The 41314-nt window shown below is 35.6% G+C and carries 41 protein-coding genes, 2 pseudogenes and 1 riboswitch; of the genes and pseudogenes, 24 read left to right on the forward strand and 19 right to left on the reverse strand.

Annotated features, from left to right (window positions below):
- The 13 genes and pseudogenes from Q8S25_RS10565 to Q8S25_RS10625 all read left to right on the forward strand — a co-directional run.
- Positions 1-1198: TolC family protein (locus tag Q8S25_RS10565; protein WP_305537516.1), on the forward strand; the 1198-nt coding region annotated here is incomplete at its 5' end.
- Positions 1173-2477, forward strand: coding sequence for an efflux RND transporter periplasmic adaptor subunit (locus Q8S25_RS10570; protein WP_305537518.1), 1305 nt, complete (start codon positions 1173-1175; stop codon positions 2475-2477). The genes Q8S25_RS10565 and Q8S25_RS10570, both read left to right, overlap by 26 nt.
- 1 nt (position 2478) lies before the next feature.
- A pseudogene (locus tag Q8S25_RS10575) lies at positions 2479-3656 on the forward strand (efflux RND transporter periplasmic adaptor subunit).
- 164 nt (positions 3657-3820) lie between these two features.
- A complete protein-coding gene (locus Q8S25_RS10580; protein ID WP_305537520.1) occupies positions 3821-4012 on the forward strand; it encodes a hypothetical protein in 192 nt (63 codons plus the stop codon).
- Positions 4013-4052: 40 nt separating this feature from the next.
- Positions 4053-4949: a hypothetical protein gene (locus Q8S25_RS10585; protein ID WP_305537522.1), complete on the forward strand. Its 897-nt coding sequence runs from the start codon at positions 4053-4055 to the stop codon at positions 4947-4949.
- Between the two features lie 386 nt (positions 4950-5335).
- The gene (locus tag Q8S25_RS10590; RefSeq protein WP_305537524.1) at positions 5336-7216 is read left to right on the forward strand and encodes an AAA family ATPase; all 1881 of its coding nucleotides are present in this window, start codon (positions 5336-5338) and stop codon (positions 7214-7216) included.
- 7 nt (positions 7217-7223) lie between these two features.
- On the forward strand, positions 7224-9065 hold the full coding sequence (locus Q8S25_RS10595; RefSeq protein ID WP_305537526.1) for a phosphotransferase family protein: 1842 nt from the start codon (positions 7224-7226) through the stop codon (positions 9063-9065).
- Positions 9066-9119: 54 nt separating this feature from the next.
- Positions 9120-10295 (forward strand): retron St85 family effector protein, encoded by a 1176-nt coding sequence (locus tag Q8S25_RS10600; RefSeq protein WP_305537528.1) that lies wholly within the window; start codon positions 9120-9122, stop codon positions 10293-10295.
- A gap of 161 nt (positions 10296-10456) precedes the next feature.
- Positions 10457-11413, forward strand: a complete 957-nt coding sequence (locus tag Q8S25_RS10605; RefSeq protein WP_305537530.1) for a retron St85 family RNA-directed DNA polymerase — start codon at positions 10457-10459, stop codon at positions 11411-11413.
- A gap of 600 nt (positions 11414-12013) precedes the next feature.
- The gene (locus tag Q8S25_RS10610; RefSeq protein WP_305537532.1) at positions 12014-13990 is read left to right on the forward strand and encodes a DUF2075 domain-containing protein; all 1977 of its coding nucleotides are present in this window, start codon (positions 12014-12016) and stop codon (positions 13988-13990) included.
- A gap of 117 nt (positions 13991-14107) precedes the next feature.
- Positions 14108-14500: a DUF559 domain-containing protein gene (locus Q8S25_RS10615; protein ID WP_305537534.1), complete on the forward strand. Its 393-nt coding sequence runs from the start codon at positions 14108-14110 to the stop codon at positions 14498-14500.
- Positions 14501-14533: 33 nt separating this feature from the next.
- On the forward strand, positions 14534-14791 hold the full coding sequence (locus tag Q8S25_RS10620; RefSeq protein ID WP_305537536.1) for a hypothetical protein: 258 nt from the start codon (positions 14534-14536) through the stop codon (positions 14789-14791).
- An 83-nt stretch (positions 14792-14874) separates the two neighbouring features.
- A complete protein-coding gene (locus tag Q8S25_RS10625; RefSeq protein WP_305537538.1) occupies positions 14875-15078 on the forward strand; it encodes a hypothetical protein in 204 nt (67 codons plus the stop codon).
- Positions 15079-15100: 22 nt separating this feature from the next.
- On the opposite strand, the gene Q8S25_RS10630 is transcribed toward Q8S25_RS10625, so the two are convergent.
- The 7 genes from Q8S25_RS10630 to Q8S25_RS10660 all read right to left on the reverse strand — a co-directional run bounded on the left by Q8S25_RS10630 (position 15101) and on the right by Q8S25_RS10660 (position 18552).
- Positions 15101-15562 carry a DUF3368 domain-containing protein gene (locus Q8S25_RS10630; RefSeq protein ID WP_305537540.1) on the reverse strand — a complete coding sequence of 154 codons (462 nt, stop codon included), beginning with the start codon at positions 15560-15562 and terminating at the stop codon, positions 15101-15103.
- The gene (locus Q8S25_RS10635) at positions 15540-15776 is read right to left on the reverse strand and encodes a UPF0175 family protein (protein WP_305537542.1); all 237 of its coding nucleotides are present in this window, start codon (positions 15774-15776) and stop codon (positions 15540-15542) included. Before Q8S25_RS10635 ends, Q8S25_RS10630 begins: the two co-directional genes overlap by 23 nt.
- A gap of 255 nt (positions 15777-16031) precedes the next feature.
- The gene (locus Q8S25_RS10640) at positions 16032-16169 is read right to left on the reverse strand and encodes a hypothetical protein (RefSeq protein WP_305537544.1); all 138 of its coding nucleotides are present in this window, start codon (positions 16167-16169) and stop codon (positions 16032-16034) included.
- 47 nt (positions 16170-16216) lie between these two features.
- A riboswitch (SAM-I-IV-variant riboswitch) is annotated at positions 16217-16314 on the reverse strand.
- Positions 16315-16383: 69 nt separating this feature from the next.
- Positions 16384-17070, reverse strand: a complete 687-nt coding sequence (locus Q8S25_RS10645) for a nucleotidyl transferase AbiEii/AbiGii toxin family protein (RefSeq protein WP_305537546.1) — start codon at positions 17068-17070, stop codon at positions 16384-16386.
- Positions 17054-17581: a hypothetical protein gene (locus Q8S25_RS10650; RefSeq protein WP_305537548.1), complete on the reverse strand. Its 528-nt coding sequence runs from the start codon at positions 17579-17581 to the stop codon at positions 17054-17056. Before Q8S25_RS10650 ends, Q8S25_RS10645 begins: the two co-directional genes overlap by 17 nt.
- A 169-nt stretch (positions 17582-17750) precedes the next feature.
- Positions 17751-17990, reverse strand: coding sequence for a DUF433 domain-containing protein (locus Q8S25_RS10655; RefSeq protein WP_305537550.1), 240 nt, complete (start codon positions 17988-17990; stop codon positions 17751-17753).
- 118 nt (positions 17991-18108) lie between these two features.
- Positions 18109-18552 (reverse strand): HAD domain-containing protein, encoded by a 444-nt coding sequence (locus tag Q8S25_RS10660; RefSeq protein WP_305537552.1) that lies wholly within the window; start codon positions 18550-18552, stop codon positions 18109-18111.
- A gap of 62 nt (positions 18553-18614) precedes the next feature.
- Between Q8S25_RS10660 and Q8S25_RS10665 the strand changes: the two genes are divergently transcribed.
- From Q8S25_RS10665 to Q8S25_RS10690, 6 genes are all read left to right on the forward strand, one after another.
- Complete coding sequence (locus Q8S25_RS10665; RefSeq protein ID WP_305537554.1) at positions 18615-18779, forward strand: hypothetical protein; 165 nt, start codon at positions 18615-18617, stop codon at positions 18777-18779.
- Between the two features lie 43 nt (positions 18780-18822).
- A complete protein-coding gene (locus tag Q8S25_RS10670) occupies positions 18823-20859 on the forward strand; it encodes a PAS domain S-box protein (protein ID WP_305537556.1) in 2037 nt (678 codons plus the stop codon).
- Positions 20860-20970: 111 nt separating this feature from the next.
- Complete coding sequence (locus tag Q8S25_RS10675) at positions 20971-21324, forward strand: hypothetical protein (RefSeq protein ID WP_305537558.1); 354 nt, start codon at positions 20971-20973, stop codon at positions 21322-21324.
- 42 nt (positions 21325-21366) lie between these two features.
- A complete protein-coding gene (locus Q8S25_RS10680; RefSeq protein WP_305537560.1) occupies positions 21367-22323 on the forward strand; it encodes a Fic family protein in 957 nt (318 codons plus the stop codon).
- Positions 22324-22367: 44 nt separating this feature from the next.
- Complete coding sequence (locus Q8S25_RS10685) at positions 22368-22679, forward strand: Na/Pi symporter (protein WP_305537596.1); 312 nt, start codon at positions 22368-22370, stop codon at positions 22677-22679.
- 113 nt (positions 22680-22792) lie between these two features.
- Positions 22793-23701 (forward strand): HAEPLYID family protein, encoded by a 909-nt coding sequence (locus tag Q8S25_RS10690; RefSeq protein ID WP_305537562.1) that lies wholly within the window; start codon positions 22793-22795, stop codon positions 23699-23701.
- A gap of 8 nt (positions 23702-23709) precedes the next feature.
- Here the strand turns inward: Q8S25_RS10690 and Q8S25_RS10695 are convergent, their stop codons facing one another.
- Genes Q8S25_RS10695 through Q8S25_RS10715 form a run of 5 tightly spaced genes read right to left on the reverse strand, consistent with a single transcriptional unit; the run spans position 23710 to position 28339 of the window.
- Positions 23710-24522, reverse strand: coding sequence for a DUF547 domain-containing protein (locus Q8S25_RS10695; RefSeq protein WP_305537564.1), 813 nt, complete (start codon positions 24520-24522; stop codon positions 23710-23712).
- 22 nt (positions 24523-24544) lie between these two features.
- A complete protein-coding gene (locus Q8S25_RS10700; RefSeq protein WP_305537566.1) occupies positions 24545-25684 on the reverse strand; it encodes an NAD(P)/FAD-dependent oxidoreductase in 1140 nt (379 codons plus the stop codon).
- A complete protein-coding gene (locus Q8S25_RS10705) occupies positions 25674-26396 on the reverse strand; it encodes a methyltransferase domain-containing protein (protein WP_305537568.1) in 723 nt (240 codons plus the stop codon). The genes Q8S25_RS10700 and Q8S25_RS10705 overlap by 11 nt, the downstream gene beginning before the upstream one ends.
- Positions 26389-27483 carry a type III polyketide synthase gene (locus Q8S25_RS10710; protein WP_305537570.1) on the reverse strand — a complete coding sequence of 365 codons (1095 nt, stop codon included), beginning with the start codon at positions 27481-27483 and terminating at the stop codon, positions 26389-26391. The genes Q8S25_RS10705 and Q8S25_RS10710 overlap by 8 nt, the downstream gene beginning before the upstream one ends.
- Complete coding sequence (locus Q8S25_RS10715) at positions 27476-28339, reverse strand: UbiA family prenyltransferase (RefSeq protein WP_305537572.1); 864 nt, start codon at positions 28337-28339, stop codon at positions 27476-27478. Before Q8S25_RS10715 ends, Q8S25_RS10710 begins: the two co-directional genes overlap by 8 nt.
- 69 nt (positions 28340-28408) lie before the next feature.
- Between Q8S25_RS10715 and Q8S25_RS10720 the strand changes: the two genes are divergently transcribed.
- Both Q8S25_RS10720 and Q8S25_RS10725 read left to right on the forward strand, forming a co-directional pair.
- Complete coding sequence (locus Q8S25_RS10720) at positions 28409-28951, forward strand: YceI family protein (RefSeq protein ID WP_305537574.1); 543 nt, start codon at positions 28409-28411, stop codon at positions 28949-28951.
- Between the two features lie 18 nt (positions 28952-28969).
- Positions 28970-29647, forward strand: a complete 678-nt coding sequence (locus tag Q8S25_RS10725) for a hypothetical protein (protein ID WP_305537576.1) — start codon at positions 28970-28972, stop codon at positions 29645-29647.
- 257 nt (positions 29648-29904) lie between these two features.
- On the opposite strand, the gene Q8S25_RS10730 is transcribed toward Q8S25_RS10725, so the two are convergent.
- On the reverse strand, positions 29905-31473 hold the full coding sequence (locus tag Q8S25_RS10730) for a hypothetical protein (RefSeq protein WP_305537578.1): 1569 nt from the start codon (positions 31471-31473) through the stop codon (positions 29905-29907).
- Positions 31474-31608: 135 nt separating this feature from the next.
- Here Q8S25_RS10730 and Q8S25_RS10735 point away from each other — a divergent pair, with 135 nt between their 5' ends.
- Positions 31609-32100 (forward strand): nuclear transport factor 2 family protein, encoded by a 492-nt coding sequence (locus Q8S25_RS10735; RefSeq protein ID WP_305537580.1) that lies wholly within the window; start codon positions 31609-31611, stop codon positions 32098-32100.
- Here Q8S25_RS10735 and Q8S25_RS10740 read toward each other — a convergent pair.
- The 3 genes from Q8S25_RS10740 to katG all read right to left on the reverse strand — a co-directional run bounded on the left by Q8S25_RS10740 (position 32097) and on the right by katG (position 35673).
- Positions 32097-32723 carry a peptidylprolyl isomerase gene (locus tag Q8S25_RS10740; protein ID WP_305537582.1) on the reverse strand — a complete coding sequence of 209 codons (627 nt, stop codon included), beginning with the start codon at positions 32721-32723 and terminating at the stop codon, positions 32097-32099. The two genes, Q8S25_RS10735 and Q8S25_RS10740, sit on opposite strands and share 4 nt — an antisense overlap.
- 20 nt (positions 32724-32743) lie before the next feature.
- Positions 32744-33358 (reverse strand): PAS domain-containing protein, encoded by a 615-nt coding sequence (locus Q8S25_RS10745; RefSeq protein WP_305537584.1) that lies wholly within the window; start codon positions 33356-33358, stop codon positions 32744-32746.
- 92 nt (positions 33359-33450) lie between these two features.
- Positions 33451-35673, reverse strand: coding sequence for a catalase/peroxidase HPI (gene katG / locus Q8S25_RS10750; protein WP_305537586.1), 2223 nt, complete (start codon positions 35671-35673; stop codon positions 33451-33453).
- Between the two features lie 97 nt (positions 35674-35770).
- Between katG and Q8S25_RS10755 the strand changes: the two genes are divergently transcribed.
- On the forward strand, positions 35771-37003 hold the full coding sequence (locus Q8S25_RS10755; RefSeq protein ID WP_305537588.1) for an alkaline phosphatase family protein: 1233 nt from the start codon (positions 35771-35773) through the stop codon (positions 37001-37003).
- On the opposite strand, the gene Q8S25_RS10760 is transcribed toward Q8S25_RS10755, so the two are convergent.
- Complete coding sequence (locus Q8S25_RS10760; protein WP_305537590.1) at positions 37004-37783, reverse strand: hypothetical protein; 780 nt, start codon at positions 37781-37783, stop codon at positions 37004-37006. It abuts the gene before it with no gap.
- A gap of 33 nt (positions 37784-37816) precedes the next feature.
- Positions 37817-38356, reverse strand: coding sequence for a histidine phosphatase family protein (locus Q8S25_RS10765; RefSeq protein ID WP_305537592.1), 540 nt, complete (start codon positions 38354-38356; stop codon positions 37817-37819).
- A gap of 130 nt (positions 38357-38486) precedes the next feature.
- Here Q8S25_RS10765 and glmS point away from each other — a divergent pair, with 130 nt between their 5' ends.
- A complete protein-coding gene (glmS, locus tag Q8S25_RS10770; protein WP_305537594.1) occupies positions 38487-40325 on the forward strand; it encodes a glutamine--fructose-6-phosphate transaminase (isomerizing) in 1839 nt (612 codons plus the stop codon).
- Positions 40326-40433: 108 nt separating this feature from the next.
- Here the strand turns inward: glmS and Q8S25_RS10775 are convergent.
- Positions 40434-41314 (reverse strand): annotated as a pseudogene (locus Q8S25_RS10775) (hypothetical protein); the annotation flags it as partial.

Here is a 41314-nt window from a genome sequence, read left to right on the forward strand (position 1 = left end):
GGCACAGGATACATCTTACATATCACTGGAAAAATTGTTGCAGCAGGTGGAAACTAATTACCCGTCCATTATTCAGTACCAATACAGCATACAGTCTATTCAGGCAAAAGCAGACGGTGCAAAAGCATGGATGCCGCCCACATTTTCAACAGGCATTATGAGTTTTCCTTACAACTTTTCCATGCTCAAAGAAAAGAACAATCCAATGAACCAAGCTGGTATCGTTTTTTCTCTTGAACAAATGATACCCAACATAAGCAAGTTGAACGCAAAGAAAAGTTACATAAGTTCCCTTGCTGAAATTGAAAAATCAAAGAGCGAATGGACAAAAAACGAACTTAGGCGCGAAGCGAAAATCCTGTATTACAACCGCTATGTAACCGAGAAAAAACAAATCATTCTGAATGAAAGCGAAGAAATACTCCAATTGCTCATCACAACAGCCGAAGCCAAATTCAGCAGCAACCAGTCGCAACTGCAAACGATATACAAAGCAAAAGCCCGCTTAGCCGAATTAAAAAATATGCTGGTAATGCTTAATAGTGTGATTGCAGAAAGCAATATCGGATTAAACATTCTCATGGTGCGCGATGTAAACACGCCTTTTGAAATTGACACGCTCATTCAACCCCGAAATTATTCAGTTGAAACTTCCGATACAGCCAACATCACCAACCGAAGCGACATTACCGCACTCACCAAATACATTCAATCCATGAAGTTGGAGCAAAAAGTAATGAAAATTGGTGTGCGTCCTGATTTTGGTATTCGTGCTGATCACGCACAAATGCTCGGTATGCCAAGCCAATGGTCTATTATGGGCATGATGACACTTCCCATAGTGCCTTGGGCTTCAAAAATGTATCGTTCCGAAACAAAATCCATCGGCTTTCAAATTCAATCAATGGAACAGGAAAAGCAAACCATGCAACTGATGGCAACAAGAATGTCAGCCGAAAAACTCACCATGATCAATTACGAAAATGCCCAATATCAGAGTTACACAAAAAACATTATTCCCGCTTATGAAAATAACCTGCAAGCCAATTTACTTGCCTTCAAGCAAAACACAGGCGATTTTTTTGTGCTGTTGGATGCGTGGGAAATGTTGTTGATGAAAAAATTGGAAGCGTATGACAAGTTGTTTAACATCTTAAAATTAGAAGCAGAATATGAATACGAGATGGAAATTAAATAATCAGATAAGCATCATCCTCTTTTTGCTTTTGGTGTCGGTGTTTTCATCGTGCAAAAACGAACACAACGAACAAGGGCATGAAAATCATGTTCAGGACGAAGGCGATTACATCTGCCCCATGCGTTGCGAAGGCGAAAAAACCTATCCGCAACCCGGCAACTGTCCGGTTTGCAAAATGAAATTGCAGTTGGTGGAACAAGAATTGGTGCAAACGGTTTCACCCAACAAACAGGTTTTATCGCGTCAGGCAACCGTTAAACTGCAAACTGCCAACGAAGCGCAATCCATAAAGACGCAGGGCTTCATTGATTATGACCGCAATCGAAATCAAAATGTATCAGCACGTTTTGGCGGAAGAATTGAAAAACTATTCGTGAAATACAATTTGCAGTTCGTGAATAAAGGTGATAAAATATTGGAACTCTACAGCCCCGAACTAAACACCATTCAGGAGCAACATTTATTTCTGCTGAAAACTGAAACCGGAAAACACCTTATTGAACAATCACGCGAAAAACTAAAACTGCTGGGCATTACCGAACAACAAATTTCAGCTTTGGAAAACAAAGGCACATTCACACAAAACATTGCTGTTTACAGCCCCGCAAGCGGCTACATTCTTTTTAATTCCGATGAGCAAACCAATACAGGTTCACAAGCCACGCAGCAAACATCCATGAGCAGCATGAGCATGAACGCAAATACTTCCGATGCTAAAACATCGGGTTCAGCAGGTGTGCAAATTCGTGAAGGCATGTATGTAAACAAAGGCGAAACGCTATTCAGCGTAAACGATTTACAAACCGTTTGGGCAATCATTTCCGTGCCCTCTCAATATCATTCATCCGTTCAGCCAAACAAACAAATCAATATCGTTTCAGAATTATTTCCCGCTCAAATTCTCACAGGAAAAATTTTACTGACGGAAAAAACTTTTGAGGAAAAACAACAACGCTTCGTCAGGGTAAGAGTTGAATTGCCCAACCCGAAAGCTGTATTGAAACTCAACTCACTCGTTACGGCTGAGTTTCCGCTTGAAACGAAAACGGGTTTTCAAATTCCCTCATCGGCAGTTTACCGCACAGGCATGAACGCTTTTGTTTGGGTAAAAACAGGAACAACTAAAAACGGAACAGGAATTTTTGAGTTGCGGAAAGTTGTCACAGGCGCAGTAAATAACGGAACAACAACCATAGTAAGCGGTTTTGCACCCGATGAAGAAATTGCTTTACACGCTGGGGCATTAACCGACAGCGAAACATTTTTAAACGGAAACTGACATGAAGCAAAAAATAATTTTTCTTTCAATCACTATTCTTTTTGCATTGGCAGGTTGCAAGAGCAAAAATGAAAATCACGCAGGGCATGATAGCGGAACATACTATACCTGCCCCATGCACCCAACCGTAAAAAGCAACAGCCCCGGTTCTTGTCCTGTATGCAATATGTCTTTAATCAAAGTCGAAAAACAAAACAACGAACATGCACAACAAGCGGGCAATTTCATCACCATTGAAAAAAAACAGCAACAATTAGCTGGAATTAAAACCGACACCGTAAAATTTCAAAACATATTTTCTTCTTCAACCATTTTGGGAACAGTTGCCATTGATGAAGAACAGGTAACAACTATCAGCAGCCGCGTGAAAGGAAGAATAGACAAACTCTACATCAAAACATCAGGCGAATACATCCGAAAAGGAAATCCCGTTTACGCCATTTACAGCGAACAACTTTTTGCTGATGAAAAAGAATTTCTTGCCCTGTCGGAAAAGAGAACGAACAACACCACTGAAAATAAATTGTTAGACGATATGCTCTCTGCGTCCAAAAATAAATTGCTGAATTAGGAAAAAATAAATCCGCTTCGCCTCAAATAATCTTTTATGCACAGACAGAGGGTTATGTTACCGAAGTGCTTGTAAAAGAAGGAGAATATGTTGAAGTCGGAACATCTATGGTTAAACTTACCACTTTAAATCAGGTTTGGATTGATGCTCAGGTTTACTCCAATGAAATTGAAAAAATTAGCGGCAGCAATTCCTTTCAGGTTTTTTCCGAAACCTATCCCGATGAAATTTACACAGGTCGCCTTGTGTTCAGCAATCCAAGCGTGGAAAATGGTCGCAAAGTGCAACTGTTGCGCCTTAAAGTTGACAACTCCAAAAACAAACTCATTCCGGGTATGATGGTATATGTAAGTCCCAAACAAAATTCAAAACCCGTTTTAGCCGTTCCAAAATCTGCTGTTCTGTTAGAGAAAATGAAAACCGTTTGGGTATTGGCACATAACAACACCTTCGAGCAACGCATGGTTGAAACAGGCGCAGAAAATAAATTCTGGATTGAGATTACATCAGGTTTAAAACTGGGTGATATAGTTGTAACCGAAGGTGCTTATTTAATCAGCAGTGAGTTTATTTTAAAAAGCGGAGCGGGACAAAGACATGACCATTAATCAACGCACAGGTGTAAGCACATTTGCAAGCCGCACAAGCCCAAGCACAGTCCAAAGCTTGCAAAAGAGCTTACACCTCACCGACCCAAAGGAAGAATTTCAAAAATTTTATCCAACGCTCATTAAAAAAATTAAAACACACAAGCCGACACACGGACAAAAACATGACAAAGAAACTTAACGCAGACAATGGTTTACAAAGACGGTGGACAAGAACACCAGCTGCCAACAGCGTGTTTATGCAATTGGGGGTGAAGTGGTTAAATCAACTTTCTATCTCGCATCAGCATTTGTGGTATATTGACAGTGAATCGCTCCGAAATCCCCAACTGCATAAACACGCAAAACGATGGTAGCAATACTTCAAGACACTTCACTAAATAAAAAATTGACCATATGGCATTATCATTCAAAAAACAATTTTCAATTAAAGACCCTAATGTAGAATTTGTGGATATTCCCGTTGACAGCAAAGATTTAGAAGCATTTATATGCCCTTTTTTAATTGAGAGTAATAAGACAGACAAGGTAGTTTCAAAAGTAAGCAAGCGATTAAGAAACTTTCTTACTGAATTAAATACTACATATATAAAGCCAAATGATTTTAAAAATGGTATCCCATTTATTGACCATTTGCACGAACCTAACGAATACCATTTAGGTTACTCTGACAGTAACAAGGGCAAAGCAGTTTCAAACTCTAAAGCACAACAAATATTTCAATTTTTACGGAACAATAAGTTTGCAAGACAAGGGGTTTCAATTACTAATGAAGCTCACAATGTTTTACTTCTTGTTGACGGAATTGGACAAGATATTATGTCTGACATTATTGCTAATGTATGCAGAGACATTTTTGCCGACTTTACAGTAACAATTTGTAATAAATATTCGGTAAAATCTATAAACACAGAAATTGAATATTATAATGACACGACAAAAAAATGGCAAAGAAAAAAAATAGATTTACCCGTTTACACGAAGCATATAATATTAATACCACACAAACTTGTATCAGGGGGAAGGGCATATTCAAACCTTTATAATTGGTACGTATCAAGTAACTATATTTCTAAAGAAATATTAAATCAAAAGAAACCACCAAAAGGGACGGTTTCTCAAATGAAAGACGGAACTAGAAAAGCAATTATTAAAGAAATTTATAAGCAGTATCGCAAACCCAAAAAGGACCTAATTGACTTTGTATTAAAGTACCCAAATTCATTAGACGAGTTTATTGCTTATGCAAAAACACATTATCCTGAACTAAAAATAGACCACTTAAAAAAATAGTACTGCTACCAACAAAAGTATTTGCAAAAGCAGGGCTGGACATTGTAACATCAGCTATGTACAAGCATCAGCTGCGGTTCGGGCTCGACTTTCAATGTTCAGCTTTAGTTCTTAACTTAAAAAACATATTTTCAAATGGGCTTTTGTACCGGGCTGGACAATCAATGAATTCCCTTCCTTCGCAAATACTCGAACGTTACCTGCAAGCCTATCAGCGGCAGTACTCAAATTGAACAGACAGTAAAGAAGCTAAACTGATTTTGCATATCCTGCATGTTTTGGAAAATATGTTCTAAATTGAAATTTCCACACGAAGTAAGTCGAACGGGGGTCTATGGACACGAAAAGCAAATAATAGTATAATTTAGGTAATTAAATAAAATTGGATGAAAAGATTAAAGTCAATTGAAGTAAAAAAATCACCTTTTTTTGAAGACATAAAGATAGATTTCTCTGAAAAACTGAATTGTATAATGGGTGGCCGTGGTACAGGAAAGTCAACGCTACTCTATTTAATTAAATCGGCGATATTTAAAGATGCGGAAGAAGAAAGAAATGTTTACAATATTCTAAAAACGAATCTTGGGACAGGTGAAATAACATTGGAACTAGAAGCAAGTGATGGTGCTTTTTATCGTGTAACGAAAACCTTTAATGACGAGCCTCAACCATATAAATATCCAAATTCAGAGTACTTTCCTATTGATAAAATTTTTGAAGATATCGAGTGCGATTTTTATGAAACTGGGAAAATTGAAGAAATAGGAAGGTCGGCAAAAGACAGATTGCAACTACTTGATAAGAAAGTAAAATCAGACTTAAAGGAATTTGAATTAGCTATCAGGCAATTGCAAATAGACCTGGATGCAAACGCTCAAGATATAAAAATATATAATCTACGAGTACAGCGAATTGAAGAATCCTTAAATCAATATACTGGTATCGAGGAAGAGTTTGAAGCGCAAAGAAATCATCAACCTGCAGGATTGAAAGAAGAAGAAAAAAAGGAGTTTGAGGTTGCTGATATAAAAGAAAAATACAGGAAAAGTGAGAAAAGGGCCGTAGGCAAATTAATCGATGGGTTTAGTGAACTAAGAAATGAATTTGAGCAAAAAAAACAAGAATTAAATGAGCTATTAATTAGAAGTCAAATAGACAAGGAGAGTTTCATTAATAAAGAAATTATGGACGGGGTACTATCGCATACAGAAGCAGCGATAAAGTCTATGCAAGAAAATATTACTAGTATCGCCAAATCTATAGGTGATGTATTAACCCAATTAGACAGTTCCTCAGGAAAACTAACTGAAGCACATGAGCTACAGCAAGCTGAATTTGTAAAAGTTAAGCAGAAATTTGAAGAGCACAGGGAGTATATTAATAAGTACCATTTGCTTTCGAAAAGACTCAATGAAAAGGAAACACTAAAAAAAGACAAACAAGAATTAGGAGACAAAAGAAGCAAACTCAAATTAACAAGGACTATCCTTGTTAAAAAACTTAATGACTTAAAACAAGCAATATTTAAGATTCGACTTAACGCAATAACTGAGTTAAATAAGGCATTTGAAGGAGCAATAATTATAAATCTTACTTTTTCAGGTATAACTGCTCCCTTTGAAGACAAATTGAGAGAAGCGTTGAAAGGGTCAGGTCTAAGATATAACGAGTTAATCCCGCGTATTGTTGAAACGTTTTCAAGTGATGAATTTGCTTCCGTAATTCACATCAAGGACATTGAAAAATTAAGAACTATTACAGGTATTGATATTGCAAGAGCAGAAAGCCTAATTAATGCTTTACATGAAACAGAAGCTATCTATGAAATTGAAAGAATGTATCTTGATGATTTACCTGAATTTAAACTTAGAATTAACGAAGGTGGTGTGATAGAGGAAAATTATCGTCGCTCTGAAGAGTTATCTATGGGTCAAAGATGTACAACTGTACTTCCAATCATTTTCGCAGTTTCAGAAAATCCGCTGATTATAGACCAGCCAGAAGATAATTTAGACAACAAGTACATAAGTGGTAAAATACATGAAATCATACGGAAACAAAAAGAAGAGAGACAGCTAATACTTATCACTCATAATCCGAATATCCCAGTTCTTTCGGAATCAGAGTACAATGTTTTTCTAAAATTTGACAGAAAATCTAGTATTGATGCAGTAGGTACAGTCAATGAAGTAAAAAATAAAATAATAGAATTGCTTGAAGGTGGAGAATCTGCCTTCATCAGAAGAAAAGACACCTATGGATACTAGTACCAGTATGAATCAAGAAGAACAGAAAATATTACTGAATAAACTAGAGGATGAAAAGCAATTAGCTTTTAAGGATTCGCCTCCTGATGCCCCAATGTTGACATCGATTGTTAGCCAATTGATGTCTATAGACAACAAATACAAAACTTACTTCAAAGCTTTTGCGACTCAGTTAAGGCAGGATTTATTTGTAAACAGTATTTCAATTAAGGGCTTACAATTGGAGCCATTTAATGAAGTCACACTCCCTACGGCGGAAAATCATGAAGCGGAAGAATCAAGAATAACAGAAGTTCAAATTGAATTTACAGAGCTATTTAAGAAATTAACCGAGAACAGACCAGACCACTTTGAGATTTTAAAAGGATACTTTATTATTAAACTAGAAAACAATCCTTTAGAATCGTATAAATTAATGGTTCTTTTTGATTCAACCTTTTTTATACAGCCTATTAGAAAAAAAATAACTGCCATTATTCCAGAAGCCATTTTTAAGAAAATAGAAGACTTTGAAAAAGAAGTTGAAACGGGGTTTAATCAAGAAGGCAATCTTTTATGCCTTATACTGCTGCATCCAAGAACAAACGATGGTGAATCGATAGATAAGTTAAAAAACACATTGTCTACCATCATAGACTCGTATAAATATTTTGAAAGCTTCTCTTTAAAAAATCAGAATAATCATGTAGGTAATTATTATGAAAGCTCAATTAGCAAAGAGGACTTTTTTGAAGAAATTAGCTACATAAATGGAACATTATTGTCTAATGGAGGTATCAACAACGAAGAAGAAAAAATAATTAAGAAATTATGTAGCAGTTTTCGAACCCCTTTGTTAATTTATAGAACTCTGAGTGGAGGAAATAGTGGCTCAAAAGTCATAGAAGTGAGACCTAAAAAGGAACTCGGCCCTGAACATGAAAAGAGGTACATTATAAAATACAGCACAAAAACTGCAGAACGAAAAATCTACAAAGAATTTGAATATTTTGGAAAATATATTGAAGGGTACAAAAGCTTTAATGAATATGAATGTAAATACGACAAAACTCTTATTTATGAGGGTTTGAGATATAGTTATGCAATTTCTGACACAGAAGCTAACTCATATTCCTACAATCAGATTTTAGAAAAAAAGGAAAACGAATTTCATCCGGATAAACTTGAAATCATTGATGAATTGTTCTCAATTCAATTATTTCAAACTTGGCGTGACTCATTCGATAAAATTGAATCCAGTTGTAAAATACTTTATGAACCATACATTGACACCCAAAAAATAATTGAGCAAATTGCTAGGATTCTAAATAAAACAGAAGAACAACTAAAGTCAGATGAATTAGTAAATAACTTCTATAAAATTTGGGAAAAGCAATTTCAATTTCAACAAAAAATCTGTCATGGAGATTTACATACCGAAAATTTCTTTAAAGATAAAAACGGAATATATTTAATTGACTTTGGATATACTGGAATACGACATGCTCTCATTGACCACACATCGTTAGAGTGTTCTATCAAGTTCAAGCATTGCCCATTTTATTTGGAAATAAAAGAATTGCAAGACATTGAAAGCGAGTTATTACTGGATAGTTCTTTTCAATTATCGACTAGATTTTCAAAAACATCAAGGCCAGATTTACTAGAATATTTAGAAATAGTAAAAAGGATACGTAAGAATTCTATCACTTTATTTTCCGACAGTAATTCAACGACCGAATATTTATTGTCATTATTTATAATGACATTTCGTCAAATAAGATATAAAGACATGAATCAGCTTTATGCTTATCATTCCGCTTTAATTTTAAGTAGACGTCTAATTCAGTTGTTAAACCTTGACAGCTAACAAATAAAAATGAAGAAGGCCAGCAGGTAACATTGGTATTACCAATAGTGGGGCTTGACATTAGAGAAATCAGCAGCGGTAATTTTGCTGTACTGTGTTTCGGGGCTTGACCTGCAAAGCCCAGCTTTAGTTCTTAATATTAAATTTTATCAGGACGGGTCAGTTCGCTATTCATCTTTTGTCCGGGGCTGGACATTTGCTAATCAGCTATATTTCTTATCTTCAAATTCAACATCAATTGGGCTTGACGTACCGGGCAGGATCAGCTACAAATACCCGCACCTGCTTCAATGCCCCTTCGTTGGCTGCAATTTGACAAACATGCATCAAATAACAAGTAAAATAACAAAGAGTGATAGTGTATTATTAGCCAATAAGATTAGGGAGGACTTTTATAAACCAAGGAGTACTTATAAAACCTCTATTTTCTTATGTGGCGCTGCAATTACTGACACCTCAAAGATTAGATACAAATTGAAAGAGGCTCTTAGCGACTGGTGGAATTCTTATCAGTACGATTTAGTCTTCCCAGAGGACATTTTCGACGAGTTATTATATAGCAGGCAGGGAAAAGATTTACTTTCACTAGAAAACTTATTAGCTGAAAGTATTGACACGATTGTAATTATTCCTGAAAGTCCAGGCTCATTTGCAGAATTGGGAGCATTTGCTAACGATGAACAGTTAAGAAAGAAGATAGTTTGTGTCCTAGATAAGAAGTACAGAAAGGATAAAAGTTTTATAAATCAGGGTCCAATTAAACTTGTTAAGAAAGCAAACAAACATGGTGTTGTCTATATAGACCCTAAAAATTTGGGTAAGAACATTAAACACGTTCACACGGCGATAAAAGAAATTAAAAAATCTTCAACACCAAAAGTGCCATCTAAAAAAATTAATTTACTTCAGCTAGACAATTTTCTGCTTCCGTTAATATATTTAGTAGAACCTATTTCTAATGAGACAATAGTAAATTGTCTTCAAGCTGTAACAGAAGATGAAATAAACTCAACGCAGATTGCAATGACAGCATTAAACATTCTAACGAAAAGGAAGTTTATAGAAATTACGCCTAGAGGATATATTCTTACCACCCTTGGAAAAGAAAGCTATTGGAATTTAAAACGCATCAGCAGTAGAATAAAAATACAAGATGAAATTGTCGCTTTAGATAACTTGAGATTAGAAATTTTAAATTTACAACTCAGAAAGAAAAAATTAAAAATATAAGGGCAAGCTCTTTTTAGACACTTCGGTGAGGGGATGTTGTTCCAACGTCCGAGTTTAAAAACTAGTATCATAATCGCAAATTTTTAATATAAAATCCAGTTGGTTTTATATTAAAACTTCACTCAAAAGTTTTGTAGTAAAAAGAGCTTCCCTTTTTTCTTATGTCAAAGACTAACACAATAAGCCTTCGTTTCTTTGGTTTGCCAATCATTCAAGACTTGGAGGATTTTTCCAATCTAACTCATGTGTCAAAATACACATTGTTTCAGCTATCAAAGCATTCTGAGAAATACTATAGAGTATATAAAATTCCCAAGAAGTCTGGGAAATTGAGAACAATCTCTCAGCCTTCAAAAAAACTTAAAGGTTTACAGAGTTGGATATTGCACAATATACTTTACAGACTAAATGTATCACCTTCATGTAAGGGATTTGCTACAGGTACTTCGACTAAAGATAATGTTGAGCCACACAAATATTCGAACGTTGTTTTAGCGATGGACATCAAAGATTTTTTTCCATCAATTGAAAGGAGAAGGGTGTATAATGTGTTTAAATCAGTTGGCTATAATTCTTTAATTTCTACGATTCTTACAAACCTCTGTACATTTAATGAAGCTCTTCCGCAAGGAAGTCCATGTTCGCCGAGATTGGCAAATTTGGTAACGTGGAGATTAGACAACAGAATTCAGCATTTTGTTGGAAAAAAGGGAATTACATACACTCGATATGCCGATGACTTAACCTTCTCTGGCCTCAACCCTATTAAGATTATAAAAATTATCTCAACTATTGACAAAATAATTGTTGATGAAGGTTTTAAAATCAATAAATCTAAGACAAGAATTGCTGGTGCATCAAGACAAAAAAAAATAACAGGGTTGGTGCTTTCAGATGAAGGCTTTGGAATCGGTAATACAAAAGCAAAAGAATTACGATCAAAAATATTTCATTTGACAAAACCTGCCGAACAAAAAAACTTCAAACTACTTAATGAGGTTATTGGCTGGCTAAATTATTTAAACAGTGTAGACATAAAGCGGTTATCGCAATTGAAAATTTATATAGAGAAATTAAAGAAAAAATATTCGGCAACCTTGATAGCCCAATTAAAATGAACTGCAGCAAACATTGGCATTACCTATAGTGGGGCTTGACATTGGAGCAATTAGCAGCGGTAATTCTGTAGTACTGCAGTTAGCGACTCGACGAATAAAGCCCAGCTTCAGTTCTTAATGTTTAACTTTATCAAAAAGCCAGGCAGCAGTACCGGACGGGCAAATATAAAATTCCTCACCATCGGCAATAACTGCCCTTTAAAACTGATGAAATAAATGTATTTAACCTGCTCAATTCGCAATGATAAATCAGCCATGTATGTAAGTCAAGAACTACTTTAATTATAATTAGAAATATAAATAGATAAATTCCGATGAAAACAAACTTTAATATTAATGAGAAATACAAAGCTTCAATCACCAAGATAATTACAACTTTATCTAAAACAGAAAAACAACTAAGTAGAGCAATCAAAGAATTAGAAAATACTGAACTAGATACTTCCACAGTAGAAAACTACACTTTAAAATGACTTTCAACAAAAACCAGAAACATCCTAGAAATATGAAATCAGTTCTACAGTATGATAATTAATACAATTTTCACAATTCATAACATTAACAGGCTATAAGTAAAATAAATCCAGTTCCCAAAACCCAATGCCCACCTCCTACTACCAATCCACCATATCCAACTTTCAACAACAAACAACTGAAGAAATCATTGGGCAAATCACAAGATCCAATCATTTTGACAGTACTCGCAACCAAAATAAAGCCTGGGAGGAACAAATACTAATACTTAAGAAAACACTTGTGAATTATACTGGAACCATCTTTTTTGAATTTTCAATTCCTAGGATGGGCAAAAGAGTTGATGCAATAGTGATCATAAAGAACATTGTATTCGTTATAGAATTCAAAGTAGGAGAAACTAAATTTAACAGGAATGATATTGACCAGGTATGGGACTATGCTTTAGACTTAAAAAATTTCCATCAACCAAGTCATCATTTAGTATTAGCGCCTATATTAATTGCAACAGAAACTACTAATGCTTACTATACCATCTCAACCACTACGCACAATGACAATATTATTTCACCAATCAAAATCGGGAAAGAAAGTATAAGCGAAGTCATAAACCAAGTGCTTGCTTTATACACAGACGAGGACTTGATTAATCCTCAACTATATGCTGAAGGAAGCTACTCACCTACTCCAACCATTATAGAAGCTGCTGTATCAATGTATAAAAGCCATACAGTGGATGAAATCACTAGGAATGATGCAAAAGCAATCAATCTTACCAAAACAACAGAAGCGATATCAAAAATTATAGATGATGCAAAAGCAAATCAAAAGAAAATTATCTGTTTTGTAACAGGAGTTCCAGGAGCTGGGAAAACATTAGTTGGTTTAAAAGTGGCCGCGATGCACCTTGATAAAGAAAAGGGGAATACCAGTGTTTATTTATCAGGTAACGCACCTTTAGTAGCCATTTTACAGGAAGCATTGGTAAGGGATAAAGTAAAAAATGAGAAAGAAGAAGGCAATAAACTCACTAAATCGAAGGCAAGGGTAAGTGTTAAAACCTTCATACAAATCATTCACCACTATAGAGACGCATATTTAGTAGATCCCAAACCACCAGTCGACCATGTAGCTATTTTTGATGAAGCTCAAAGAGCATGGAACAAAGAACAGACCGTAAGCTTTATGAAAAGAAAAAAGAACCAACCTGATTTTGACTACTCAGAACCAGAGTTCTTGATTTCTTGTTTAGATAGACATCAAGATTGGGCAGTAGTGGTATGTTTAGTTGGAGGTGGCCAAGAAATTAATACAGGCGAAGCGGGAATATCAGAATGGCTCCTAGCAATTGAACATCAATTCAAAGAGTGGGAAGTACATATCTCCCCTAACCTTACAGATTCAGAATATGCTGCTATTGAAGCCATTAAAAAAGTAGATGCGGTAACTAAAGTTGAATATAATCCTTACTTACACTTAGCAGTGTCAATGCGATCGTTCAGAGCAGAAAACCTGTCGTTATTGGTAAAGAACATATTAGACATAAATATAGAAGGGGCAAAAGCGACTCTAGAATTTATTAGAGCCAATTATCCCATTGTTATTACAAGAGATTTAACTAAAGCTAAAAATTGGGTAAAAGAAAAAGCCAGAGGTTCAGAAAGATATGGGATGGTAGTATCCTCACAAGCACAAAGATTAAAGCCTTATGCAATTGATGTAAAATCACCAATGAATCCTGTAAACTGGTTCTTAGAAGGTAAAGACGATATTAGGTCATCTTATTACTTAGAAGATGTGGCAACTGAATTTCAAGTACAAGGTCTAGAACTTGACTGGGCCATAGTAGCCTGGGATGGCGATCTACGGTATTCAGTTGGTAATTGGAAATCATTTTCATTTGTCGGCAACAAATGGCAAAACATAAACAAACAAGAGAGAAAAGGGTATCTAATCAATGCATATAGAGTTCTCCTTACTAGAGCTAGACAAGGACTTGTCATTTTTGTACCAACTGGGGACGATGAAGACCATACTCGAAAAAGAGAGTATTATGATCCAACCTTTGACTATTTGAAGAGTATTGGATTCAATGAGATTTAAACACTAAAAATTAAATCAAAAACAACTACGATCAAATTTCTAAAATAAATGAAGTATTATAATTTCAGCTGCATCGAATGTGAAGATCAAATATCTTTAAAAATATATGAGTATTCAATGGAAAAATACAATCAGCCCCTTTGTATTAACTGTCAATATTGGTTAAATGATATTCAAAATAATACAACTGCCACTGAAGAATCAATCACTTTATATTTTGCTTTAAAGAAAAGAGGAGTACCTGCCGAAATTGAAAAACATGACGGATTTAAAACTATAGATATTGCTGTACCTGAAGCAAAGGTTAATATTGAAGTTGATGGCTTACATCATAAATATAATGGGAACCAAGCAATCAGAGATTTAAAAAGAATTCTTAATTCATATGCGAAAGGGTACTTAACCTTACATATCCCTAACGCTATTGTAAATAATAATTTAGAGGAAGCGGCAGATTTAATTACTGAATATTTGAATTTATCGAATTTAAAGCATAGAAAATTAAGATAATACATTACCAGATTTCATTTAACAACACTACCCATGCTCACCCTCAAAATCATCATCAATAAAGAATGGTTCGACCAAATTGCCGCTGGAACTAAAAAAATTGAATACCGAGATGTAGTCCCATTCTGGACATCCAGACTATTCGACACAGAAGGCAAAAGAAGAAAGTACGACCGAATAGAATTCATCAACGGTTATAACAAAGATGCAAGAAGACTCATCACTGCCTTTGAAGGCTTCACCACAAGAAACAATACCTACTGTATTAAAATCGGCAAGATCATAAAGTAACAGACTCTCCTACCACCCGACAGCTCCAATCCCCCCAACACCTCAAACAACTCTCCAATATCAACGGAAGAGCAGAGTTCTACATGCTCTTAGCTGGAGGACTATGCAGATCATCAAAAGAAATCCATTATGATGAACAAACCAAACGATTCGATATATACAATGAAATAGACGACACCTATCAATCTAACCTAACAGAAAAGTCATTACACACAAAGACCAATATACCGGAAGCAATCAAAAATGGAGTCTTTTATTACCATGGGGTGCAATTGTGGGGGATATAGTAAAATTTAGAAATAGTGTACCTTATTCATACTCACCAGACTTCTTTAACATAACTATTTCCAATTGTTCAGTGATTCTGAAATTTGTCAATTTTATTTTTGCAATAATTGATTTTACCGACGGGATAATTCCAGCAAGCTTTGCATCAACAATTACACCCATAGTTCCAATAATAGTTAATCCAATTTGATTAGCAAATTTTCGAGCTTTCAAATCGTCTATAATTAATAAACAATTATCTAATTCAAATGCCAAAGCAATAGCACTTGCTTCCCCACTATCTACAGAAGCTTCAATGATTGATTGATAGTTATTATCAGTGGGCTGTTGAATTTCAATCCAAGTTGGGAGTGGTTGACCAAATTCATTTGCAACTTCCGATGTGGTAATAATTTTACCGAACAACTTATTTAAGATTTCAAGTTCTCCAATTTTGTCTAACAAAATCAAACAACTAGTATCAGAGATGATAGCTTTGTGCATGTAAAATCTCTTTATCTAATTCTTCTTCTGTGTAGTTAAAAATGGATACATCGTAATTTGCTAGAAGTTCCATGAAAGTTCTTTTAGTGTATCCAGCAAGCTCAGCAGCTTGACCCAATGTCAAATCACCTTTTTCATACAACTTTGCTGCCAAAAGAGTTTGAGCATCTTTCTCGTCTAAGTTATCAGGTATTTGTAATGTAAGCGTCTTCATATGTCGAATTTACAAATAATTATTTGGCTTTCAAACTATTGCATTTGATTCTGTTTTCTATTCCGACAAACTGAGACACCTCCTTAACGCGACAGCCCTAATCCCCCCAAACCCAAGATTACTCATAAAATTGATTTTACTTATTTAGCAATAGTGATCTTACTCTCATCCAACACAATCTCCTTAATCAACGCATGACCAATAGGAATCAATAAAACCAAGGAGAACTCAGAAAAAGCCTGGATATAACTACCACTACTTAGAACGATAAGCTAAAGACTGATAGATCTCAATCTCAGAAGAAGCAAGCTCACATTCAATACTAAATCGGGCTTTACCATTTTTAACTACTAGGGTTACTGTTTCAGCAAACGGAAATTGTAAATGTTTCATTGCGATTATTTTTAAAGGTTAATCGCATCAAGAAAATGAGTGGAGATAAAAGCGCTTTATTTTGACTTATCAGTCCTCATCTCAAACACCACCGTGGACTCGCGTCTCGGTTGGTTTCTACCATAGTAGAATCTTGATGACAGTGTAAAAATAGGAAAATAAATGAATGGTGGAATTAAAGGAAAGTTAATTTAAAGAGGCGGTTGTAATCCCCTTACCCCTCTTCCACAAACTTTTGCATTGAATCTAATATGAAAGCCGTGGCAGGAATTACCCCATATCCTGCATGTGAATCCACCCATTCCTCAACAAAAGGATTTTTTAAAATAATGCCCAACGCTGTTTTCAAATAATCTTTTACATCGTTCTCAGCAGATTCCATTTCCTGCCATATTAGACTTCTATTCTCTAGAAGAAAAATGATATCCTCAAAATCCTTACTAGTTCTACCATCATTCTGTCCCCGACTTTTAAATGCTTCAAGTTTAGAAGCAAGAAAATAAACTGGAGCAAAAATCCGTATGCTTAAATCTTTATCGATGTTATAATAGGTTGCCCGCTCAAACCCTTGAGGATACCATTGATTAGCAAACCCAATGGCTTCGTCATGAATCGGCATGATGTCAACAATTAATCCATCAATTATATACCTACAGATAATTCCAGAGGCTTGATCATTTTGAAAACCTAATTTTCTTAACCTTTCGTCCAACAATGAAAAGTCTCTATGAGTCATTATCTCAACCACGACATCAATATCTTCTGTTGGTCTAACTTCCTCAGCTTTTTGATCAGCATAAAGTGAAACAGTAGCACCTCCAACAAAGACTACATCATCTCTTAAATCTCCCAGCGCATTATAAACCGCCCTAATCCTCGTAATATTAATTTGATGACTCATTTAATAAAAATTTACGCAAATAATTAATAGCAACCTTTTTCTCCCGATTCTTACCCACCCTAATAACATCAAGCATAGCAAGGATTTCATATAACCTACTATCTTCTTTTGCTGCTTTTACTTGATTAATATAAAGTGGCTCTATTGCTTGACCATAATCGCCACCATTAGGATCGGGCCATACATAGACCTCATTACTGACTATGTTGCCCTTAAAATATTTGTGACTGTGACTAGTTGCCATCCCCTTAGTCATTGGACCAGGGGCCTGAGGAAAAACATAAGGCAAACCAAATTGCAAAAACTCAAAAAAAGCATTTCTAAAGACCTTTCTGCGCTCATGATTAATTAAGCATGCAAAGGAGCTTCGACTAAGCGATTCCGAAACCTCTGCCGGACTTATATAGATAGCTCTAGCAATATCCTGAAATTGCCAATCCTTGTCTTCAAAAAGGATTATTTTAATCAAAACCACTATGTCCTGGGGTCTCATTCCTTTATGCTGCCTCATATTAATTCACATTTTGCAATTTGCAAATTACGAATTACAAATTACAAATCAAAATAAATTTCGGCTTCTTACAGGCTAACAGCGAAAATGAGGAAGTCTAATACCTACGGCAGTTAAAATCCCCCAACTTATTCGTCAAAACCATTGTAATAGACAGGAGGAGTAAAATTTAGAATTTAGCACTAGATATAGGGAAGTATAATTCCTGCTGTATACATTCCTTTAAGTAAGAAAATACAGCCCTCAAAGATTCAGCAGTAACTGTTGGATAAGACTCAAGGATTTGTTTCTCCGTCCATCCAGCAGAAAATAATTCCAATACCAACTCTACAGAAATCCTAGTACCCTTAATGGTAGGTTTTCCAAGTAGAACTTGATTATCAGAAACGATATAATCTTGCCAATTCATACTGCAATATACAAAATTTTGAAATCGCAAACATTTAGTGTAATTAGGTATTAATACCTAATCATTTCGACGATTCACAGCCACATCCTCCTACTATCCCGCGGCTCTAAACCTCCCCCTACCTCAACTCACTCAACCTCACTAAATGCTCCTCTGTAAGACCTATTAAAGGACTGGGCTGAACCAAATGCGCCTTCGGATAATCAGGCAAATCATTCAAAGATGTATCATCATCAATAATGATAAAGTTTTCTTCGGTATTATTGACTTTAAACCAATTGACAATTTCATCTTTCCTATTCAAATTATCAATATTCTCAGGAAGACGCTCTATTTTATTAATATGGATACCTCTATTTCTGAAGATACTCTTCCATTCTTCAATACTAAAATTTGCCTTATGCGAAGTGGTAAGCATAATAATAACATTTTCAGACATTAAATGCTGAAGTGCATGAGAAGCCCTTCTACTAAAAGCAGGAAATCCATCATTTAAGAGTTCAGGATTTTTCCAGCCTTTGGCAGGAACCATAACACCATCTATGTCTAAGAAAAGCAACATAATAGGCAAAATTAGGGGTTTCTAGAAATAAGCTGTTTTCAGAATTATTCAACCTTTACCCCATGACCAACCAATACATCATCAACGCGGGCATTCAAATAGTTCCCATTAATATTGTAGACCCTAGTTATGCCATTATAAATCAAGCAATCAATCATATCCGCCAATCAGGCCTTGAAATACCTTGTAATAATGTAACATTCAATTGCATTAATGCAATTATTTAGTAAAGTCTATTCATATCTTGACCTTGACTAAATACAGTTTATTGTGTCTCGCTTAGATTTACCAATAAAGACTTCACAAACTAAAGAGATTGAAGCAAAACTCATTAAGGCAAACCATTTGTATTCGTTCATTAGCAATATAAATAGAACAATTTCCAAAGTTAAAATCGAAACCTATTTATTAAATGAAGTCTGCAAAATTGCTGTGCAAAAGGGTGATTTTAAAATGGCTTGGGTGGGAATTTTAGATGAAGAAACCAATTTTGTTAAATTAGTTTCGAGCTATGGAGTTTCAATAAAATTAAAAAGAATATTACAAGATAAAAACTATACCCAAAATAGCACTACTCAACCTTTACTAAATGGGATAGACTATCAGGTAATCAACAACATATCTGAAAAAAAAGAAATTGCCTGGCCAAATCACAATTATAAAGTAGGTCTAAATTCTGCAATTAAATTAGCAATAAAAAAAAAGAATAAAACAATTGGTTGCTTTTACATCTATTCTAAAGAATATAATTTTTTTGATAAAGCAGAAATTACGATGCTTATGGAAGCTGCGAACGACATTTCATTTTGTTTAGACAATATTGAATTAGCAAAGCAACACGAAGTAGCAGAATCTATCATAATGCAGAGTGAACAGCGATTTAGGTTACTAACAGAAAAAAGTGCCGACATGGTAACAATTTCGACCAAAAAGGGTGATATCTTATATGCGAGTTCTTCCGTAACAAAAATCTTAGGCTACTCAAATAGTGAAATCATTCAAACAAAATTGTCAGGAATAATTAATCCAGATGATTTGAAAGTATTTATTTTTAAAAGAAGAAAATTGGTTAAAATAGAAGGGGCTTCTTTTACCAATGAATGCAGGCTTTTACACAAAAATGGAAACTGGGTATGGTGTGAAGTAATGGTAACTAACTATTTATTAGAACCAAGCATTAAAGGCATAGTAACAAATTTTAGAGACATTTCTGTAAGGAAGGAACAAGAACTAAAGATTAAATTTGACAGTAATAATCTTACAGCGCTTATAAATAATTCAACCGATTTATTATGGAGCGTAGACACCAATTTTAATTTAATTACCTGTAATTTACCTTATGAAAGAATCTTACAAAAAGAACTTGGCGTAAACATAAAAAAGGGAGATCATATACTCTTACCCTTTTTACCAAAAAAAATATTAAATCAATACAAAAACTGGTATAAAAGGGCTTTAAATGGAGAGTATTTTACCGAAATATTCTATACACCAGCACCCCAAGTTAATTGGATCGAAATATCTTTCCATCCAATAAAAGAGGGCAAAAACATTGTAGGAACTGCTTGTCATTCTAGAGATATTACGGAAAGAAAAATAGCAGAATTAGATAAAACTAAAGTTACCCAAGATTTAATACAAAGAAACCGAGATTTAGAGCAATTCACCTTCATAGTCTCTCATAATTTACGAGGCCCCGTAGTAAATATCTTAGGTATTTCGAACATTTTAAATACGGAATTTCTTGATCCAGAAGAATTAAAAAAGTTTATCAGTAGCCTTTGCATGTCTGCTAACTCACTTGATAATGTATTGAAAGACCTTAATACCATTCTACAAGTAAAAAATGATATAAATGAAAAAAAAGAACAAATTAGTTTTTCTACCTTAGTTAATGAGATTTCGGTTAGTATTGCACAATTATTAGAGAAGGATAATGTAACCATTATCCAAAATTTTACAGCAATCAATGAAATATATTCACTGAGAGCTTTTGTTTATAGTATTTTTTACAACTTAATTATTAATAGTGTAAAATATGCCCAACCTAATTTGCCCGCTAAAATTGAAATAAAAAGTGAATATAAAAATGGGAAAACGGTTTTAACTTTTAAAGACAATGGATTAGGAATCGACCTTAATAAGAATTCAAATAAAGTATTTGGGCTTTACAACAGATTTCATCGGCATCTAGAAGGCAAAGGCATGGGAATGTTTATGACAAAAACACAGGTAGAAGCACTTGGCGGCACTATTGCAATTGAAAGTGAGCCATTAAAAGGAACCTTAATAACCATTAAGATTTAATAATCAACATGAACACCTAACAAGCATATAATATTTGGTCAGAACAATACGACACCAATGAAAATAAAACCAAAGACCTGGAAAACATTTTCAAAAAAAACTGATACAACCATGAAACTCCAAATCACCATCATCACCCAACACCATCATAGCTTAAAACAAGCAGAAGAATTAGGTAATCTACTCCTGAATGAATTGGGAGAAAACACCATGCTACAATCTATCAAACCTTATACAAAATTCATAGACTCCTACTCCATCCATCTCGAGAAAACGATACCAGCTGGCAATGCATCAGTTGAAATCCACCAAGCCATAGCCATAGCCGACCACCTTGTATCGCCTTGGTTATCTTATTTCGATAGCGACTCCCAAAAAATAGAATTGATTTACAATCACACAGACCAAACACAAAAAAGAAAACCCATCTTCAATGAAATTAGATGGGCGCAGCTGATACATTGAGTAAATTTCCCTACATTTGATAGTATCATATGATACTATCAAATGAAACCACCGTACACCATTAATGCCCCCATCATTCAATTAATAGTTGAGATTTCCCAAAAAATGGGGGAAATAAATAGTTCCTTATTAATCAAGCAAGCCCCTGCGCTGAGAAAGCGCAATCGAATTAGAACCATACAAGCATCTTTGGCTATTGAAGGCAATACTTTATCAATTGATCAAATTACAGCCATCATCGAAAACAAAAGGGTTTTAGGGCCTAATAAAGATATTAAGGAAGTTACCAATGCAATAGAAGTATACAATCAATTACATTTACTAAAACCAAATACAGAGAAATCATTTTTAGCTGCACATAAATCCCTGATGCAAGGGTTAATTACTCATCCAGGTCAATATAGAAAAACTGGTGTCGGAATTGTGAAAGGAAATCAATTAACACATGTAGCCCCTCCAGCTAAAAATATTCCTTACTTAATGAAAGATCTTTTTGAATACGTAAAAACAAGCGAAGACCATGTATTCATTAAAAGTTGTGTTTTTCATTACGAGATGGAATTTATTCACCCTTTTACCGATGGGAATGGCAGAATGGGCAGACTTTGGCAAACGCTTTTACTTTTAAAAGAATATCCATTATTTGGGTACTTACCCTTCGAAACTTTAATCAGCAAAAATCAGAAAGCCTATTATAAAGCGCTGGCAAATAGTGATAAATCAGGGGAATCAACCCAATTCATTGTATTTATGCTCAGTACCATTAACGCATCACTAGATGAACTACTGACAGAAAGAATTGGCCCAATAACAAATGAAGACCGAATTCAAATTTTCTTAGCAACTTCAGTGAAAGAATTTACTCGTAAAGATTATTTAAATTATTTCAAAACCATTTCAACTGCTACTGCAAGCAGAGATTTAAATAAAGCAGTAAAAGAAAACCTAATTCAAAAAATTGGTGACAAAAGCAATACCATCTATAACCCAATTAACTAAGACATTCCACTCCCACCAAAACTTCACAAAAAGGTAAAGTTGGAATTGCCGTAATGCTAGGTGCTGAATTAGGCACTTGTAGTGATACCTTATTAGCAACTATTAAAGGAAGCAGACAAGCAATTAAAACTGGCTTATTTCATGTTACTTTCAACCTATTGTCAATTGCTTTAGGGCTTGCATTATTTTATCCATTTACAGCCTTGGTAAAAACAATTAGTGGGGGCGCTTCAGTAGAAAGAACACTGGCCAATGCGCATATGTTGTTTAATATATTTGGTGTTCTAATCTTCATTGGAACCATTCCTTTTTTCGAAAAACAATTAAATCGTTTATTGCCCGACAAAATTGGCTAAATCAGCATGCGAAACAATATTAATATTCACTTTGTACAAACTACATTAACCCTTTTTTAACTGCACCGTAAAAATAAAGATTATCAAATTCAGGTAATTTTGCAGATAACCAAATGAGTTGTTTTACAAAGATGTTGAAATGTTATTTTACCTCTATCCTCATCATTTTATCGTCCTTATCATTTGGACAAGAAAATCAGCAAGACAGTACAGATATTATCAATAACCGAAAAGATAGTATTTATATTGCTGAGATAGAAAAAGTGAAAGGCAAACCTAAAGTGCTTCACGCTGAACCACTCTTTATAGATCTTATTCGAGACCTTGGTGCAAGAAAGGGAGAAAGAGAGTGGAATATTGGAATGGGCATGACAGACCGCAAAACATTCGATAATTATTCTGCCCTTATTGAATATGAATTTGCACCCATAGACAGACTTGGATTTGAAGTAGAACTACCCTTTTCATTTTATTACAGAACCGACACTAGTATAAATAGGGCTGAAACCCCTCAAAGCCGTTTGAATAGTATAAAACTAGCTACACAATATTCATTTTATGTTAATGAAAAAAATAGTACGAGTATGGCCATTGGTTATATTCATGAATTTGAATTAACGAGTTTTAATAAATATGGAAAAGAGAAAATAGTAAAAGGAAATATTTATAACCCATTTTTTGTTGCAGCAAAAAGATGGGGAGATAATTTTCATACTTTGCTTTATACAGGTCCAATTATTGAGCACCAATTCGGCAATAATAAACTCAATACCATCTGGCAAATAAATTCTAACCTACACTATATGATTCCTGGCACTAGAAATTTTATAGGTATTGAATTCAACAAAGAACTTCATAAAAGGGATTTCGATATGACTATTCGTCCACAAATGAGAGTAGGAATAACCGATAATTTATTGATTGGTATTGTTACAGGTATTCCAATAAAAAGGGAGACGCAACGGTTCAGTAGCTTTTTAAGATTGATTTATGAACCAAAACATAAAGTAAAACATATTTAAAAATCCTGTTACTCCTTTTCAAAATTAGCTAAATCAGCATCCCAATTGTATTCATTAAATTTTATGGAGAACCCCGCAAAATCGCGCTTAAAAACCTTTGTCATAAGCGCCCTAATTCCATTAGACCCTCCAAAATCGCCTTTAAACCAAGATAAAATTTTACTGGTAGTTATGACTTTCTTTTCTTCATCAATCTCCGACTCTCCTTTTACAAAAGCAACAGTAGCCATATCAAGCTGTTGTTCAAGTTTATCATATCGATAAAAAGCAATCGGTGGGCAGCTTTTAGCACCACAGTTCAATGCAAAATGAATACGATAGTCAATAGTATCAACCGCCAATTCTTTAATCGTTTTCAAAGGCATGAACTGCGGCAAGTACCCCATACTCCACTTCCAACGATACTTGCGAAGAATGCCATGTTCAATATCATCTAAACTGAATAATTTCCCCGCAATTGGAATTTTAGCACTCGTAAAAATAGCAGGTCTAGACAATTTAAATCGGGTGGCTAAAATTTGAAACCATGCATTATATTGATTTATCCAAAAAGTTTTTTTAGCTGCATCATTGCTGAGTCCCTTTAATAGTTGCGCATAGGTTATACCATTCAATGCTTTTTCAACGACATCAGTATTACCTTTAATCTTCACTTTATACAACAACTCCCCTGATATTTTCAACATAGAATCAGCCATTGGGTTGATCATAGCCGCCGCATTTTCATTAACTAACGCAGACTTTTTTATAGGCCTAGCACCATAGCACCAAACCCCAATAAAAACAACCATGCTAAATAGAAATACGTATATTTTAAACATAAAATTGAATCAAAACATATTATCAATACCCCTCCCCATGCGTCTGCTTCACAATAGCACGCACTAGAAAAGGGAATGGTTTTAACGCAGCAATAAAGGCATTGGTCATCCAAGTTTTACCAAAGAAACGCTGCACCCACCTACCCACTGTTAAACGCTGAGCAAATGTTTTATTCCATACTCGAGCATAATGTTGTTCCATGGCTACCCTACTAAGTTCATTGCGCAAAAACGGCGCAATGGCTTCAAAAGCAAGCTTAGATCCATGCAATGCCATACTCATTCCATTGCCACAGAGCGGAGTTATCATACCACCCGCATCGCCTACTAAGAGTACATGATTTTCAATTAATGATTTTCGTTCAAAAGAAATCTGCGCAATCGTAACGGGGGCTTCATATAAATGAACGGCTTTTTCTAAAATGCTTTTCAAGTATGGATTGGCTTTCAACACCGCTTCTTCCATAAACGCAATAGAACCGCCATGGGTTTTTAAATTATGCGCAGTGGTTAAATAACACAAACAAGTTTTACCAGCTTCAATGGCAGAAATACCACAATAGCCATCTTTAAAATTATGCAGGGCTATCAAGTCATTGGGCCAATCAATATCTATATGATATTTCACCCCAATAAAATTATCCAGCTGTTTTTGCTTGCCTAAAATAAAGGGCCGTTTCCACTTCACATCTAAATTACTGCGCTTACCAAAACTACCCACCGCCACTCGCGACTGAACAATACCCAAAGAAGAATGAATGGAAAATAATGCATTTTCAAAATGAATATCATCTACTTTAACTCCCGTTTCAATTCGTACGCCAAGGTCTTTTGCCAATTGGTACAATGTATGATCTAATTGATGCCTACTAATACCAAAGCCGCCTAAATCTAAAGGCTGCTCAATACTATTTCCGTTGGGTGCAGTTACCATTAACTTGTTCACAATGGGCAATTGCATTTTACTCAATGGAACGCCTAAACTTTCAATAAAATCCCAACTTTCTAAACTGATGTACTCCCCACATACCCGATGAAAAGGGTACACTTCTTTCTCAAATAAAATTACTTTAAACCCCGCTTTTGCAGATTGAATAGAGAGCGCTAATCCTGCAAGCCCACCACCTACTATGGCTATATCGTATGAAACATTATAAGCCATTCCGCTCCTTTTTAATTATAGCACAAACCAACCACCTAAATGCCCATTTCCATTGTATATTATAATGGGTAATACCCGCTTCGGCAAACATATTTTCTAATTCTTCTTTACTGAATCCGCGCAACACCGAAAGGGGTGCATCGTTCTTTACTAAGTAACTATTAGAAAAAGCACTGGTTAAAAGTTTGATAGAATGATAAGCCAAATAATGTCTTTGCAAATCGTTGATGAAATGGCCTACCAATGCATTGTTATTGCACCATTGCAACATCTGCACAAACTGTTCATGATTTAAATGATGACCAAATAAAGAAGAAAATACAATATGTGGTTGTTGTTTAAACAACACTAAGGCATAATCAGAACAAATAAATTCCATACCCTTATTCTCGCTTCTACTTTGCGCAAAAGCTATACAATGTGGATTAATGTCTACGCCCATTAATTCCACTTCTATTTGATGTTGCCTGCACCAATCGCGTATTACCCGAAGATTGTCTCCTCCCCCACAACCAATTTCACAAACACGAACAGGCATTCGAGTATTGGCATAATCCAATACATACTTTAACCCTGCAATAGTAATATCATGGCCGCCCAATAACGTATTGATGCGATCCAGCTCTTTCATATTTTGCTGAATGGCTTCAAAAGGAATATCATCCTGATCTAGCAATTCTTTTTGATATGATCTTTCGCTGAAATTAGGCATGGGTAGACGCAATAAAAGTTTCCATAGTTAAGCCAGGACCAAATGCGGCCCCAAAAATATTTGCAGACGCTCCTGCTTGCAGTTGTTCCATAATTTTCTTCAACACAAATAGTACCGTAGGTGAAGACATATTGCCATACTCTTTTAGTACCGCTAAACTTTGTTCCAACTCTGTTCCATTGAAATCAAGGCTTTTGGCAATAGCATCGAGTATTCTTTTTCCTCCAGGATGAATGCACCAATATTGAATGTCTTCTTTTGATATGCCTGCTTTATCCATCGCTTTATTCATCAGGCTTTCAAAATCTGCCTGAATTAAATCGGGCACATAGCCACTCAGGGTCATTAAAAATCCGGTAGATGCAATCACCCAACTCATATCGTCTTTGCCCTTTGGTACAATTTCAGAATAAAAACTTTTGATGTGCAAGCCCGTCATTGCAACATCATCAGACACTACCAATACCGCAGCTGCGCCATCTCCAAATAATAAACTTGAAGCAATATTATCTGCATTGGCTGCATCCTGAAAATGGAGCGTACATAATTCAGTACACACAATCATGACCCTTGCATTTGTTTCTGAATTACAAATAGCATTGGCCATTTTTAACGCGTGAATAGCTGCATAGCAACCCATAAAATTGATGCTGCTTCGGTAGATATTTTTAGGTAAATCCAATAATTCAATCAGTTCCAAATCCAATCCTGGTGCGCTCATACCCGTACAACTCACTGTTATCAAATGTGTGATGCCTTTGCAATTCATGTAATTGACTAAACAGTTTTCAATAGATTCCTTTGCCATGGGAGCGGCGGTTGCCTCATATAAATTCATTCGCTTTTCAATAGAAGGCGTTTTATTTACAGACCCTACTGGTGGAAAAAAATTCCAGTCAGCTGCATCGGTACTAAAATCGGCAATGGCCGAATACCTATGATCAATGCCACTTTGCCGATACAGGAATTTTAATTTTCTAGCTTCTACAGCATCTAACCCATACACTTCTTGCATAAACGTTAATATGCGATTTTGCTCGTGTTTAAATGCCGGCACTGCTGTTCCTATGGAAATAATTTTACTCAAAAAGATTCAATATTAATATAGTGATAAATGCCAAGTTGGTGCATACCGATGCAATCAAATTCATTTGCATGGTATGTTTAAAATTTGCCGCCGCAGCATCTTTCCAAACTTGATTGGCCCAATAAAAAAAGTAAATTAAAGTAGGTATAAAAAACAGTTGCAATAAGATTAATCCATTTACTTGATAAGACAATAAAAACCAATAAACCAATACCCCAAAGGATAATGCATACACTACAGCGGTAAAAATAAACGTTCCTCTATAACCCAATACATAACTAATAGTGGTTACCCCATCAGCTTTGTCGGCTTGGTGCTGGTATATTTGTGTGAGTGGATAAAAGCCTCCAATTAATAAACTAGCCGCTATCATTGCAGGCCAGGGTGCTTCTAACGTAAGGTCTGAACTGGTTCCATGATATACCAACCAAAATGTAACCGCTCCTTGAAATACCACCACGGTTAAAAATCCAATAATTGGATACTGTTTCAATCGAATGCCTCTATAACTGTATGCCCTTGATACCAAAATATACAAGAGTACTCCAATAGCAAAATACACACTAATGAAAAATCCAATGAGTACTGCCAACGCATCCATCCATACCGTCACCTGAAACAATTGGCGGGTGGGCTGTAGCGGCTTCTCTAATCCACCTATTGCCGTTTCATCTTTGTCCATATACGAATTGTATCCGTTGCTGGCAGGATACACCAATACATGTAATAATATAAAAACCAATACTGCATTCAACCAATTGATAGTAGGCACCTGACTCAATGCAAACCAATAAATGGGCATTAAGAAAAAGGAGAAGTGAAAGCGAAGCAGCTGAATGGTTGATTGCTGAATCATAGTTTAAGTTAATATTTAAATTGAACTTATCCCGTTTACAATTGTAAAATGATGAAGAAACAAAAAACTATGAAAGTTTTATCCTTTTTTATTGCAATTATATTGCTTTCTACTTCTGCGTTTGCTCAAAAATACAATCCACTTGATGCCGAGAGTACAGTACAATTTGTCATTAAAAACTTTGGAATAAAAGTGGATGGTCAATTAAAGGGGATTAAAGGATCCATCAGCTTTGATCCATCCGAACTCAATAACAGCAACTTCAATGTGTCGGTAAATGCCAATACAATTAATACAGACAACACTGCTAGAGACAAGCACCTCAAGAAAGCAGACTACTTTAATGTAGCGCAATTTCCTTTGATCAGTTTTGTAAGTTCCAAAATAACAAAAGGCAATGCAGCAGGTTTATACAAAGTAGCTGGAAACCTTACTATCAAAGGAACAACCAAACCCATTGAATTTGACTTTACGGCTAGCCCAACCAATAAAGGCTATCAATTTAAAGGATTATTTACCATCAATCGCCGTGACTTTAAAGTGGGTGGTAGTAGCTTGCCTTTATCAGATAACTTGACCGTGCAACTAGATATTATTGCGAATAAAAACTAACCATATAAAACCAATCAAATGAAATATGTAAGCTCATTCATTCTTTTAGTAGCAACCACTTTTACCCTACATGCTCAACAAAAGGCTAGAACCGAACAATTAGTAGACTTCACCCTTGGTTTTGGTAGCGGACAATCAACAGTTTCCTTTGGGTATTTTAAGAACTGGAACTTAGGAAAAAAACAAAGCTTTTATATTGGAACAGGTGTAAGATTGAGTAACGCTTTTGGTAAGAATCAAGTATTTACTTCTGCTCCCGCAAGTCTTGCCGCTAATTCAGCTAATAAAGACAGTTTATTTAGCTCTTCAGCCAGCACTTATGCTTTAAATGCTATTCTCAACCTGGGATACCATATATCGCCCAAATTAGATGTAGGGTTCAATATTGATTTGATTGGGTTTTCATTTGGACCATCAAGAATCAAACTATTCAGCGGTAACGGAACCTCAACCACTACTACAGCAGAGCCAACCCGCATGAATGTATTATTGGTAGGCAACAATGACCGTGGCACGCTAAACTCTGAATTTTACCTACGTTATAAAGTGAGTACCAAGTGGGGGATTAAACTGGCTTATCAGCATTTTTTCACAGAACTCACTACTATTAATAAGGTTCAAACCGTTCCTGTTCAAAACGATCGATTTAGGAATATAACCAACTTATTCGGTATTGGGGTAGCTTATCATTTTTAAGCTGTTGAGTTTAAATAAGCTTTTTTTTAAAAGAAGGCTATTTAAGTATTGAATTCATTGAAAACAATGGGAATAGAGTAATCAAGGAAATTTTTGAGTGGTTTACCCTTGAAAAAAATTTCTAATTAATTGGCAGCAGCAGACAAAAAGTTACCAATACATTATCGGAATTTGAAGCCAAAAGAATCCTTCAATTTAATCAATAGCTTATTATCATACCTGATATAACTAAACTTAAAGTTAAATATTATATTTTCCTATTTGCAATTAGCTATGACTTGACTTATAGTTGGATTGAACTTATTATCTGTAACAAGCCATTCCCCAGTAATGCCTGATACTAAGAGTGGCTTTACTGCGCAATAATCATCTAATGAACTATTTATAGCTATTGCAAAAAGAGTTTTTAAACTTTTAATATTTCCCAATCCTTCCAAATTTTTCAAAGATGGATTATTATTTAAATTAACAGTTTCAACATTTGATAAATTATCAAGCCCTTTCATATTTAGTAATTTATCATTATGCGAAACATATAGAATCTTCAAACTTTGTATATTCTCCATTCCTTTAAAATTAAAAAGCAAAGGATTCCGTTCAACATATAAATATATTAAACTGCGTAGATTTTGAAATGCATCTAAACTACTCAGCTTTGAATTGTCAGATACATTCAGTATTTCCAAGTGCTTAATTTTATTTAATGGGGTAAAATCAGACAATACAGAATTACCAATTGCATATATAGCAAATCTGACAGAGTCTATATTTCGAAGTGCACTTATGTCTAACAAATTAGGATTGTTTTTTAAACTTATTCTTTCTAGTAATTTTATTTTCTCAAGTCCATTTAAATTAGTTAGAGAAGCATTATTATCAATTTCAAGATCATAATACAAGACTTCAAGATTTCTTAAAGCACTTATATCGGTAAGTAAAGGATTTCTTCTAATCATAAGACTACCCAACAAGATTCTTAATTGCTCTAATCCTTTTAATGATTTTAAATTTTCATTATCATTGATATGAATTTCGAAATTCAAGCAAGTTGTTAAACTTTCGAGCCCCTCAAGGTTTTCTAAGATTTTATTTCTGAAAATAGAAGTATTTCCATCAATAATCTTTAATTTTTTTAGACCTTTAAAATTTTTGAGTAAATAATTATGTTCAACCTTCAACCCACCGGGAAAGTCAACCCCAATTATTTCAAGATTTTCCAACCCAGTAAAATCTTTGATGGAAGTTCTAATTATATCTAATCTACTACTGATTTTAATAATACTATTTAAAGGAGACAAATCCGTAATAGTAGTTCCAGTGACTGTTAGACCTCCTCTTATATAAGTATAATTGTTGGAGCCAAAATCATTGACTTCCTGTTGATTAGATAATGTAATGGAACCAAAATACGTTTTATCAGGTAGAGAATTAAAACTAACCTCATTCCCATACCCAACACCATCATCATTGATACCATATGTTCTTATATACCACCTTTTATTGGAAGGTATTCCAATAATAACACTTTTGAAAACCCCAGCACTATCTGCATTCTTAGTGATTTTATTAACATTACGTTGTAAAGTGGGCATTGAAACAGTATCAACCAAGAAACCAAGCTCTTTCACTTTAGAACCGCCTGAATCAACAAGTCTACCACTAAAATCAACTGAATAGCCAGAAAGATTTTTAATTGAATCAGTGACTAAAATAGGCAATTTTATTACTGGTGCAGGAGTCGGAACTGGTCTAACTATTATATCATTGGTTTTCTTACACCCAACTAAAATAAAGGAAATATACACTACCACCCATAATATGCGCATAGGAATTGAATTTTAATCAAATATAATTAGTACTGATTTTGAAACCAATTTTGGTTTTGAATTACATGTAGCTTGAATCAGCTAAATTTTAATACTTCAATAAATTTATTTATCTTAAAACCTAAACCTTTTACAATGAAAACATTCAACACTTTTCTAGTAACCACATTATTGGCGTCTACCCTATTATTCAGTTGCAAATCTGAACTTAAAGTAGAAACGGATAAAACTACTTTCGACTTAGCTACTGCTAAAACAGAAATTGAAGCAGCCAATAAAATAACTATGGATGCTTTTGCAAAAGGAGACTCCGTTGCAATTGCTAATATGTATGCGGATGATGCCAAGCTCATGTTTACAGGCATGCCAGCTGTTGTTGGCAAAGCAGGTATTCAGTCTGTATTTGGGGGATATATCAAAGGAGGCGTGAATAAAATTGAACTTAAAACCAATGAAGTTTGGGGTACAGAAGATTTATTAGCCGAAGAAGGCGCTGTAACTATTTATGTTGGTGAACAAATAGTAGGTCAAGAAAAATTTATTGTGCTTTGGAAAAAAGTAGGTGGCCAATGGAAAATCATTAGAGATATAGCCAATTCTGATTTAGCACCACAACCAACTAATTAACGAATAATATAAGCCTTATTAATTTTATCCAACTTTGGAAAACGTTCCATAAATAATGCTGGATTTTTCTGGAGGGTATCGAGGGCGCGCATAGTTCTGCCTTCATAGCCCGCATATAAAGAATCAACTACCTGCATTCCATTAATGACTTTTCCAAAAGGGGGATATCCTACTACGCCACCAGCTTTAAGTGTATCTAATCGTTGATTGTCTTTTAAATTGATGAATAGTGTACTTCCTCTGGTTTCTTTACCGCTCCTGGCGTAACTAAGGTATCCCCTTAAATTACTTTGAATAACAGGTTCGTCTGCTAATTTATACGGTTTCCATTTTTGTAAAAACAAGGTATCATTATTGCCCCACTGTACCACAAAATTGGGTACCACCCTATAGAAAAGGGTATTGTTATAAAAACGATGTTTTACGGTTTGATAAAAACGATCGGCCGCTAAGGGAGACCATGCCCTGGTTATCTCAACATCAAAATTACCCTTGCTTGTTTCAAACCTTGTGATAAAGTTTGCTGGAGCTTGTTCATCTAACCATTTTGATTTGAAAACTGGTTTGGCACAACCAACCAATAACAGCATTAAAAGAAAAGATGGAACGATTGCTTTTTTCATAATTAGAAAAATAATATTTATTACTCCTTCCCTACACTTCTCTCAACAATAGCATGTATGATTTGATCAAGTTCTTTTGTTTCATTCAACAACAAATCAAGTTTCTCTATTTTTTCGGTCTCTGTTAAAACAGCTGAGTCTTTGATTAATTTGTACAAGCCCATCATATTAACCATATGCCTTCGCACTTCATGAGACTGTTGCCATGTGATTTGCTTCAGCCTTTCGTTTTGCTGCACAATTTGATTTTCTTTTGCTTTGCTTGCAGTGATATCATGACCTAAACAAAGAATACCTACAGGGGTTCCCGCTTTGTCTTTGAACAAAGAGAACTCCCAGTGCGTCCAATGGTACTCATTCTTTAAATTACTTGGTTTTCTTATTTCAATGGGAAAAGATTTGTCGGGATGAATAAAACATTTCTGCACCACTTCATCGCATTTTGCTAAGTCTTCTGGATGAATTGCTACAGATATATGTTCGCCTACAAAATGTGGACTCAAAAAAGAAAATCGTTGTTCAAACACGTCATTTACATAAATATACTTTCCTTCTAAATCGGTAATAATTAAAGAATAAGTGCTTGAATTCCGCAAGAATTCTGGCAGTAGGTTGATGATTTCTTGTTGGGTCATTCAATAATAATAGGTATCTCAAATATAGGAGTTTGCAACAATAAAAAAGCCCCGAGTAAACTCGAGGCTTTCTATAATAACACAACTAATATTTATTTTACATCAAAACGGTCTAGGTTCATTACTTTATTCCAAGCAGCAACAAAGTCTTTTATCAATTTCTCTTTACCGTCTGCATAGCTGTATACTTCAGCAATAGCGCGTAGTTCGGAGTTAGAACCAAAAACCAAGTCTACACGGGTTCCAGTCCATTTAACAGCGCCGGTTTTGCGATCATGTGCTTCAAATGTGTCTTTATGATCATTGGTAGGCACCCAAGTATGACCAAGGTCTAACAAGTTCACAAAGAAATCATTGGTTAACACTTCTGGTTGATTGGTTAAAACACCATGCTTACTTTGATTGTAATTGGCATTCAATACACGCATACCACCAACCAACGCGGTCATTTCAGGAGCAGTTAAAGTAAGCAACTGGGCTTTGTCTATTAACAACTCTTCTGCCGATAATGTATAACGAGCTTTTGCATAGTTTCTAAAACCATCTGCAATAGGCTCTAATACAGAAAACGATTCAACATCAGTTTGTTCTTGAGAAGCATCTGTTCTTCCTGCAGTGAAAGGAACAGTGATGTTATGACCAGCTGCTTTCGCCGCTTTTTCAATTGCAGCACAACCACCCAATACAATCAAATCTGCCATAGAAACTTGCTTGTCACCTGCAGCAGCATTGAATGCTTTTTGAACACCTTCTAATGCGTCTAATACTTTAGACAACTGAGCAGGATTATTGGCTTCCCAATATTTTTGCGGTGTTAAACGAATACGACCGCCATTGGCACCACCACGCTTGTCTGATCCACGGAATGTAGAAGCAGAAGCCCAAGCAGTTGATACCAATTCAGATACTGATAAACCAGTTGCTAATATTTGCGCCTTCAATGCTTCAACATCAGCAGAATCAATGGTTTTATAGGTTGCAGCAGGAATAGGATCTTGCCATATTAATTCTTCAGCAGGAACTTCTGAACCTAAATACAATGCCTTAGGCCCCATATCACGGTGCGTTAATTTAAACCAAGCTCTTGCAAATGTATCGGCAAATAAATCTGGGTTCTCATAAAACTTACGAGAAACTTTTTCATAAGCAGGATCTACTCTTAATGCAATATCAGAAGTAAGCATAAATGGTGCATGTTTCTTGTTTGGATTATGTGCATCTGGTACTGTTCCTTCTCCACCATTATTCTTTGGCTTCCATTGATGTGCACCAGCTGGGCTCTTGGTTAATTCCCACTCAAAGCCAAATAAATTTTCAAAATAATTATTGCTCCATTTGGTTGGAGTGGTGGTCCAAGCACCTTCTAATCCACTAGTAATAGTATACTCTCCATTACCAGTTCCAAAACTATTTTTCCAGCCAAGGTTTTGCTCTTCTAAACCCGCAGCAGCTGGCTCTGGTCCTACATATTTGCCTGGATCTCCTGCACCATGTGTTTTACCAAAAGTATGTCCGCCAGCAATTAATGCTACGGTTTCTTCATCGTTCATTGCCATACGTGCAAATGTTTCGCGGATATCGCGAGCAGATGCCAATGGATCAGGATTACCGTTAGGCCCTTCAGGGTTAACATAAATTAATCCCATTTGAACGGCTGCCAATGGATTCTCTAATTCGCGGTCGCCTGTATAACGCTTATCGCCCAACCACTCGCGCTCTGATCCCCAGTAAATATCTTCTTCTGGTTCCCAAACATCTGCACGACCTCCACCAAAACCAAAGGTTTTAAAGCCCATTGATTCTAATGCTACGTTACCAGTTAAAATCATTAAATCGGCCCAAGATAATTTCTTACCATATTTCTGTTTAATAGGCAATAACAACAAACGTGCTTTGTCTAAGTTGGTATTATCGGGCCAGCTATTCAATGGAGCAAAACGCTGCGTTCCAGAACAAGCACCACCCCTACCATCTGCAGTTCTGTATGTTCCTGCACTATGCCATGCCATACGAATAAAGAATGGACCATAGTGTCCAAAATCGGCAGGCCACCAATCTTGCGAATTGGTCATTAAATTGGTTAAGTCTGTTTTTACTGCTGCTAAATCTAAGGTTTTGAATTCTGTTGCATAATCGTAAGATGCATCCATTGGATTAGACAACATAGAATTCTGACGCAGAATATTCAACTTTAATTGATTGGGCCACCAGTCGCGATTTCTGGTACCACCACCTGCTATTTGGGTTGCTTTAGCTGTTGCTCCTGTAAAAGGGCACTTGGCTTCGCCACCTGCATTCATTGGGTTATTTTCCATATATTGATTTGGTTTTTACGGTTAAAAAATTAGAGTGCAAAATTACACCGAAACTTGCATAGACGGTGTTTATTTTAATTGAAAAATTAGTTACAAAATGTATCATTCAATTTTACTACTTCTGTTAACTTTTAGTGGGTTAAACGTAATAAAAGCTCAACAAAAAAAGTTGAAAATTGTTTTCGTAATTGCTGATGGAATTCCTGCAGATTTAATAGAGAAATCGGCAAAACCCAACCTAAATAAAATTATTGCCAACGGTTTTTATAAAAGAGCTTTTGTTGGGGGGATTAAAAACGCCTTCAACCAAACCCCCACTATTTCTGCACCAGGCTACAATAACTTGATTACTGGCACTTGGGCCAACAAACACCAAGTATTAGATAATAATATTAAGAACCCCAATTATCATTACTATTCTATTTTCAGGTACCTCAAAGAACAATACCCGCAAAAATCAACTGCAGTTTTTTCTACTTGGCAAGACAATAGAACCAAATTGGTTGGTGATGGCTTACCACAAACAGGCGGTTTTAACATTGACTATGCCTACGATGGGTATGAATTAGACACCCTTCAATTTCCGCACGATAAAGAAGCAAAATATACCCATTTAATTGACAACCATGTAATAGCCAAAGCAGACAGCACCATTCGTGTAGCAGCGCCAGATTTATCTTGGATTTATTTACAACATACCGATGATATTGGCCATCGTTTTGGGTATAGCCCGCAAATGGAAAAAGCCATTGAATATTTAGACTCGCAAATGGGAACCATTTGGGATGCCATACAATTCAGGCAAAAAAAATACCAGGAAGATTGGTTATTCATTATTACCACCGACCATGGAAGAGACATTGCAACAGGTAAAAATCATGGTGGTCAATCCGATGGAGAAAGAACTACTTGGATGATAGCTAATATCAAAAACTCCAATACTTATTTTCAATTAAACGCGCCTGCCATTGTAGATATACTTCCTACTATGCTGCGTTTTCAAGAAATAAATATTCCTAAAGCAAATGAATACGAATTAGATGGCGTTCCAATTATTGGCAATGTTTCCTTGTCGCATTCTTCTGTAGAAAAAAGGGGAGACAGTTTAATGATTCATTGGAAAGCGTATGAGAAAAATACCAAAGTTCGTATTCTAGTAAGCTATACCAATCTATTTAAAGAAGGTCAAGAAGACAGCTATGAAACCCTTGCTACCGTTGCAGTTGAACAAGAACAATTTTCAATTAATATTGATTCAAATAAACGCTTTGCTAAATTTGTTTTAGTAGGAAAGTACAATACCATCAACACCCAATGGCACAATAAATAACTATCGAATATTGTGCAAATACTCGCTCCCTACTTTTCCGTAATTGTCATTCAAATGCGCAGTTACCAATGCGTTTACTACACGTGATTCTTTTTGTGAACTGTATTTTTTAATCAGGTTTACTTGCTGATTAATAACGCTCAGTGGTGCTACTACCGGAACAAACTCTGCCAGTACATCATTTTTTAATACCCCATATTCATAATGCTGGTAACAAAATTTCACTTTTTGTCCTTCGGCTAATTGATCTGCATCGCTAATAACCGTTTGATTAAAATAAATTCCTCTATCGGATGCTGGTATTTTTCTTACAACTGTAGCTCCCGCTTTTTCCCATTGCAGGTAAAAGAAATTTTGTACATCTAATTTATAAAAAGGAATAATTTTTAAAGGCAATCCAGTAACCAACAAAACTCGGTAATTGGTCTCGGGTGAATGAAAATATGTTCTAGGATTATACCCTTCGTAATTAAGTGGTCTCGAAACAATTTTATACTCACTCTGTATAGCTGTAACCTGGTCTTTTACCGTTAAATCTTTACCTGCAGATTTGGGCGTAATTTCTACTCTCCCTCTTTTAAGATGAATTAATACCAATTTTGAATTGGCATCTCTCAAAAATATTTTATCGGTAGGCTTAAGCATATCGCCCATTCTAACTCCGCGATTGTTTACAGTATTAATTGCACCCCCCTTTACATAAATGACATAAAAATTGTCTTCTTGCATAAAGCTTGTACCCATTAATAAAATCAAAAGGGCAATCAATAATCTGTTCATCTTCTAATAATTTTCTCTATTCAAAAATACAACTTAATGCATGGTAGCATTACCACCTCTATGTGATTGTCCAAACTGGAATGCTTGAACTTTCACTGGCTTATTGTTTTCTATTTCTACCTTAAAGATATAATCATAATCATCATCGCTTAAGGCTTTAACAGGTCGTTGGCCTCCCAATGCTTCAATTGTTTCTAGCACCGTATTTGAATGCCCTACTAACAAAACAGTCTTCCCTTTTGCCTTTTCAAGTAATTGGGTGGCAACCGTTCCTAAATTTTTTGGATTGTAAATGTCTAAGGGTGCCGTAATATGTTCCGCTGTTTGCCTAGTTCTTTTAGTATCGGTTGAATAAATAACAGCAATGCTTTCTTTTTTAAGGTATACGGCTAAATCCTTTGCTCTTTGTTTGCCTTCTGCAGTTAAATCGGGATTGGCCCTTGTTGCAAATGCCGTGTCTTTTTCGGCGTGCCGAACAATCCATACTGTGGTTGTTTGTGCGACGGCTATACTCCACCCAAAAAATAAAATCACCAGGGTCATTAACCCTCTTACTATTTGTCTCGTTTTCATTTAATTTTTTTTATTTACCGCAAAAAACCGCAGTTGACGCTGTTTGCAACTCTAGTTACTGCAAGTTCTTGCAAAACAACAATTTATTCATTAAATATAATTAAACTTGCAACTAAATAAGTCATTTATTATGTGTGGAATTGTTGGTTATATAGGGCCAAGAGAGGCCTATCCTATTGTGTTAAAGGGGCTGAAAAGATTGGAATACCGCGGTTATGATAGTTCTGGTGTTGCTTTATTGCACAATCATCATATTAACGTTTACAAGAAAAAAGGAAAAGTGGCTGAGCTTGAAGAAGCCACTATTGGTCATGACGTGCACGCACATATTGGCATTGGTCATACTCGTTGGGCTACCCATGGTGAACCCAGCGACAGAAACGCGCATCCGCATCAATCTCAGAGTGGCGATTTAGCCATGATTCATAATGGAATCATTGAGAACTACACTCAAATTAAAAAGGAACTTGAATCAAAAGGATATCATTTTAAAAGTGATACCGATACTGAAGTATTGTTGAATTTTATTGAAGACATTAAAATCAATAACAACTGTACTTTAGAAGAAGCTTTACGAATTGCATTAAAACGTATTGTTGGTGCTTATTGTATTCTTTTGATTTCGAAGGATGAACCCGATACCATTATTGCTGCCCGTAAAGGAAGCCCATTGGTAATTGGTATTGGCAAGGGCGAACATTTTTTAGCTAGTGATGCTTCGCCAATTATTGAATACACAAAAGAAGTAGTGTATGTAAATGATTATGAAATTGCGATTGTTAAACCCGACGAATTAATTCTGAAGAACTTAGGTAATGAAAAGCAAACGCCTTTTATTACTAAACTAGATATGGAATTAGCAGCTATTGAAAAAGGCGGCTATGATCATTTCATGCTCAAAGAAATTCATGAGCAACCCAATACCATTCACGACTGCTTAAGAGGTCGTTTGTTGCCTCAGAGTTTGCAAATTATGATGGGTGGAATCGAAAATAATATGGATGCATTCATCAATGCAAACCGCATCATGATTGTTGCCTGCGGTACCAGTTGGCACGCCGGTTTAGTAGCCGAATATTTAATTGAAGAATTCTGTAGAATTCCTGTTGAAGTGGAATACGCTTCTGAATTCCGTTACAGAAATCCGGTGATTCATAAAGGTGATGTAATCATTGCCATTTCTCAAAGCGGTGAAACGGCCGATACTTTAGTTGCATTGGAAAGTGCCAAAGAAAAAGGCGCATTTATTTTTGGAGTGGTGAATGCAGTAGGTAGCAGCATTGCTCGTTTAAGTCATGCGGGTGCATACACCCATAGTGGCCCTGAAATTGGAGTAGCTAGTACCAAAGCTTTCACTGGCCAATTGGCTGTATTAATGATGATGTCGCTAAAAATTGGTTACGCTAAAGGAACACTTTCTAAAGATCGTTATGTTCAATTAATGCACGATTTAGAAAGCATCCCTGAAAAAATAAAAGAGATTTTAGCCGACACTTCTAATATTGAACGCATTGCAGAAAAATACAAAGACGCTGCAGACTTTTTGTTCTTAGGAAGAGGATACAATTTCCCTGTTGCGCTAGAAGGCGCGCTTAAACTAAAAGAGATTTCTTACATACATGCAGAAGGATATCCTGCTGCCGAAATGAAACATGGCCCTATTGCATTGGTAGATGAAAACTTGCCTGTTGTTTTTGTTGCAACAAAAGATTCTTATTACGAGAAAATTGTTTCGAACGTTCAAGAAATAAAAGCCAGAAAAGGCAAAGTGATTGCTGTAGCAACTGTTGGCGACGAAGTTATTCCTGGCATGGCAGACGACGTCATGTTTGTGCCTGATGCAGACGAAGCCATTGCTCCTTTATTAAGCGTTGTGCCTTTGCAATTATTGAGCTACTATGTGGGTCTTTACAAAGGTCTTGACGTAGATAAGCCTAGAAACTTAGCGAAGAGTGTAACGGTGGAGTAATGATTTGTTTTTTAGTTATTGCTTAACATAAAAATAGTAGGAGTAAAAACTCCTACTATTTTCATTTGTACTATAATTGAGGGAATCCCCTATTTATAGCTATCAGTATTAACGATAATTCATTAAGAACCAGCTTGTACCGTTTGAGATATATTGTAAAAAGCGATAGTCAATTGAAATGCCACTATTATCTACACTTCCTCCTAAACTTAATACGGAATCTATTTTCTCCTGGTTATTACTAACTCTTAGAACGATTGTTTTCCCATTATTTAATGTAGCGTTTGGCAATGTTACTTCAATAGGGTCACGATTCTGACTAGAAGTGATAATAGTTGTTGTATGTATCAATATACCACTAGCATTTACTAGAGATGAGAAAGTAGAGTTGTTTATTGTAAAAGTTCTTGAAGAGGTTGTTCCTGCACCAGCAGTGGAAACAGCGTTTTCTCCAGTTGCTCCTGTATCTCCTTTGTCTCCTTTAATTCCTTGTGGCCCAGTTGCACCGGTTGCTCCGGTTGCTCCTGTATCACCCTTTTCTCCTTTCGCACCATCAACTCCATTTGTACCATTTACTCCAGCAACACCTTGAATACCTTGTGCACCTGTATCTCCTTTGTCACCTTTAACGCCAGCAACTCCTTGATCGCCCTTATCACCTTTATCTCCTTTTGCACCATCAACTCCATTGATACCATTTGCACCTGCAACTCCTTTCTCTCCTTGAATTCCTTGTGCACCTGTATCTCCTTTGTCACCCTTAACTCCAGCAACACCTTGAATACCTTGATCACCCTTTTCTCCCTTATCTCCTGTTAATCCTTTCTCTCCTTGAATTCCTTGTGCACCTGTATCTCCCTTGTCACCTTTAATTCCAGCAACACCTTGAATACCTTGATCACCCTTTTCTCCTGTTAATCCTATCTCGCCTAGAATTCCTTGAATTCCTAGAGCACCTGTATCTCCCTTGTCACCTTTAACTCCAGCAA

It is taken from the genome of Sediminibacterium sp. (assembly GCF_030695065.1).
Classification (GTDB): domain Bacteria; phylum Bacteroidota; class Bacteroidia; order Chitinophagales; family Chitinophagaceae; genus Sediminibacterium.

What these genes read in the sequence shown, in the direction of transcription:
- Q8S25_RS10570 (WP_305537518.1), top strand. Translation starts at nt 1,173, where the DNA reads ATGAATACGAGATGGAAATTAAATAATCAGATAAGCATCATCCTCTTT.
- Q8S25_RS10580 (WP_305537520.1), top strand. Translation starts at nt 3,821, where the DNA reads ATGACAAAGAAACTTAACGCAGACAATGGTTTACAAAGACGGTGGACA.
- Q8S25_RS10585 (WP_305537522.1), top strand. Translation starts at nt 4,053, where the DNA reads ATGGCATTATCATTCAAAAAACAATTTTCAATTAAAGACCCTAATGTA.
- Q8S25_RS10590 (WP_305537524.1), top strand. Translation starts at nt 5,336, where the DNA reads ATGAAAAGATTAAAGTCAATTGAAGTAAAAAAATCACCTTTTTTTGAA.
- Q8S25_RS10595 (WP_305537526.1), top strand. Translation starts at nt 7,224, where the DNA reads ATGAATCAAGAAGAACAGAAAATATTACTGAATAAACTAGAGGATGAA.
- Q8S25_RS10605 (WP_305537530.1), top strand. Translation starts at nt 10,457, where the DNA reads ATGTCAAAGACTAACACAATAAGCCTTCGTTTCTTTGGTTTGCCAATC.
- Q8S25_RS10610 (WP_305537532.1), top strand. Translation starts at nt 12,014, where the DNA reads ATGCCCACCTCCTACTACCAATCCACCATATCCAACTTTCAACAACAA.
- Q8S25_RS10615 (WP_305537534.1), top strand. Translation starts at nt 14,108, where the DNA reads ATGGAAAAATACAATCAGCCCCTTTGTATTAACTGTCAATATTGGTTA.
- Q8S25_RS10620 (WP_305537536.1), top strand. Translation starts at nt 14,534, where the DNA reads ATGCTCACCCTCAAAATCATCATCAATAAAGAATGGTTCGACCAAATT.
- Q8S25_RS10625 (WP_305537538.1), top strand. Translation starts at nt 14,875, where the DNA reads ATGCTCTTAGCTGGAGGACTATGCAGATCATCAAAAGAAATCCATTAT.
- Q8S25_RS10630 (WP_305537540.1), bottom strand. Translation starts at nt 15,562, where the DNA reads ATGCACAAAGCTATCATCTCTGATACTAGTTGTTTGATTTTGTTAGAC.
- Q8S25_RS10635 (WP_305537542.1), bottom strand. Translation starts at nt 15,776, where the DNA reads ATGAAGACGCTTACATTACAAATACCTGATAACTTAGACGAGAAAGAT.
- Q8S25_RS10640 (WP_305537544.1), bottom strand. Translation starts at nt 16,169, where the DNA reads ATGAAACATTTACAATTTCCGTTTGCTGAAACAGTAACCCTAGTAGTT.
- Q8S25_RS10645 (WP_305537546.1), bottom strand. Translation starts at nt 17,070, where the DNA reads ATGAGTCATCAAATTAATATTACGAGGATTAGGGCGGTTTATAATGCG.
- Q8S25_RS10650 (WP_305537548.1), bottom strand. Translation starts at nt 17,581, where the DNA reads ATGAGGCAGCATAAAGGAATGAGACCCCAGGACATAGTGGTTTTGATT.
- Q8S25_RS10655 (WP_305537550.1), bottom strand. Translation starts at nt 17,990, where the DNA reads ATGAATTGGCAAGATTATATCGTTTCTGATAATCAAGTTCTACTTGGA.
- Q8S25_RS10660 (WP_305537552.1), bottom strand. Translation starts at nt 18,552, where the DNA reads ATGTTGCTTTTCTTAGACATAGATGGTGTTATGGTTCCTGCCAAAGGC.
- Q8S25_RS10665 (WP_305537554.1), top strand. Translation starts at nt 18,615, where the DNA reads ATGACCAACCAATACATCATCAACGCGGGCATTCAAATAGTTCCCATT.
- Q8S25_RS10675 (WP_305537558.1), top strand. Translation starts at nt 20,971, where the DNA reads ATGAAACTCCAAATCACCATCATCACCCAACACCATCATAGCTTAAAA.
- Q8S25_RS10680 (WP_305537560.1), top strand. Translation starts at nt 21,367, where the DNA reads ATGAAACCACCGTACACCATTAATGCCCCCATCATTCAATTAATAGTT.
- Q8S25_RS10690 (WP_305537562.1), top strand. Translation starts at nt 22,793, where the DNA reads ATGAGTTGTTTTACAAAGATGTTGAAATGTTATTTTACCTCTATCCTC.
- Q8S25_RS10695 (WP_305537564.1), bottom strand. Translation starts at nt 24,522, where the DNA reads ATGTTTAAAATATACGTATTTCTATTTAGCATGGTTGTTTTTATTGGG.
- Q8S25_RS10700 (WP_305537566.1), bottom strand. Translation starts at nt 25,684, where the DNA reads ATGGCTTATAATGTTTCATACGATATAGCCATAGTAGGTGGTGGGCTT.
- Q8S25_RS10705 (WP_305537568.1), bottom strand. Translation starts at nt 26,396, where the DNA reads ATGCCTAATTTCAGCGAAAGATCATATCAAAAAGAATTGCTAGATCAG.
- Q8S25_RS10715 (WP_305537572.1), bottom strand. Translation starts at nt 28,339, where the DNA reads ATGATTCAGCAATCAACCATTCAGCTGCTTCGCTTTCACTTCTCCTTT.
- Q8S25_RS10720 (WP_305537574.1), top strand. Translation starts at nt 28,409, where the DNA reads ATGAAAGTTTTATCCTTTTTTATTGCAATTATATTGCTTTCTACTTCT.
- Q8S25_RS10725 (WP_305537576.1), top strand. Translation starts at nt 28,970, where the DNA reads ATGAAATATGTAAGCTCATTCATTCTTTTAGTAGCAACCACTTTTACC.
- Q8S25_RS10730 (WP_305537578.1), bottom strand. Translation starts at nt 31,473, where the DNA reads ATGCGCATATTATGGGTGGTAGTGTATATTTCCTTTATTTTAGTTGGG.
- Q8S25_RS10735 (WP_305537580.1), top strand. Translation starts at nt 31,609, where the DNA reads ATGAAAACATTCAACACTTTTCTAGTAACCACATTATTGGCGTCTACC.
- Q8S25_RS10740 (WP_305537582.1), bottom strand. Translation starts at nt 32,723, where the DNA reads ATGAAAAAAGCAATCGTTCCATCTTTTCTTTTAATGCTGTTATTGGTT.
- Q8S25_RS10745 (WP_305537584.1), bottom strand. Translation starts at nt 33,358, where the DNA reads ATGACCCAACAAGAAATCATCAACCTACTGCCAGAATTCTTGCGGAAT.
- katG (WP_305537586.1), bottom strand. Translation starts at nt 35,673, where the DNA reads ATGGAAAATAACCCAATGAATGCAGGTGGCGAAGCCAAGTGCCCTTTT.
- Q8S25_RS10755 (WP_305537588.1), top strand. Translation starts at nt 35,771, where the DNA reads ATGTATCATTCAATTTTACTACTTCTGTTAACTTTTAGTGGGTTAAAC.
- Q8S25_RS10760 (WP_305537590.1), bottom strand. Translation starts at nt 37,783, where the DNA reads ATGAACAGATTATTGATTGCCCTTTTGATTTTATTAATGGGTACAAGC.
- Q8S25_RS10765 (WP_305537592.1), bottom strand. Translation starts at nt 38,356, where the DNA reads ATGAAAACGAGACAAATAGTAAGAGGGTTAATGACCCTGGTGATTTTA.
- glmS (WP_305537594.1), top strand. Translation starts at nt 38,487, where the DNA reads ATGTGTGGAATTGTTGGTTATATAGGGCCAAGAGAGGCCTATCCTATT.